Raw genomic sequence first — 55642 nt, 5'->3', positions numbered from 1 at the left:
AGAACGCGGTGTCGACCTTTCAGTACGAGAACAACATCGACGACGAGGAGTGGGGCGTCTACGGTCCCGTGACCCGTCGGGCCCTGGAGGGATAGGGCTCACACCCGCTGCGGTGGCGCGGACGGCCCCGAGTTTTGTATCGTGTAGGAACAAAGTGGTTCCGTCCGCACTCCCTGACCGGTGGACGGAACCACTTGTTCTCTTCTCCCGCCCCGTCTGGAGCCCCGCCGATGCCGGCCAGCACCACCACGACCACCGCACCCGTCGTCCTCACCGCCAAGGCACTGCTCCTGGACATGGACGGGACGATCGTCAACTCCGACGCGGTGGTCGAGCGCTGCTGGCGCGATTGGGCGGTGTCGCACGGGCTGGATCCCCAGGAGGCCCTCAAGGTGGTGCACGGCCGCCAGGGCTACGCCACCATGGCCGTCCTCCTCCCGGACCGCCCGATGGAGGTCAACCTCGCGGAGAACGCGGTGATGCTCGCACGCGAGACCGCCGACACCGACGGAGTGGTCCCGGTCGCGGGCGCCCCCGAGTTCATGGCGGCGATCGACGGACTGCCGCACGCCCTGGTCACCTCTGCCGACGCGGCCCTGGCCACGGCCCGGATGACCGCCGCCGACCTCCCGATGCCCGAGGTCCGGGTCACGGCCGAGTCCGTCCGGGCCAGCAAGCCCGACCCCGAGGGCTTCCTCAAGGGGGCGGCCGCGCTGGGCGTGGACCCGGCCGACTGCATCGTGTTCGAGGACTCCGCCGCCGGCATCGCCGCCGGCCGGGCCGCGGGCATGCGCGTGATCGGCGTCGGCCCCCGCGCCGCCGCCCACGCCCCGACGGCCCACGTCGCGGACCTGACGGCCCTCGGCGTGACGACCGCCGAGGACGGCTCGATCCGCCTCACGGTCCAGGCGGCCGCGGCCTGAACAGACCGCCTGGTCAGTCCCACTGCTCGTCGGCGAGGGAGCTGACCGGCTGCGGCTTGCCGATGACGGCCAGGGCGATGAAGAAGTTGATCTGGCCGATCGCGATGGTGAGGGTGGCCAGCGCCTTCTCGTCGTAGTGCTTCGCCACCTCGGCGTACAGCTCGTCGGAGACGCGCTCCTTGCCGTGCGGGGCGGGCTGGAGGGTGGCCTCCACCAGGGCGAGGGCGGCGCGCTCCGCGTCGGAGAAGTACGGGGCGTCCTGCCAGGAGGAGACGGCGGTGATGCGCTCCTCGGACTCCCCGGCCTTCCGCAGGAAGGCGGTGTTCAGGATGGTCAGGTAGGTGTTGCCGACGATCTGCCCGGCGCGCAGGTGGACGAGGCTCATCGTGGTGCGCGGCACCGAGCGGTTGCCCGTGGCCCGGAAGAGGGCGGCGCTGATGTCGGCCAGCTCGGGCACGAACTCGCCGGGGTTGGGCATCCGGGAGATGGAGGTGTTCGTCATGGCTGCTGTTCTCCTTCGCGTTCGCCGCCTGGTCGGCGTCTTCACAGCACTGACGGACGGGCGCCCGGAGATGTGACAGGAGTCCGGAAAAAGATTTCGGCCTGGCCGTCGCCGCCGGCGTCATCGCCATGGCCGTCGGCGCTTTCCTGGGCGAGTACGACAACGTGATGACGCCGGGGTGACGGAGGGGCCTAGGCCACGGGTGCGGCCGCGGCCGGTGACTCGGTGGGCGAGAGGGCGAAGGCCTCGGCCAGGAGTTCGTAGGAGCGTTGCCGGTCGGCCGGGTCGGGGGTCAGGGTGTTGATGATCAGCTCGTCCACGCCGTGGGCCAGGGCCAGCGTCGTCAGCGTGTTGTGCACCTGCTCGGGCGTTCCCGAGACGAGAGCCGTGCGGTGCACCTTGGCCCGTTCCAGCTCGGCGCCCGTCCAGCGGTGCCGGCGGGTGGTCTCGTACGAGGGCATGGGCCGGTCGTGGCCGAGGTCCTTGCGGGCGCGCCACAGCAGGAGGCTCTGGGCCAGTTCCTCGGCCCGGCCGGAGGTGTCGGCGGTCACCACGCGCACGGCGAGTGCCCCGCCCGGGCGCCGGCCGGTGGACGCGGTGAAGGCGTCGCGGTAGTCGCCGAACGCCTCCCGGCCGCCGCCCGGGGAGAAGAAGTGCCCGAAGGCGAACTCGGTGCCCACCCGCCCGGCCAGCCGCGCCGATTCGCGTCCGGCGCCCAGCAGCCACATCTGCGGTGCCACGGGCGCGTGCGGGACGACGCCGTCGGGGCCGAGCAGGGCGAGCAGCCGGGCGAGGCGCTCGGGGAAGTCCCGCGCGGGCCCGCCGGCCCGCCCGATCCCGAGGTCGACGCGCCCGGGGTGGAGTGAGGCCAGCACCCCGAAGACCTCGGCGACCTTCGACGGCTCGTAGCGGGGCAGGAGTACGCCGCCGGTCCCGATGCGCATCCGGGTGGTGTGGGCCAGCAGGGCCCCCGCGAGGATCTCCGGGGCGCTGCCGCCGAAGCCCGGGGAGCCGTGGTGTTCGGCGGCCCAGTAGCGGGTGTAGCCGAGTGCTTCCGCGGTGCGGGCGAGGTCCACGGAAGCGCGCAGCGCCTGGTCGGGCGTGTGGTCCTCGCCGACCGGGGTCTGGTCCAGTACGGACAGGCGCAGCTTCGTCATGAGGTGGTGCCTTTCAGTGCTGGTGGGCGGGAACGCCGGAGGCGCCGGACATGGTCGCGGGCACGATCCTGAAGTCCGCCTGGAAGACGAGGTTGTGCAGGTCTGCGGCGGCGATGGCCCGCAGGGTGGGGAGTTCGGCGGCGGCCTGCGCGTCGTCGAAGACGTTGAGCGGCCATTCGGAGACGGTGGCTCCGCGCAGGTGCGGGTGGTGGAAGGAGCTTCCGTAGTGCGCGTACAGCGTGACCGGCGGGATGTCGGCGGCGGACTGCTCGTCCCACCACAGGGTCCAGGCGTGGAAGAGGCTGCCGTCCGCGGCGCGTTGGACGCCGGTGGCGTCGATCACGCCCTGTCCGAGGAGCAGTTCCTCGTTGAGTTCGCGCAGTGCCTGGCGCGCGTACGGGTCCAGGAGGCCGGCGGCGGTACGGAAGTGCTCCTCCTTGTCGGGGCGGGTGACGGCGTCTCCGTGGACGCCGTCGCGCAGATCGGCGAAGTGCCGCAGCAGGGCGTCGAGGTTGGGGACGTCGGGGGTCATGTCAACTCCGTGGGTGTGAGGAGGGGATGTGCGCAGGTGTCAGGTGCCCGCGCCGTCCGGCGAGGTGAGGAGGTGCAGGGCCAGCCCGAGCCAGCCGCGCAGGGACACCGCCGAGTGGCCCGCGGGGCCGCCCGGGCCGTGGCCCGGCTGGAGGAACACCCCGTGGCCGGTCTGCTTGAACTCGCGCAGGGCGACCTCGACTCTGGCGTCCCGCAGGAGGCGTGCGTAGCGGTGCACGTCGTCGCTGACGGGGTCGAGGTCGCCGGTGGCCATGACGACGGGTGCGAGTCCGCGCAGGTCGGACGCCTCGAAGGGGGTGCTGTAGAGGCGCGTCCCGTCGGAGGCGACCGGCCGGCCGGGCTGTCGGTAGTCCTGCCAGGCCGCGGTCAGGTAGGGCGCCGTGGGGAACATGTCGGGGAAGCGGTGGTACGAGGCCGCCGTGCAGCCGGGGTCCAGCGGCGGGTAGGCGAGGACCTGGGCGGCCAGTTCCAGCCCTCGGTCGCGGCAGGCGAGGGCGGCGGAGGCGGCGAGGGTGCCGCCCGCGCTGTCCCCGCCGAGGGCGAGGAGGGGCCGGCGGCCGCCGGTCTCCTCGGCGGCCGTGGCCTGTTCCCGGGCCCAGGCGAGCGCGGACAGGACGTCCTCGACCATGGCCGGGTGCCGTACGTCGGGGGCCAGCCGGTAGTCGACGCTCACGACGGCGAAGCCGGAGAACTGGGCGAGTTCGGCCGTCGCGCCGTGCCAGTCCCGCGCGGATCCGGCGCGCCAGCTTCCGCCGTGGGCCCACACCAGCCAGCCCCGGGGGGAGGACGTGGCCGGCGGGAACACCCGGGCCGGGAGGGGCCCGGACGGGGAGGGGATGGACACCTGCTCCCAGCGGACGGCGCCACGGCTGGATGCACCGTCTGCTGATCGTGTGGGTGTGGCCATCGGGGTTCCTTTCCATGGGTGGTCGGCGCTCGCGCCGTGCCCGAGGCCAACGTTCGCGGCCCGGGCATGGCTGTCACAAGGCGGAGTTGCCTTAGTGGGCGCGGGCGCGGAGGAAGAGGACGGTGGTGATGGTGCCGAGGACGACCAGGGCGGTGTTGACGATGACCGCGGTCGTGATCCCGGCATGGATGTCGGCGTTGGCCGCCGCGATCGCGGACATGATCGGCGTACCCATCGTGATACCGATCTGCTGCGTCATCGTCGCCAGACCCGTCGCCATACCCTGCTCGTGATCCGGCAGACCCGTCGTCGCGGTCACCATGAACCCGACGATCACCAGCATGTTCCCGACACCACCCGCGAACGTCGCCACCAGCAGCAGCCACATACTCGACGAGGTCTCACCCAGCGCGACCAGACTCAGCGTCGCCACCGCCTGCAGCAGACCACCGACGATCAACGTGGTCCGGGTACTTGTCGCACCGATCACCCGCGGCGCGATCGAACCACCGATCACCGTGCCGATACCCAGAACACCGAACGACAGACCCGCCGTCAGCGGCGAGAAATCCAAAACCTCCTGCAGGTAGAGCGTCATCAGGAAGACCAGACTCGTCTCCGTCAGGAACGCGATCAGACCCGCGATGTTCCCCCACGCCACCGTCTTCTTCTTCAGCACACTCACCGGAACCAGCGGGCTCGCCGTCTTCGACTCGATCGCATAGAACACGACCAGCAGCACCACACCGGCCACCAGCCAGCCCAGCGCCGACACCGAACCCCAGCCGTGCTCACCCGCCTGCGTCAGCCCGTAAATCAGAGCCAGCAGACCCAGCGTCACCGCGGTGGCACCCGGAAGGTCCAGCTTCGGACGCTCGGACGGACGCGACTCCTTGATCACGGCAGGGGCGATGAGGAGAACGGCCAGGGCGACCGGGACGTTGATGAAGAACGCCCACCGCCACGACAGCAGATCCGTCAGAACACCACCCAGGATCGCACCCGTGGTGAAACCGGCCGACATCAGCGCACCGTTGAGACCCAGCGCCTTCTGCCGCAGCGGACCCTCAGGAAACGAAGTCGTCAACAGCGACAGACCCGCCGGAGTCACAGCCGCGGTCGCAAGACCCTGGAAGACACGCGCGACGATCAGCATCTCCGGACTGTTCGCCAAACCACCCGCCAAAGACGACAGACCCAGCACCGCCAGACCCACCAGGAACAGACGCCGACGCCCGAACAGATCCGCCACCCGACCGAACAACAGCGTGAAGCCGGCCGCGCACAACGCGAACGCCGTCGCGATCCACTGCAGATTCGACAACGAGAAACCAAGACCGTCACCGATCACCGGCAACGCCACATTCAGAATCGAGAAGTCCACCGCCAGCATGAACTGCGCCACCAACAGCACCACCAGAACGAGCTTGAGCCGCCCGTCCAAACGCGCCGGACCTCCCCCCTCCCCCACAACCGCGTCAACCCGCGCGCCCTCGACAACCGACATCGCCACACATCCTCTCGATCACGCAACCTGGTGTTGCGGTATCGACTCTGGACCGGTCGGAAAGGGTTACCCAGCCCTCTGGTTGTGCTGGCGCCGCGCAAGCTAGCACTCCCAGGGCCACCTTCAGAGGCCCCGCCCGGCGCCCTCTCCCGGCACACTGGAACGCATGGACACACCCACTGCCCTGGGCGAATTCCTTCGTACCCGCCGGGCCCAGCTGCAGCCCGAGGACGTCGGGCTTCCCTCCCACGGCACCCGTCGGCGTGTGCCCGGGCTCCGTCGTGAGGAGCTCGCCCTGTTGGCGGGCGTGAGCATCACGTACTACACGCACCTGGAGCAGGGGCAGAGCACGAACGCCTCGGACAGCGTCCTCGACGCCCTGGCCCGCGCGCTGCGGCTGACCCCGGACGAGCACGCCCATCTGCTCAACCTCGCCCGTCCGCCGCGCGCCAAGCGGGCGCAGTCGCCCCGTCCCGAGTACGCCCGGGAGACCACGCGCCGGCTGATCGGTTCGATGCCGCAGGTCCCCGCGGTCGTCCTGGACGGCCGTAACAACGTGCTCGCCTGGAATCCGCTGGGCCATGCCCTGCTCGCCGGGCACCTGGACTTCGCGAGCCCCCAGGATCCCGCCGTACGTCCCAACCTGACGCGGATGCTGTTCCTGGATCCGCACACGCGGGAGCTGTACACGGACTGGAAGAACGAGGCCCGGGTGGCGCTCGCGGCGCTGCGCCTGGTCGCCGGGCGCAATCCCGAGGACCGTGCGCTCGCCGAGCTCATCGGGTCGCTGATGTTGCAGAGCCCCGATTTCGCGACCCTGTGGTCGAAGCACCCGGTGCGGGACTGCACCGTCGGTACCAAGACGCTCCACCATCCGGTGGTGGGCCCGCTGACCCTCGACTTCGAGAACCTGCACCTCGCCGACGGCACCAACCACCGGATGCTGCTCTACAGCGCCCCCGAGGGCTCGCCCTCCGACGCGGCGCTGCACATGCTCGCGAGCCTGACGGCCGGTGCCGTGGGCGGGCCGGTACGGGAAACCCCGAAGCCCGCGTCGGCGGATGCGGACGCGGGCGCGGGCGGGGGCGGGGATCGGTAGGGCCGAGGACGTACGGGATCAGCTGGTACGGCCCGCCGTCGCGGCGGGGACCGGCGTCGGGGCCGGGGCCGGGGTCGGGGCCTGGCTCGGTACCCGGGCCCGGTTCTCGTACGGCGCGCTCACCGCGGCCGGGGCCTGCTGCCTCTGGCGCCGGCTGCGGCCGAAGCGCCGCATGGCCGGCATTTCGACGAAGCGGAAGAGGAGCCAGCCGCCGAGCAGCGAGGTGCAGAAGAAGCCGACGATCAGCAGGAGGGCGACGGGGACGCTGTAGGTGGTGGTGCCCAGCAGCGAGCGGAGGTAGAAGATCGTGACGCCCTGGACGAGGTAGAAGCCGAAGGAGACCTCGCCGAGCCAGACCATGGGCCGGCTGCGCAGGAAGGTGTGGCGGCCCTCGACGTCGGCGTTGGCGGTGGCGCCGATGAGCGCGGCGACGGGGATGATCGTGGCGACGACGAAGCCGTACTGGAAAGGGGCGACGAGGGCGGCGGCGTAACCGAGGGCGGTCAGGACGGCGGAGACGCCGAAGCCGATCTGGCGGGGCCAGAAGCCGGCCAGGACGATCCGGGCGAGCAGGATGCCGAGGACGAACTCGAAGAGGCGGCCGGCCGGCAGGAGGTAGCCGAACCAGAACTGCATGCCGGAGATCGGGGTGATGGTGGACTTCGGGGTGTCGGGGACGAAGTACGTGGCGATCAGCTGGATGGCGATCATGCCGGCGACCATCGCGGCGCTCCAGCCCCACAGGGCGGTCTTCCCGCGGAGCTTGCGGATCGGGACGATCAGCGCCGGGAAGAGCATGTAGAAGAGCAGCTCGCTGCCGAGGGACCAGCTGGGCGGGTTGACGCTGAGGTTGACGGTGGGCTGCGGCCACCAGGTGTGGATGAGGAAGAGGTTCGGCAGCCAGTCGGCGACTCCGGTGACGGCGGAGCCGGCGAAGAGGAGCATCGCGGCGGCGAAGACGACGACGTGGTTGGGGAAGATCTTCAGGAGTCGGCGGCGGAGGAAGGCGGTGACGCGCTCTCCGGGCTTGGAGGCCCAGGCGAGGACGAAGCCGGAGAGGACGAAGAAGAAGGAGACGCCCAGGTAGCCGGCCTTGCCGAAGGCGGTGGACCACCAGTCGGCGATCGAGGCGTCGGCGAAGGGGTTGATGGGGGCGTTCGGCGGGATCGGGGAGTCCGTCAGGGACGAGTGGAAGAAGAAGACGGAGAGTGCGGCGAAGAACCGCAGGCCGGTCAGTGAGGGCAGCTTCGCCCGCTTCGCGGCGTCGGAGGACGTCGTGGAGGCCACAGGGATCGCTCTTTCGGAAGAGGTTCGGAAGAGGTTTCTTGAGGGTCGGCCGCCGGGGGCCGTGTTCCGCCGTTGGCGGCGGGCACGGTCCCGGCGGCGCGAAGGGGCGTCGCGGGACTGCCCGGTGGGACCGAGGACCGAGGAGGGGCGGGGGGCCGGGGGGGCCGGGTGGGGCCGGCCGGGCGCGGTCTACTGCTCGATCTGGTTGCGGTAGAGCATGAGCTTGGCGTCCTTGGCCACGTAGTAGTTCTGGACGGAGTAGGCGATGGTGGCGAAGTCCAGCCGGCCGTCGCCGTTGAAGTCGGCGGTGGCGATGCGGGCGACGGATTCCTCGGAGACCCGCCACTTGGCCCAGACGCCATTGGCGGCGTCGATGGCCTTGTAGTACATGACGCCCTGCCAGGGCCACGGGCCGCGGAGCGCGACGAGGAACTCCTCGTCGCCGTCGCCGTCGAAGTCGGCGCAGACGATCTGGTGGCCGGGGCCCTCGCCGTTCTCGTTGGGGTCGCCGTACACGTCGAGGAGGACGCGGTTCCAGCCTTCGCCGTCGGCGGCCTTGGTGTAGACGGCGACGGTGTTGCCGTGGAAGGGCTCGATGGCGGCGACGTAGGCCATCGGGTCGTCTCCGAGGCGGCCGGCGTTGAGGTCGCCGCTGCCGCGGAAGCCGGTCTGTTCGAACTGGGTGAGTTCGCCGGTGCCGATCAGTTCGCGGATCCACTCCTGGCGGGCCTCGTCGTAGTGGAGCCAGGTGACGCCTTCGTCGGAGGCGAGGAGGAGGGATTCGAGGTCGGAGCCGGGGATGAGGCCCTGCTTCTTCTCGGCGCCGTGGATCATGCGGAAGTGGCTGTCGTCGATGACCTCCATCGGCCATTCCTCGGCCGTGTGCACGTCGTCGGGCTGGGTGAACAGGACGACGGGCAGGACGGCGTGGACGTCTTCCTTGGCGACGATGGGGAGGCCGATGATCTGGAGGCGGTCGGTGCGGGTGAAGTGGCCGGCGCGCAGGCGGTGCATTCCGGTGGCGCGGCCGACGTAGTGGCGCTTCCAGCGGGACTCGTCCTTGTCGGGGGTGCCCGGGTTCTCCAGCCAGTCGATCTTGCCGCCCTCGGTGTTGGCGTCGTGGATCGTGCCGATCGGGCCGTAGAGGTCGTAGCAGACGATGACGTCGGGGTGCCCGTTGCCGCTGACGTCGGCGAAGTCGGCGCCGACGGGCATCTTGATGCGGTCGGCTATCAGGCGGCGGGTCCAGTCGCCGTCGTTGGCGTACCAGTAGATCTCGCCGAGGCGCAGGCCGTAGCCGAAGAGGTCGGGCTTGCCGTCCCCGTCAATGTCGGGGGCCTCCAGCCAGTAGCCGTCGCGGAGCTGGTCGGCGACGACCTCGGCGGTGAACTTGGGGGCGCGCAGGGCGGTTTCGGTGTTCTTGCCGGCGGTGGTCATGAGCGGGTCTCCTGGAGGGTCGTGAAGGGCAGGGTGCGCAGGGCGCGGGGGACGGGGTGGTACTCGAGGGCGAGCCAGATGCAGTCGGTGTCGGCCCGGTACTGGTGCATGGGGTAGTGGTAGGTGCACTGGGGGCCGGTGGCGCAGAAGGGGTCCGGGGTGGTGTAGCCGGGGCTCATCAGGACGTCCTGGTAGAGGGAGGCCTGGTCCTGGTTGCGGAACCGCTGCATGCGTCCCAGGCCGTGGACCTGGGTGTGGACCTCGATGAAGTCGTGCTTGTTGTGGATGAAGCAGTCGGTGCCGGCGGGTGAGAACCACAGGTTGGCGCGGACGTTGAACTCCCGCAGGTACCCCTGCGACTGGCTCTCGCCCAGTACGTAGTTGGGGTCGAACAGGACGGTGTTGATGTCGTCCTGGGGGCTGCGGTAGAGGGGGGTCTCGCGGGGGAAGTCCCCGTGGTCGTCCAGGTCGGCCAGGTGCGCCCAGCCGGGTTCCTCGACGATGGCGCTCACGTCGACGCCTTCATCGGCCGTGCGCAGCAGGAGCAGGGCGTCGGCCTTTTCGATCCGGGTGTCGGCGAGCACCGTGGAGGAGAGCGGGGGGATGGTCTTGCGGAATTCCTCGGCGATGGTCACGGGCGTCACGCCCGGGTTGACGACGATGGTGCGGCCTTCGACGGTGTAGTCCACGGCGTCGCGAACGAGCGCGGCCCTCAGGTACGGGGAGCTGAAGTTCAGCGGGCGTTCGGTGGCGGACGGGGTGGCGGCCATGCGGGTCTTCCTCTCGGTGTCGGTCAGGTGCGGGCGAAGTCGGCGGTGCGGGCGAGCTCGACGCTGAGCTCGTCGACGGCGGTCTCGGGGACGAAGGGCCGGGGGGCGGGCCCCATGCCGAAGAAGTGGGCGAGGGCGGCGACGGTGCGCTCGGTGGCCCGGCCGTCGCCGTACGGGTTGGCGGCGTTGGCCATGCGGTCGTAGGCCCGCCGGTCGCGCAGCAGCTCCAGGGTGTGGGCGACGATGCCGGGGGTGTTGGTGCCGACGAGGCAGGCGGTGCCGGCGACGATGGCTTCGGAGCGCTCGGTGACGTCGCCGAGGACGAGGGTGGGCTTGCCGAGGGCGGGGCCTTCCTCCTGGCTGCCGCTGCTGTCCGAGACGATGACGTCGGCGCGGGCCATGAGCTTGCAGAAGCTGAGGTAGGGCAGCGGGTCGACGACGGTGATGTTCGGGTGGCCGCCGATGTACGGGAGGAGGGCCTCGCGGACGACGGGGTTGCGGTGCAGGGGGACGACGACGCGGACGCCGGGCTCGTCGGCGATCTGGGCGAGGGCCTGGCCGATCTTCGGCAGGTGCGGCCAGGCCTCGCGGCGGTGTGCGGAGGCCAGGACGACGCGGCGGGGGTCGGTGTCGAGGTCGGCGAGGGCGGGGTCGCCGTAGTCGATGGCGCGGCCGCTGGCCCAGCGCAGGGCGTCGATGACGGTGTTGCCGGTGACGGTGATGGTGTCGGCGGCGATGCCCTCGCGCAGCAGGTTCGCCAGGTTGCCGGGGGTGGGGGCCAGGTGGAGGGCGGCGACCTGGGCGACGAGGCGGCGGTTGCCCTCTTCGGGGAAGGGGGATCCGAGCCGGCCGCTGCGCAGTCCTGCCTCGACGTGGACGACGGGGATGCGCTGGTGGAATCCGGCGAGGGCGCCGGTGAGGGTGGTGGCGGTGTCACCGTGGACGAGGACGGCGTCGGTGGGCGCGGTGGCGAAGTAGTCCTCCAGGCCGCGCAGCGAGCGGTAGGTGACCTGGGAGAGGGTCTGCTTGGGCGCCATCACCTTGAGGTCGACATCGGCGGTGAGGCCGAAGGCGTCGAGGGTTTCGTCGAGCATCTGGCGGTGCTGCCCGGTGGAGATCACGAGGGGCTCGAAGCGCGGGTCGTCCTGGAGGGCGCGGATGACCGGCGCGAACTTGATGGCTTCCGGCCGGGTGCCGAGGACTACGGCGACGGAACGCATGGTTTCCTCTTCTTCCTTGTACGGGGTACGGGGGGATCGAGCCAGGGCATGACAGGTCAGGGGCGGTGCGGCACGGCGGTGCCGCGGGCCTGCTGACGGGTGGTGGCCAGGGGATCGGATCTCACTGCGAGGGGCTTTTCGGCTGCCCTCTTCCGGCCAAGACACAGCTTTCCCGGAGCGGCTCCGGCAGTCAACGAACACCCCCGGGCACTCGAACAGCCGCACGGGAAACGCCAGAAGCCCTGTGCGCCGGAGACCGGGCACAGGGCTTCTGAGCTGGGGAAACGTAAAGAGCTTAACGCGCCGCAGGGCGCGGCCGGCTAGCCGCGGGCAGGCTTGATGGACATGGAGTGGCGGAAGAAGTCAGAGGGGTCGTAGCGCTTCTTCACCTGCTGGAGGCGGGGGTAGTTGTCCTTGTAGTAGAGCGTGGTCCAGGGCACGCCCGAGCGGTTGCGCTGCGGGTCGGTGATGTCGCGGTCGGGGTAGTTGATGTAGCAGCCGTCGGTGTTGTCGTCGATCAGGGGCACGCCTCCGGTCGCCGAGAAGAAGTCCTCGTAGAGGTCCCGGAGCCAGCCCAGGTAGAAGCCGTCCTCCTTCTCGTCCTCCCAGAAGGTCTGGAAGCACATCTTGAAGATGGAGGACCGCTGCGCGTTCGCCGTCGCGTCCGGGGCGGCGGCGTTGACCTGCCCGCCGAAGGAGAACAGCACCAGCATGGTGTCCGGATTGGTGAAGTCCGGGCGGCTCATGTAGCGGTAGAGCGCGGCGATCTGATGGTCGGTGAAGTTCTTCTTCATGTACGCGGACTTGTGCGCGCCGCGTGAGGTGGGATTGGTGATCGTCGGATTGTTGGTGCCGACGAGTCGGGTCGCCTGGAGCCACGGCAGCGTCTTGGGTTCGGCGAACTGCGGCATCGCGGGCAGTTCGCCGGTGGCGCGGGTCAGTGCCTTGGGGGTGACGCCGGTGCCGGCCGTGATGGCCGCCAGATAGTCGTCCAGGAGCCCCCGGGCATTCGGCACGGTCGCGTCGACCTGGGTGAACATGCCCAGGCTGCCGTGGGCCTTGGAGCTGACGTTGAACAGGCTGGAGAGGTTGCGGTACGGGGAGTCGGGCCCGCTGTTGGCCGCGTGCCAGGCACCGAAGTTCTTCAGGAGCCGGGTGAACTTGGCTTCCGTCAGCTGCTCCCAGGGGAAGTCGACGGCGCTCACCAGGACCTTCGACGGCGGGGATATCAGCTGCTGGGAAGGCTCGGACCCCTTCGCGTCCGGGGAGCGGAACCAGTAGCGGGTGACCAGGCCGAAGTTGCCGCCGCCTCCGCCGGTGTGCGCCCACCACAGTTCGCGGTTCGGGTCGTTCTTCTCCCGGGTGGCCACGACCGTGCGCACGCCGCCCTTCCCGTCGGTCACCACGACCTCGACGGCGTACAGGTGGTCGACGACGAGGCCGTGGGCGCGGGAGAGCAGTCCGTAGCCGCCGCCCGCGATGTGCCCTCCGGCGCCGACGCTGTAGCAGATGCCGCCGGGGATGGTGACGCCCCAGCCCTTGTAGAGGGCCTCGTACACGTTCATCAGGCGGGCGCCCGGCTCGACGACGAACGCGCGGAAGGCGGGGTCGTACCCCACGTGCGTCATCTCCGAGAAGTCGAGGATGACCTCGGTCTCGGGGTGGGCCGCGAAGTCGGCGAAGCAGTGGCCGCCGCTGCGCAACGAGACGCGCTTGCCGGCCCGGACCGCGTCCCGCAGGGCGCGTTCGGCGTCCGCGGTCGAACGGACCATCTTGACGTAGTCGGGGCGGGCGACGAAGCGCTGGTTGTTGCCGGTGGTCAGCAGCGGATAGCGCGGATCGTTCGGCGTGACGACGGCTCCGGTCCCGGCGCTCCCGGCGGCCGCGCCGGAGGGGGCGGGCGACGCGGCGGCCGCGACGGGGCCGGACAGGGCGCCGGCGACGGCCGCGCCGCCGACGACGGCCGCACTGCGGGTGAGCATGGTCCGGCGATCGACACCGTTCATGGGTCTACCTCAACTTCCGTTCGTGGATGGGGTGCCGTGCCCGGCACCGGCGGGAAGGGTTCGTACGGGAAGTGCTGGGGCGGGGACGGGTTCGGCGGGCAGCGGGCGCGGCGGCCCGCTCCGGCGGTCGAGCCGCCCGGACAGCGCCGCGGTGCCCAGACCGGCCGCGGCGAGTCCGGCGCCGATCCAGGTCGGCGCGGTCCAGCCCAGGCCGTGGGCGACGGCGAGGCCGCCGAGCCAGGCCCCGAGGGCGTTGCCGAGGTTGAAGGCCGCGATGTTCGCAGCGGAGGCGAGGGCCGGAGCCCCGGCGGCCTGCTGCATCACACGGGCTTGGAGCGGCGGTACCGTCGCGAACCCGACCGCCCCGAAGACGGCGAGGGTGATCGCGGCGGGCAGGGCGGCGTGCGAGGTGAAGGTGAACACCACCAGCACCAGGCTGAGGCCGCCCAGGATCGCGTACAGGCTGGGCATCAGCGCCCGGTCGGCGGCCCGGCCGCCGAGCACGTTGCCCACGCACAGCCCGACACCGAAGAGGACGAGGAGCCAGGCGACCGCTCCGTCGGAGAAGCCGGCCAGCTCCGTCATCATCGGCGCGAGATAGGTGAAGGAGGCGAAGACACCGCCGAAGCCGAGCACGGTCGTCGTCAGCGCCAGCCACACCTGCGGCTTGCGGAAGACGGCGAGTTCGCCGCGCAGCGCACCGCTCTGTGGCCGCGGTTGCGCCGGGACCAGTCCGATGATGCCGAGCAGGCCGACGACGCCGATGCCGGTGACGGCCCAGAAGGTCGAGCGCCAGCCGAACTGCTGGCCCAGCAGGGTGCCCAGGGGCACGCCGAGGACGTTGGCGAGGGTGAGGCCGGTGAACATCAGGGCGATGGCGCTGGCCTTGCGGTCGGGTGCCACCAGGTCGGCGGCGACGACGGACCCGATGCCGAAGAAGGCGCCGTGCGTGAGGGCGGCGATCAGCCGGCCACCCATGAGGGCGGTGTAGTCACCGGCGAGCGCGCACAGCAGGTTGCCGGCGATGAAGATGCCCATGAGCGCGACGAGCATCGTCTTGCGCGGCAGCCGGGCACCGGCCGCGGTCATCAGGGGGGCGCCGACGACCACGCCGAGGGCGTAGCCGGTGACCAGCATGCCGGCGGAGGGAATGGACACGGACAGGTCGCCGGCGACGTCCGGGAGCAGGCCGACGATGACGAATTCGGTGGTCCCGATGCCGAAGGCACCGAGTGCGAGGGCGAGGAGGGGAAGGGGAAGTTTCATCGGCCCGGTCAGATCTGCCGCAGGGCGAGCGACTCCGGCACGGTGTCGACCACCTGCCGGGCCGCGCCGGGGTCGGTGAGGTCGGTGGTGACGGTGGCGCCTTCGGAGGCCGGCAGGCGGGCGGGCGCCTCGCCGATTCCGGAGGAGGCGCCGGTCACGAGGTACACACGGTCTTCGATACGCAGGTCCATCAGGGTCCTTGGGAAGGGAAGGCCTTGGGAGGGAGGGGCGACCCGGCCCGGACGGCGGGTCCAGTGGTGCGGACCTCGTGCCGGGTCGCCCCTCGCCGGGGGAGTCCTCGATTCGGCGTGCTCAGCCGGTGGCGGCGAGGCCCTTGGCGGCCTTGGCGCGGAGGAAGAGGACGGTGGTGATGGTGCCGAGGACGACCAGCGCGGTGTTGACGATGACCGCGGTCGTGATCCCCGCGTGGATGTCGGCGTTGGCCGCCGCGATCGCGGACATGATCGGCGTACCCATCGTGATACCGATCTGCTGCGTCATCGTCGCCAGACCCGTAGCCATACCCTGCTCGTGATCCGGCAGACCCGTCGTCGCGGTCACCATGAACCCGACGATCACCAGCATGTTCCCGACACCACCCGCGAACGTCGCCACCAGCAGCAGCCACATACTCGACGAGGTCTCACCCAGCGCGACCAGACTCAGCGTCGCCACCGCCTGCAGCACACCACCGACGATCAACGTGGTCCGGGTACTCGTCGCACCGATCACCCGCGGCGCGATCGAACCACCGATCACCGTGCCGATACCCAGAACACCGAACGACAGACCCGCCGTCAGCGGCGAGAAATCCAAAACCTCCTGCAGGTAGAGCGTCATCAGGAAGACCAGACTCGTCTCCGTCAGGAACGCGATCAGACCCGCGATGTTCCCCCACGCCACCGTCTTCTTCTTCAGCACACTCACCGGAACCAGCGGGCTCGCCGTCTTCGACTCGATCGCATAGAACACGACCAGCAGCACCACACCCGCCGCCAGCCAGCCCAGCGCCGACACCGAACCCCAACCGTGCTCACCCGCCTGCGTCAACCCGTAGATCAAAGCCAGCAGACCCAGCGTCACCGCGGTGGCACCCGGAAGATCCAGCCTCGGACGCTCCGACGGACGCGACTCCTTGATCACGGCAGGGGCGATGAGGAGAACAGCCAGCGCGACCGGGACGTTGATGAAGAACGCCCACCGCCACGACAGCAGATCCGTCAGAACACCACCCAGGATCGCGCCCGTGGTGAAACCCGCCGACATCAGCGCACCGTTGAGACCCAGCGCCTTCTGACGCAGCGGACCCTCAGGGAACGAAGTCGTCAACAGCGACAGACCCGCCGGAGTGACCGCAGCGGTCGCGAGACCCTGGAAGACACGCGCCACGATCAGCATCTCCGGGCTGTTCGCCAAACCACCCGCCAAGGACGACAGACCCAGCACCGCCAGACCCACCAGGAACAGACGCCGACGCCCGAACAGATCCGCCACCCGACCGAACAACAGCGTGAAGCCGGCCGCGCACAACGCGAACGCCGTCGCGATCCACTGCAGATTCGACAACGAGAAACCAAGACCGTCACCGATCACCGGCAACGCCACATTCAGAATCGAGAAGTCCACCGCCAGCATGAACTGCGCCACCAACAGCACCACCAGAACGAGCTTGAGCCGCCCGTCCAAACGCGCCGGACCTCCCCCCTCCCCCACAACCGCGTCAACCCGCGCGCCCTCGACAACCGACATCGCCACACACTTCCTTTCACACACACATAAACGGGGGCCTTCCAGCGCGGAAGGCCGGTACTTGCCGGGGGAACCGGCTCAGGCCGAGGTCTCCACCGAGGCGCGACGGCCCAGTTCTTCGGACAGCTCCTGCCAGTTCCGCGCGACCTGAGCGGCCGCGGCGGCCGCGGTTTCGGCGCGGTACGGGGGAACCGCGGCGACGATCCGCTCGCGTTGGCGCAGCCCGCTCACCTGGAGATCGAGCATGCGCAGCAGGAGCCGTCCGGCTTCGCTCAGCCTGAGCAGGGGGTCCTTGCACAGGCTGCCGACCAGGGAGGGCAGTGCCTGCCCCCGGCTCTGGTCCGGCGCCGTTGCCGGACCGGGGGCCGAGAGGTTTCCGGAGCGGCGCTGGGTGGCGGGTACGGGGTCCGCCCCTTCGCCGATCCGGCGCCGCACGTCCCGTACGGTCGACGGGGCGATGCCCGCCTCCCGGGCGATCTGGCGCAGGGAGGCCGTGGGTCGGCCGGCGAGCAGCCGGGCCGCGGCCTCGCGGCCGCGTACCGGGTCGGACGGCCGTAGGCGTCCGTCCTGTCCGACGCGGGCCTGCGGTACGGGTGCCGCAGGGCCCTCGCGTCTTCGGAGCGCCGCCACGGTCTTGGGGGCCAGCCCGGTCCGGCGCGCGATACCGCGGTCGGACCAGTCGGGGTGGGACCGCAGGATGCGCAGTGCCGCCGCGGTCCGCTCCGCGTGGGTCAGCGGGAGACCGTGGCGGATGTTGGCCTCGACGGACAGGACGAAGGCGTCCTCGGCGCTGCCGTCGAAGTACGTCACCCCCACCGTCTGCAGGCCGCGCAGTTCGGCGGCCCGCAGCCGGTGCGTCCCGTCGATGATCCGCATGGTGGCGCGGTGCACGAGCAGCGGGGGCAGCGGCTGGCCGGACTGGGCGAGGGCCTGTGCGTGGCCCTCGTCGATCCGGACGGTGCGGGGGGAGTCGGCGGAATGCAGTGCGCCGACCGGTACTTCGGCCACGGCGTCGGGGGTGTCCGCCGTGGGCGCCGCACCCGTCGTGCTCAGGGCGTTCGCCGCGTTCACCACGTTCAGCTTCCTCATGTGGTTCACCTCCCTTCGTGCACTCGATGGGCCGGACGTCGCTGTGTTCGTCGGCTCCGGGGAAGAAATTACGTAACTACTGTTCGGTAACTACACGGGGAGCCGAACCCCCGTGAGATTTCGGCAACTCGGCCAAGTGGCGGTGCGTCGGGGTGGGCGACCGGGGAAGTGCCGCGGTCGCCCACCGGGCGGCCGGATCAGACCCCGACCAGCTCCTGCGACCCCATGAACTCCCGCAGCCAGGCGAGGAATTCGGGTCCCAGATCGTCGCGCTCGCAGGCGAGCCGGACCGTGGCCCGCAGGTACTCGGCCCGGTCCCCGGTGTCGTAGCGCCGGCCGGAGAACACGACGCCGTGCACGGGCCGGCCCGCCTGGACCAGGGCGCGCAGCGCGTCCGTCAGCTGGATCTCGCCGCCGCGGCCGGGGGTCGTGGCCCGCAGGACGTCGAAGATCTCGGGGTCGAGGAGGTAGCGGCCGATGATCGCGAGGCTGCTGGGCGCGGTGCCGGGCTCCGGCTTCTCCACCAGGTCGGTGATGCGCACTCCCCCGCCGCCGGCCGCGTACTGCGCCGACTGCTCGACCGCGGCGCATCCGTACAGGTGGATGGAGTCCGGGTCCACCTCCATGAGGGCGACGACGCTGCCGCCGTAGCGGGCGCGGACCTCGGTCATACGGGCCAGCAGCGGGTCGCGGGGGTCGATCAGGTCGTCGGCCAGAAGGACCGCGAAGGGCTCCTGGCCGACGTGCGGAGCGGCGCACAGCACGGCGTGACCGAGCCCCTTGGGGTCCCGCTGGCGCACGTAGTGGATGTCGGCGAGCTCGGTGGAGGCGCAGACGCTGTCGAGCTTGACCTGATCGCCGCGGCGCTGGAGGGCCTCCTCCAGCTCGTAGTTGCGGTCGAAGTGGTCCTCGAGGGCCCGCTTGTTGCGTCCGGTGACCATGAGGATGTCGGACAGTCCGGCGGCCACCGCCTCTTCCACCACGTACTGGATGGCCGGCTTGTCCACGACCGGCAGCATTTCCTTCGGGGTCGCCTTGGTCAGCGGGAGAAATCGCGTACCGAGACCGGCCGCGGGGATGACTGCCTTGGTGATGCGGGAAGGTGTGGAATTCATGCCACCGAGGCTAGATGCCGCCCGTCTCCGTGGGCTTGAATTCCCTTTCTTCTCCGCCTACTTAGGCATTTTCGGCCTCGGTCGGCGCGGCAATGCCGCGACAGATGACCCGCCACAGCTCGCGGAGTTCGCCGACGGCCGTGCCTGGGCGCCGCATCCGGCCGCCGCGCACCCGGGCGACGGTGCCGCCCATCAGGTGCGCGGTCAGCAGGGCGACCGGGCGGGGGTCCACGTCGGAGCGCAGCTGGCCCTCTTCGACCGCCCGGCCGAGCAGGGCCCTGACCTCCGGTAACCAGGAGCTGCACCACTCGGGGCCCGCCCCGGCGCGCTCCTGGGTCAGTCGCGCGGCGGCGCGTACGACCGCGTCCGCCTCGATCAGGCGGCCGAGGGCGAGGACGAGCGCGGAGACGGTGTCCAGCGCCGTGCCGCCGGCGCCGCGGGCGGTGACGTGCTCGACCACCGCCCGGGTGGTGGACCGCCCCCTTTCCTCCACGGCCGAGGCGAGTTCCGCCTTCGCCGAGAAATGAAAGGTGAGCGCACCGATGGAAACCCCGGCGGATCGGCTCAGCCGGGAAAACGATGTCCCGTCATATCCGTTGCGGTCGAATTCGACGCCGGCCACCGCGATCAGACGATTCCGGGTGAGCACTCCGCGCTCCTGCTTTACCAATGCACTCTCACTGCCATCCAGGTCGTTCCCGACTCGCCGAGCATTCGGGCCGACGATGCGACACCAGCCTTGTCCGGGTGGAGCGGGCGCCACAACGCCGACTTGGCGAAGAAGCGCCCGCGCTCCCCGCCGACCGGCCGTCCCGTGACGGGGTGTCGGCGGCCTCGGGTACCAACGTGCCGAAGTCGCGGGGCGAACGCCACCCCTGAGCTAGAAAAAAAACGAACGTTCTGTATTCTGAAAACGTCCACCACCGCCGCCGCCCGTCGGCGTCCGCAGTGAAGGGGGAGAGATGACGGCACACACACGGCCCAGAGCCCTGGTTGCCATGGACACCACGTTGGACGAGTTCACCGAACGCCTCTTCGGCCACTTACCGCGCGCCGACCAGCGGCGCTGGGCCCGGGTCTACCTCAAGGGGCTGCTGACAACCCCGGGGAAGAAGTCCGTACGACGGCTCGCCGCGTCCGTGACCGCGTCGCCCACCGCCTCCCAGTCCCTGCAGCAGTTCATCAACGCGAGCCCCTGGGACTGGGATCCGGCCCGCCGCGAGCTGCTCCGCTGGGTCGAGGAACGGCACCCGGTGCACGCCTGGACGATCGGGCAGGCCGTCTTCCCGAAGCGCGGTGAGCACTCGGTCGGCGTGCACCGCCGCTTCGACCCGGCCGCCGGTCGCTCCGTCAACTGCCAGTTCGGCTTCTGCCTCTTCCTGTCGCTGGGCGGCATGAGCGTGCCCGTCGACTGGCGGCTGCTGCTCCCCGAGACGTGGGCGGCCGATCCGGTCCTGCGTCGCAGGGCGCGCATCTCGCCCGAGGTCGCGCACCGGTCGCCGGAGGCCCTCGTCCTCGAGCTCGTCGACTCGATGGCCGCGCACACCGCGTCGGCGCACGCGCCGGTGGTCGCCGACCTGAGCCGCCTGGCCGGTGCCGGCCCGCTCATCGGCATGCTCGGCCGCCGGGGCCACGACTTCCTGGTGTCCGTCCCGCCGACCCTCCCGGTCAGTGCCGCCGGATTCGCCCCCGGGCGCGGCGAACCGGCCGGGACACCGGGGCGGGAGACCGCCGCGGGCGACTTCGCCCGCCTGGGTAACACCCGCCATCCGTACACGGCGCTGCTGACGGGACCCACCACGGGGCCGCAGCGGCTGCGCATCCACTCGGGGCTGGTCCGGGTGCCGGGGGCCGAGACGGGCGCCGCCGGGACGCGGCAGACGTACCGGCTCTTCGGCGAACGGCGCCCCGGGCCCGGCCACCGGGGCGGCCCGGTCTGGATCACCAACATGACCGAGCACCGGATGGACGACCTGCTCCACCTGGTGCGGCAGTCGGCCGTGTCCACCAGGGCGCTGGGCTCGCTGGCGGAGGACTTCGGGCTGCTCGACTTCGAGGGCCGGTCCTTCCCCGGCTGGCACCACCACATGACCCTGATGTCCGCCGCGTACGCCTACAAGGGGCTGCCGGCCCTGCGGGAGCGGCAGGGCCGGCAGGGCTATCCGGTGCTGGAGGTCCGGCAGTCCGCGTGACTCCGCTCGTCAGGCGCGGATGAGGGTGAGGGCCTCGTCGCGGATCTTGGACAGGGTCTCCTCGTCACGGGCCTCCACGTTCAGGCGCAGCAGCGGCTCGGTGTTGGAGGCGCGGACGTTGAACCACCAGTCCGCACCCGTGACCGTCAGGCCGTCGAGCTCGTCCAGCGTGACGTCATCCCGGCCCCCGAACGAGGCCTTCACCGCCGCCAGGCGGGCCGCCTGGTCCGCGACCGTCGAGTTGATCTCCCCCGAACCCGCATAACGGTCATAGGAGGCCACCAGGCCCGAGAGGGGGCCGTCCTGCCCGCCCAGCGCGGCCAGCACGTGCAGCGCCGCCAGCATCCCCGTGTCCGCGTTCCAGAAATCCTTGAAGTAGTAGTGCGCCGAGTGCTCACCACCGAAGATCGCACCCGTCTTGGCCATCTCCTCCTTGATGAAGGAATGCCCCACCCGGGTACGGACCGGGGTGCCGCCGTTCTCCCTGACGACCTCCGGAACCGACCACGAGGTGATCAGGTTGTGGATCACCGTGCCGCTGCCGCCGTTGCGCGCCAGCTCACGCGCCGCGACCAGCGCCGTGATCGCGGACGGGGACACACCCTCGCCCCGCTCGTCCACGATGAAACAACGGTCCGCATCCCCGTCGAACGCGATACCCAGATCCGCACCCTCCGCCAGCACCCGGGCCTGGAGGTCCACGATGTTCTTCGGGTCCAGCGGATTCGCCTCGTGGTTCGGGAACGTGCCGTCCAGCTCGAAGAACATCGAGACCAGGTCCAGCGGCAGGCCCTCGAAGACCGTGGGGACCGTGTGACCACCCATGCCGTTGCCCGCGTCCACCACCACCTTCAGCGGGCGGATCGCCGACAGGTCCACCAGGGACTTCAGGTGCGCCGCGTAACCGGCCAGGGTGTCCTGCTCCGTGACCGTGCCCGGAGTGGTCCCGGCCGCGATCGCCGGGGCACCCTCCTGCGACCACTGCTCCACCAGCTCACGGATCTGCGACAGACCCGTGTCCTGACCCACCGGCGCCGCACCCGCCCGGCACAGCTTGATCCCGTTGTACCGGGCCGGATTGTGCGACGCCGTGAACATCGCACCCGGCAGGTCCAGCGACCCCGACGCGTAATACAGCTGATCCGTCGAGCACAGACCGATCAGCGTCACGTCCACACCGCGGGCCGCCGCGCCCCGCGCGAACGCCGCCGACAGACCCGGCGACGAGGGACGCATGTCATGGCCCACCACGATCGCCGCAGCACCCGTGACCTCCACGAATGCGGCACCGAACAGCTCCGCCAACGACTCGTCCCACTCGTCCGGCACGACGCCACGCACGTCATACGCCTTGACGATGTTCGAAAGGTCGGGCATTTCAGCTCCTTCAGGGATGACCGGCTGGATCCGGACGCTACCCGGCCGACCTTCCCGCAACAGCCCGCCCGGCTCCATCGCGTTGAGGCTTTGGCACATCGCCGTCACCCGGGGACCGGCCCACCTCGCTCCCTGTACCACTGCGCCGCCGCGCCCAGCCGGGCCAGCGGACCTGGCCCCGGCTCGGTCCCTGCGAGCTGCCAGGCCGTGTCGGAGCGGTACCAGTGGTCCCGGGCCAGCAGCGTGAACTGACGCTCGCTCACCCAGCCCGGCCGCGCGGCCAAGGCCTCCAGGCACCTGTGCCACGGCCAGTCCTCGGCCGGGCGCGTCGGCAGCACCCCGTGTTCGGCGAGGGCTGCCATGAGGTCCCCGTTGCGCACCGGCGCGGGGTGGTGGGCGTGCAGGATGCCCGTCGTCCCGGCCGCCGCCGAGGTCCCGTCGGCGAGCGCGAACGCCGTGATGAGCCGCGCCAGATCGTCGACGTCGACGAACGAGGCCGTCCCCTCACCGCCGCCCCACCCCGCCGGTACGCGCCGGAAGGCGTCGACGAGGGCCGGCACGACCCACCGGTCGCCCCGTCCCAGCACGAGACCGGCGCGCAGGACCAGTCCCCCGGCGTCGAGCACCGGCTGCTCGCCCGTCAGCCTGCTGCGGCTGGCGGGCGATACGGGCGCGGGAGTCAACTCGCCCACGTCCTGGCCGCGATGGGGTCCCGGACCGTAGACCGCGCAGGTCGACAGCTGGACGATGCGCCCGACGCCGGCCCGACGCGCCTCGGCCACCACGGCTGCGGTACCGGCGGAGTTGACCGCCTCGCACCGTGCCGCGTCCGGTCCGGTGTAGGAGGCCAGGGAGAGGACGACGTCGGCTCCGTCGCACACCCCGCGCAGGGAGTCCGCGTCGGCCAGGTCCGCGTCCGCCCAGCGCACGGCGGGCCCGGCGGTGGCGGCCGCGGTGGCAGGGGGAGGCGTACGGGAGACCGCGCACACCGTGACCTGCGGCCCGGCTGTCGCCAACCGGCGCAGCACCGCCGACCCCACGAAGCCCGTGGCCCCGGTGACGACCACGTGGCGCACGCTCACGCGGGCCGATCCAGTTCCCGCTCCTGCTCCTGCTCCTGCTCCGGCTCCGGCTGGTCGGCCTCCGGATTCGTCGGAGGCAGCGTCAGACGCATGTGCCTGCGGGTGTCTTCGGTGGCGACGGCGGGCAGCAGGTAGCGCCACAGCGAGGCGATACGCTGCGGCAGGTCGGCCCGTCCGGTGGACGCCTGGGAGAAGAGCTGCGCCCCGGTGAAGGAGCTGACCAGCACCCACGCCAGCTCGTGGTCGTCGACGTCGGGCTGGAGTTCGCCCTTGGCGCGGGCGAAGCGCAGCTGCTGGCGGAACTCGAGCAGCCAGGCCTGGTAGGCGACGTCGTCGCGCAGGCCGAACTCCCCCTGCTCCACGGCCAGTCGCACGCCTGCCCGGAGCACCGGATTGTGCTGGAGCTGCTCGGCGAGGTAGAGCGTGATGTCCACCAGGTGCTGGAGTCCGTCCTCGCCGGCCGGGAACTCCAGGCCGTCACCCTGCCCGACCATGACGGCGTAGGCGAGCTCCTCCTTCGAGCCGAAGTGGAAGTACATCCCGCCCTGGGTGACGGCGGCGCGGTTCATGATCTTGCTGATGCTGGCCCCGCTGAAGCCGAACTCGTCGAAGACCTCGGCGGCCGCACGCAGGATCGCCGCTCTGGTCTGGACTGCCCTCTGTTGGGGTGCGCGTTGCCGCTTGCGGTCTGACATGGAGCTCATTCCCCTCGACAAAAAAAACGAACATCCTCTATTTTAAGTCTCGGCGCCATTCAAGCACCAGTTCGCGTCCGACGTTTCAAGGGGGGCTCACCCGTGACCGTGTTAGCCGAACATGCAACCTCGCCGATCACCGCGCTCAGCAGCGCTTTGCCTCGTGAGTACGTGCACAAGAGCGCGCACTCCGAGGTCCTGCTGACAGGATGGCGTGCCATCGCACCCGATGAGTACGTCATCACCGCCCAGTGGCCCCGCATCCACAGCTTCTACACGCCGGTGGCGGGCCGCCACGACCCCCTGCTCCTCGCCGAATCCGTACGCCAGGCCATCCCGCTCCTGAGCCACGTCGCGTACGAGGTCCCCTTCGGGCACCGGCAGATTTGGGACACCTTCAGCTACACGATCAACCCCGAGGCCATGATCGTGGGTTCGTCACCCGCCGACATCGTGCTGCGCGTCAGCTGCTCCGACATCACGCGCCGCGGCCGGCGGCTGGCCGGACTCACCATGCACGTCACGGCCACGCGGGACGGCGTCTTCCTGGGACACGCCGAGGCGGCCTTCACCAATCAGCCGCCCGCCATCTACCAGCGCTTGCGCGGGAGTTACGCGGACCTCGACCAGGTGACCGACCGGATCCTCCCGCTGGCGCCACCGCTGACGCCCCGCCGCGTGGGCCGCGACCGCTTCCACGACGTGGTCCTCGCGCCGACCAGCTCCACGCACCGCACCCAGCTGCGGACCGACATCACGCACCCGATCCTCTTCGACCACCCCGTCGACCACGCCCCCGGCATGCTGCTCCTGGAGGCCGTCCGCCAGGCCGCGTACGGCGCCGCCTTCCCCCGGCAGGGCTTCCTGACCTCCATGGAGATGCAGTTCTTCCGTTACGCGGAACTGGACGCGCCCTGCATGATCGAGACGCTCCCGGCCATCGAGAGCATGAGCACGACGGGCCGCCTCCCCGTCCGCGTCGTCGCCCGGCAGAACGGCGAGGACGTCTTCACCGCGACGGCGACCGTCACCGCCACCGCGGCCGTGACGCAGGCCGCCCCGCTGCGGAGCTACGCCGCGGCCTGATCCCCCCGCCGGGGGCGCCGCACCGCATCCCCCCATGCGGCGCCCCGGGGGAACCCCCTCGCAGCGCGGTCAGCCCGCGATCGCCTCGTACAGCGAGAAGACGGCCAGCGCCGCCATCACCGCGGCCGCGACCTTGGATATCAGCCGCAGCGGTACGTACTTCATCAGCGTGCGCCCGCCCAGGATGCCGATGCCCGCGACCGCCCACAGGGCCAGCACGGCGCCGACGCCGACGGAGAGGGGGTTGCCGTAGCGCGCGGCGAGGTTGGCGGTCATGATCTGCGTCAGGTCGCCGAACTCCGCCACCAGGATCAGCATGAAGCCGGCCCCGGAGACCTTCCAGAAGGACTGGTCGGCGGGGGGCTTGACCTCCTCGTCCCCGTCGCTCTTCTTCAGGAGCAGCATGACCGCGCCCGCGAGGAAGAGGAGGCCGACCACGGCCTGGACGAGCCGGTGCGGGAGCAGGGTCAGCACGCTGCCCGCGGCGATGGCGAGCGCGACGTGCACGGCGAAGGCGGCGGCGACGCCGGCGAAGACGTACGAGGCGCGGTAGCGGGTGCCGAGCATCAGGCCGGCGAGGGCCGTCTTGTCGGGGAGTTCGGCGAGGAAGACGACGCCGAAGGCGATCGCCGTGACGGTGATGCTGAACACGGGGGTGAAACCTCAATCGGTCGGGCAGGACGCCATCGGACCGAGAGACCTGGGGTGTATCAGGGGTCGCTTCGGCTCGGCGGCACCCTGGCTTGCGTACGCGCGCACGAGCGCGCCCACGCCTGAACAGGACACTGCGGCCGAAGGTCTCACTGGCCGACCGCTTCCGCGGCCTGCCTCCGGGCGCCGGCTGGGGTGACCCAGCAGTATGTCGACGGTCCGGCGAAGAGCTACTCCCCTTCTGCTCCGTACAGGGTACGTGACGCTGACGGATGCCCGGAATGGGCCTTTGGTCCCGTCCGGCGCGAGGGCCGGACGCGAGGGCGCCGGACGCGACGGCTGCCGCCGCAGCCCGGCCCACCTCGGCGACCCCCGCCCCACCCCCCACCCGGCGCGCCTCGGCGGCCCGGCCCGCCAGCCGCACCTCACCGCGGGTAGGAATTCCAACTTCCGCTTGTGTTCGGGCCGTTACGGGGTTTGACGTGACGTGCTCATGTCGCCACCCTGTCACCTGGCGCCCATCCCCTCGAAACCTGGCGCCGCCAGCATGGCCGCGGCCCGCCGGGTCCGAACGGCCTTCCCCCCGCATCCAGGGAGCCCCTCATGGCAGTCATATCCAGCGTCTACGCGCGTCGAATTGGCGTGCTCGCGTCAGCCGCCGCGCTCGCCGCCCTCACCTCCCTCGTCAGCGCCCCGACCGCCCAGGCCGCCCCGCCCACCCCCATCAGCGCCGCGGCCGCCCGGTCCTACCTGGCGACCGTGACCCCGAAGGCGGAAGGCTCAACCAGCGGCTACAGCCGCGACCTCTTCCCGCACTGGAGCACCGTCTCCGGCACCTGCAACACCCGCGAGACCGTCCTCAAGCGGGACGGCGTGAACGTCGTCCAGGACTCCTCGTGCGCCGCGGTGAGCGGCAGCTGGTACTCCGAGTACGACGGCGCCACCTGGACCGCCGCCTCCGACCTCGACATCGACCACGTCGTCCCGCTCGCCGAGGCCTGGCGCTCGGGCGCGAACTCCTGGACCACCGCCAAGCGCCAGCAGTTCGCCAACGACCTCACCCGCCCGCAGCTCATCGCGGTCACCGACAACGTCAACCAGGCCAAGGGCGACCTCGACCCCGGCAAGTGGCTGCCGCCGCGGACCGCCTACCGCTGCACGTACGCGCGGATGTGGGTCCAGGTCAAGCAGTACTGGGCGCTGAGCATGGACTCGGGCGAGAAGACGGCCCTCGTCAACCTCCTCAACGGCTGCTGACGAAGCGGTCGATCTTTCCCCCGCCAGGGGGAGGCGAGGCTCCCCCTCCCCGTCGTACCGTGATCGAAGGGGCTACGGAGGAGGGGGAGTTGCATGGCCGGATTGCGTCTGGGGCCACTGCTGCGCCATGTCGACTGGGACACGGGCGGTTCCGCGACCATATGGGTCGAGGCGGACCGCCCGTGCACGGCCGAGGTGCGGTGCGCCGACGGGGCCGGCGGCACCGAGCGCACCTTCCAGATAGCCGGTCACCACTACGCGCTGGTGCCGGTGACGGGCCTGACCCCGGGGGCGTCCACGGCGTACGAGGTGCTGCTCGACGGCGTGCGGGTGTGGCCGCTGCCCGACAGCGGCTTCCCGCCGAGCACGATCACCACCCCGGCCGTGGCGGGCCGCGGCCGGCCCGCGCCCGGGCTGCGCGTCACCTTCGGCTCCTGCCGGCAGGCCGCGCCGCCCGCCACCGGCCGGCGCGGACCGCACGGCGCGGACGCGCTCGACACCCTCGCGGCGCGGCTGGCCGCCGATCCCGAGGCGGTGCGCCCGGACCTCCTGCTGCTGCTCGGGGACCAGGTGTACGCGGACGCGCTGTCCCGGGAGACGCGGGCGTGGCTCGCGGCCCGTCGGGATCTGCGGGAGGCGCCCGGCGCCCAGGTCGCGGACTACGAGGAGTACACCCGGCTCTACTACGAGTCCTGGCTCGACCCTGAGATCCGCTGGCTGCTGTCGACCGTGCCGAGCCTGCAGATGTTCGACGACCACGACGTCATCGACGACTGGAACACGAGCGCGGCGTGGCTGGCGGAGATGCGGGCGACGCCGTGGTGGCAGGAGCGGGTGCTCAGCGGGCTGATGTCGTACTGGGTGTACCAGCACCTGGGCAACCTCTCCCCGGCCGAACTGGCTGCCGACGGACTGTACGAGGCGATACGACGGACCCCGGACGGTACGGACGTGCTGCGGGCCTTCGCCTCCGCCGCGGATGCCGATCCGGGCACGGTGCGCTGGAGCTACCGGCGCGACTTCGGCCGGACGAGGCTGCTGATGGTGGACACCCGGGCCGCGCGGGTGCTGGCCGAGGACGGCCGGGCCATGCTCGACCCGGCGGAGCAGCAGTGGCTGCGCGACAACGCGCTGGACGGGCACGGCGGTTACGACCACCTGCTGATCGGATCCTCCCTCCCCTGGCTGATGCCGCCGCTGATCCACGACGCGGAGACGTGGAACGCCGCGCTGTGCCGGGGGGAGCGGGGCCCGCGGTGGGCGCGCATCGGTGAAGACCTGCGGCGGCGCAGCGACCTGGAGCACTGGGCGGCGTTCCCTGCCTCGTTCGCGGCGCTGACCGATCTGATCGAGGAGGTGGGGACGGGGCCGCGGGCACCGGCGACGGTGGCGGTCCTGTCCGGGGACGTACACCACGCGTATGTCGCCGAACCTCGAATACCAACCACGGCGCGTGTGTTCCAGCTGACGTGCTCGCCGGTGCACAACTCCATCCACACCGCGGTGAAGCTCGGCTTCCGCCTGGGCTGGTCCCGTACGGGCCGCTGGCTGGGCCGCGGCTTCACCCGGCACGCCCGGACGGGCCGACCGCCGTTGACCTGGCACCGCACGGGCGGCCCCTGGTTCGGCAACCAGCTGATGACCCTGACCCTCGCGGACCGCTCGGCCCACCTCCAACTGGACCAGGCCCGCACCCGGGGCAAGACGGCCCATCTGTCCACAGTCCTGGACCGCGACCTGACGCCCCCGAAGTAACCCGTCCCACGAGGCGGCACACTTCCGCGGCGGGACGCGACAGGACAGAACGGGTGTGTCAGTCCCCGCCCCGGGCATCGGGGTCGAGGGCGCCGGGCGTACGCTGTATGGCTGTCAAGCCGCTCCTGCCGCTCCCCCGCGACGCCGCGGCGCTTCATGCCGCAGCACGAGAACCGGACTGGGGAGTCCCGCCTTGTTTGAGACTCTGGGGTCGCTGACCGCGAGCCCATGGATCTACGCCGTGGTGGCGGTGTCCGTCGTGCTCGACGTCTTCCTCCCGGTGCTGCCGAGCGGGGTCCTGGTGATCACCGCTGCGGCGGCCGCCGCGGCGGCCGGGGCGGCGGGTCCCGTACCGGTGCCCGCGCAGGTGCCGGACATCCTGGCCCTGCTCGTGATCGCCACGACGGCTTCGGTGCTGGGTGACATGGCCGCGTACCGGCTGGCCCGCCGCGGCGGTGCCCGGCTGGACCGGGCCATCGCCCGCTCCCGCCGACTGACCCGGGCCCACGAACACCTCGGCACGGCTCTGGCCCGAGGCGGCGGCGCCCTGGTCGTGATCGCCCGCTTCGCCCCGGCCGGCCGCTCGGTGGTCTCCCTGGGCGCGGGCAAGACCCACCGCAGGGTGGCGGAGTTCCTGCCGTGGTCGGTACTGGCGGGCATGGCCTGGGCCGGCTACAGCGTGGCCCTCGGCTACTTCGGCACCCAATGGCTCGGCACCCAGTGGCTCGGCACGGCCGTCTCCATGCTGGCCCTCTTCGCCGCAGGCGCCCTGGCCGCCTTCGTAGTCCGCCGCCCCCTTTCCCCAACCCCGGCAACGTAGCCCAGCCCGGCCGACGCTTACGGCCCGGGGGCCCGGGGCAGAGCCCCAGTCTTGTACCCGCACCCGCCCACTCAGCCGAGCAGAATCCAGCCACGCCGGCACTTCAGGCGCGGGGCTGGGGCGGAGCCCCAGTCTTGTTACCCGCACCTGTGCACTCAGCCCGGCCACATCCAGCCTCGCCGACGCTTGAGGCGCGGGGCCCGGGGCAGAGCCCCGATCCTGCAGCCGCACCCGCCCACTCGGCCCGGCCACATCCAGCCCCGCCGGCGCCTGAGGCGCGGGGTCCGGGGCGGAGCCCCAGGGGCCCGGGCGTAGCCCGGTGTGCTGGAGCACACCGCAAGGGGTGCACGGGCCGAGCCCCGCGCCACCCCCCGGGAGGGAATCGACTCCGCCGCCCGGAGCAGCGGCTCACCCGTTCACCCGGCCCCGATCGCCACCCCCGCCCCAGGCTCCTAGCGTCCACAACACGGTGCGCAACCGAATCCGCGTCACATCCGTGCCCTGGCCGCGCCGTTTCGAGGAGCCCGAGGAGTTCTCTCCATGCCCGCCAAACCGCTCGCCAAGCCTCCCACCAAGCCGCCCACCACATCGCGCCGCGTACTGGCCGTCGCCGCCGCGACCCTCGCCGTCGCGGCCGCCACTCCCGCCACGCTCGCCGACGCCCGCCCCTCCGCCACCGTCTCCCCCACCGCCGTCGCCCCCGGCGGCCGGGTCGGCCTCAACATCGTCGGCTGCCGCACCAGAGTCGCCCGAGCCTCCTCCAGCGCCTTCGGCGACGTACGGCTCACCCCCAACAATCCGCAGGCCACCAGCCTCTTCGGCAGCGCCACCGTCTTCGGCAACGCCAGCCCCGGCACGCACCGCGTCACCTTCGAGTGCGACGGCCCGGGCGGTGAGTCCGTCACCGTCTCGCTCCAGGTCACCCCGGGCGCCGCCCGCGGCGGCACCGGCGGCAGCATCGACTCGATGAGCCCGGGTCAGATCGCGGCCGGCGGCGCCCTCGTCGCGGTCGCACTCGCCGGCGGCGTATGGGTCATGCGACGCCGCGCAACGACCTGAACCGGCACCCGGCACCCGCACCGGCTCCACACCAGCGGGAGTGGGCCGTTGGTCCCGCCCCACTCGGGACCTTCCCCACTCCCGCCCCGCGCCCGCCCCCGCAAGGCTGAGGTCCACGAGAACGTCCGCCGCTGCGAGGAGCCCGCCATGGACCGCCGCCCCGTGATCGCCGCCGTCGACGGTTCCCAGAACGGCAACCGGGCACTCGAATGGGCCGTCTCCCAAGCCCTGCTGACCGGCGCGCCGCTCCGCATCGTGCACGCCCGCCTCTACACGGGCGCCATCGGTTCCGTCCTCGCCGGTGCCTTCCAGGAGGACCCCACCATCGACGACGACCCGGCACTCCACCGGGTCCGCGCCACCCTCGCCGGCCGCTCCGGCCTGCCCCCGATCGAGGCGGTCCCGCTGGAGGAGGACGCCGTCCCGGCGGCAGCCGCCTGGACACCGTCACACGGCGGCGGGCTGCCCCCGTACGACCATCCCGTCGAGGAGCAGCCGGGTGGCCTCGGCCACGGCGTCCACGGCCTCCTCGAACACCTCCCGGTTGTGCGCGGCGGGAGCCCGGAATCCGGAGACCTTCCGTACGTACTGCAGGGCGGCGGCGCGGATCTCCTCCTCGGTGGCCTTCTCGGGGATGGCGGGCGGGCGCAGGGTCTTAATGGAGCGGCACATACCTCCACTATCGCGCTAGCCCGGCAGCTCGGCCCCGGACAGCCGCAGGATCAGCGCGGCCTGCAGCCGCCCGCGCAGCTCCGGGTCCGCGACCTCGTCCAGCAGCCCGACGGCCTGCTGGGTGGCTTCGGCGTCCCGCCGGTCGTCGCGCAGCGAGGCGGTCTGGGCGGCCATGTGCTTGAGCGCGATGTCGGCCCGCCGGTGGAAGAGCTGCCCGACCAGCGCCGTCACGAGCCCCACCGAGCTCGTGACGACACCCAGGTACAGCTCCCCACCGGCCTCGGCCTTCCACACGGCCAGCCCCACGCCCAGCAGCAGGATCGTCGTCCCGACCGCCGCGAAGAACTGACTGGTCAGGAAGCTGCTGCGGGCCTGCGTAAGCCCGTACGCGTAGTACTCGACGAGCAGGGGCGTGAACTCATCACGCCGCTCCCCGAGCCGGCCCGGCTGCTCCGGGGAATGCCGGACGGCTCCCACATCATCGAACTTCGGCGCCCCCGGCTCGGCAGGCACCTCACCAGTGGGGCCGGACTGCCCGAGATGCGCGAACAGCCGCGCCCGCTCCTCATCCCTCTTCCGCTCGAACCCACCGCTCACCGCCCGCAGAAACACCACCACCGAGGCCGCGACCACCGCCCCGACCACCCCACCCCATACAACCCACCCACCCATCCCCCGACGATCCCACGCCCCACCCGCACGGCATAGCGGCTGGACAACTGGAGCCCGGCGACACAAGTACCGTCTGTACGCTGTCGGTTGATCAAACCGCCGACATCAGGATCTCGCCGGTCAGTCGCCAGCAGGGGGCTGCCGCCGGACGCGGACGCAGAAGACCCCCGACCGCTACCGGTCGGGGGTCTTCCTGCTGGTGGGCGCGGACGGTTTCGAACCGCCGACATCTGCTTTGTAAGAGCAGCGCTCTACCCCTGAGCTACGCACCCGTGGATGAGTGGACAGCCTACATGGCGGGCACACCCCCCACGCAAACCCGTGCCAGTGGGAGAGAATGGTCCGGGGCAAGGCGGACGCGGTACGGGAGAGGGATTGTGACGACGGCATCCCGGCGTTGGTTTGGTGGGCGGGACGAGAGTCGGCGGGCGGATGCGCAGGCGGCGAAGGATGCCGCCGCCGCGGCGTTCTACGAGCTGGACAGTGCGCAGCGGGATCTGCGGATCTCGATCGAGACCATCGCGGCCGCCGACGGGTCGCCCGCCGCGCGGCAGGCGGGTGAGGGGTTCGCCGCGCTGGGGCAGCGGATCGACCAGGTCAGCCACGTGTACATCGAGGCCGTCGACGCGCACGACCTGGACCGGCCCGAGCTGGAAGGTTCCGTCGCGGCCCGGGCCCGGGAGCAGCTGACGCGGGCGCGCGACGAGCTGGTGCGGGTCAAGGGGGAGCTGGACCGGTTCGCGCAGGGGATCCAGCCGCTGCTGGACAAGGCCGAGACGCAGCTCGCGCTGGTCGCGCCGGCCCGGGAGCGGGCGAAGGCGGCGCTGCTGGCCGCGAGTGACGCGCTGGACGCCGTACGGGCCAAGGGGATGCGGGCCGATGACCTGGCGGCGCGGCTGGCCGCGCTGGGTCCGGAGCTGACCAAGCTGAACGAGGGCGCGGGCCGGCACGGGGTGCAGGAGACGGTGCAGCGCGCCGACCGGATCCTGCGGGACGCCGAGGCCGTACGGGCCGAGGCGGCGCGGCTGCCGGAGCGGGCCGCGGAGGTCGACCGGCGGCTGGTGAGCCTGCGGACCCGGGCGCAGGCGTTGCGCAACCGGGCGGACCGGGTGGATCCGGTGCTGAGCGAGCTGCGCCGGCGGTTCAGCGCGGCCTGCTGGCAGGACCTCCAGCACGTCCCCGACCAGGCGGTACGGGACATCGCGCACGCGGAGGACCGGCTGCACGAGGCCGCCCAGGCGCGCGACGAGCAGCGCTGGGCCGACGTGGGGGGGCTGATCGATGCCGTACGGAGCGCCCTGGAGGCGACCGACGAGGCGGTGTCGGCGGCGCAGGACCGGCTGACGCGGCTGGAGGAGGTGGCGCGGAACCCGCAGGGGGAGGTGGACCGGACCCGGTTCGCGATCCGCGATGCGCAGCGGCTGGCGATGGCGGGCCGCAGCGTGCCCGATCCGCGGCACGCGCGGCCGCTGGACGAGTCGGTGGCCCGGGTGGACCGGGCGCTGGCCGGGCTGGAGGGGCGGCATCCCGACTACTGGCATTTCCTCCAGGAGATGGAGGGGGTCCGGGCGGCGGTGGGCCGGGTGGTGGCGGACATACGGGACGGACGCGCCGGCGCCGACTGACGTGCCGGAACTGACGTGCGGAACCGACGTGCGGAGTTGTCCCGGGGTGGGCATCGGCGGATGCTGGAGGTTCCGGGAACGGAGCAGAGGAGGGCGGTATGGCTGCCCACACTTTCCACGCTTTGCACAGGACCCGCGCGCGCCGCGTCCGACGGGCAGCGCCCCCCGTACCGCAGGAGTCCTACGCGCCCCACGCGCTCTACGGCTGCCACGAACCCCATGAGCACTACGCGCCGTACATGGCCCACGAGCCGTACGGTCCCCCGCCGCCCAAGCCCACCCACGGGATGCTGCAGCGCGTCCTGCACCCGGTCAACGCCCGGCTCGACGAGCATCTGCCCGCCGATCACAAGCTCAGCAAGATCTACCGGGTCGGCGCCGGCCTTACCGGACTGCTGCTGGTCGCCTTCGGCATCCTGGGGCTCATCGACCGGATCGGCTTCTTCGACACCGGCGGAGACACGGTGCTCGCCCTGAACACCAACGGCGCGCTGAGCGTCCTGTCGATCTGCATCGGCGGGCTGCTGTTCGTCGGCATGGTGATCGGCGGGACCTTCGCCTCCACCCTGAACATCGTGCTCGGTGTGGCGTTCATCCTGAGCGGGTTCGTCAACCTCGCCCTGCTGGACACCGGCTTCAACTTCCTGGCCTTCCACATCCAGAACGTGCTGTTCAGCTTCGTCGTCGGCGTGATGCTGATGTGGTTCGGGATGTACGGGCGTGTGGGCAGCGCCCTGCCGCACGACAACCCGTACTGGCGCGCCCGCCACCCCGAGCAGGCGGCTCGGGAGCAGCGGGCACGCGTCCCCGGGCACGCACACCCGTAGCGCGGCCACGCCGCCGGGGCGGGGGATACCCCCGGCCGCCCCGGCGGCTTAGCCTTGACCGCATGCCTCGATACGAATTCCGCTGCCGGACCTGCGACGACACCTTTGAGGTCAGCCGGCCCATGGCCGAGTCCTCCGCGCCCGCCGACTGCCCCGCCGGGCACGCCGACACCGTCAAGCTGCTCTCCGCCGTAGCCGTCGGCGGGAGCGGCAGTGCCCCGGCGCCCGCCCGGGCCATGGGCGGCGGCGGGGGCTGCTGCGGTGGCGGCGGCTGCGGCTGACCCCCGTAAGCCCCCCAAAGGGGCGGGCGTCAGCGCTTGCGCGAGAGCGTGAGGCCGTCCGAGATCGCCAGCAGGACCGAGTCCATGCGGGGATCCGCCGAGACGTGGTCGTTGAAGGCGCGGACGCCCGCCGCCGAGCCGGTGGCCGACTCGTCGAGGACCGTGCCGTGGTACAGCGTGTTGTCCGTGACGATCAGGCCGCCCGGACGCAGCCTCGGCACGAGCTCCTCCCAGTACGCGATCTGGCTCTCCTTGTCCGCGTCGATGTAGGCCATGTCGATGTGCGGCTCGGCCGGCATCGCCCGCAGAGTCTGCAGGGCCGGCGCGATGCGCAGCTCGACGCGGTCCGCGACCCCCGCCTGCTCCCAGGCCTCCTGGCCGTACGCCGTCCACTCCTCCGAGACGTCGCAGGCGATCAGGCGGCCGCCCTCGGGAAGCGCCTGGGCCATGGACAGGCTGGAGAAGCCGGTGAAGGTGCCGATCTCCACGATGTGGCGCGCGCCCGTCAGCCGGACCAGGAAGGCGAGCAGCGGCCCCTGCTCCTCCGCCGACTGCATCCCGGCGACGTCCGGGAACCTGGCGTACGTCGTCTCCACCAGCCCCCGCTGGATCGCGTCCAGCGGGGGGTTGTGGTCGAGCATGTACCGGTAGAGCTCGTCCGTGATCTTGGTGCTGTTGCCCTTGGTCATGCGTCCAGTCTGCCGAGTCGCCCTGCCTCACGGGCGAATGCCCGGACGATTTCCTCGCCGGCGAGGACGCCGGCCGTGGCCAGGGCCGTGACCGAAGGCGCCGTCCAGCCCGCGTCCGCCAGTTCGCCGTGACCGGGGCGCCAGCCCGCGTCGGCCGCCAGCAGCAGGTCCGCGTCGAGGAGGGAGTCGCCGGCCGCGAGGGTCGTGTCCGCTCCGGTTCGGCGGGCCACCTCGCGCATCGCCGCGCTCTTCGTGAGCGGGCGCGGGACCGCGTAGATCTTCCGGCCCTGGAGCGAGATGGTCCAGCCCCGGGCCTCCGCCCACTCCGTCAGGGACTTGAGCCATTCGTCGGGGACCAGGGCCCGCTCGACGACGAGGTACGCGAACAGGTCCTCGGCCACGCGCGCCTTGCGCAGCCACGCCGGGTCGGCCGCCGCCAGCAGGTGCCCGTGGACCTCCTCCAGCGGCGCGCACTCCTCCGCCAGGCGCGCCGCGACCCGCCGCCGCCAGTCCCGGTCCGCCACCCCGTCGACCAGCAGCTGGCCGCCGTTGGCGCAGATCGCGTACGGGGCCGGGCTGCCGGGGAAGCGGATCCGCTGGTACTGCTTGCGGGTGCGCGTCGTCGTCGGGACGAAGACGACCGACGGGTCCGCCGTCAGCTCCGCCAGCAGTCGCGCCGCCGTCTCCGTCATGTAGGACAGCGGCTTGCTCTCGTGGACCTCGACGCACAGCAGCCGCGGGGCCACCGGGTCGGGCATGGTCAGGCCGAGGGCGGCCGTCGAGTAGATGAGCGTACGGTCGAGATCACTGGCTACCAGGACAGTCACTTCGAGGCCACAGCCTTTCCGTCGGCGCCGGTGGCGCCGCGCGTGAATCGGGGGTGGATGAGACCGACGCACGTGTACGGCAGTCCGTCGACCTCCTCCACCGGGACCCCGCGCTGCTCGGCGAGCAGCCGTACGTGGTCCAGATCGGCCCCTGCGCCGCGCTGCGCGAGGATCTTCCACGGCACCCGGCGCAGCAGCACCCGGGTGGTCTCGCCGACCCCCGGCTTGACGAGGTTCACGTCGTGGATGCCGTACTCCTCGCTGATCCGCTCGACGGCCGCCCAGCCCTCCCAGGTCGGCGTGCGGTCGGCCGCGAGGAGCTCCTTGACCTCGGCGTCGACGGCGTCGGCCACCTCGTCGAAGTGGGCGGCGACGGTGTCGACGAAGGCGGCGGAGACATCGGCCCCGGCGAGCTCGCGGTAGAACTTCGCGCCGTGGAAGTCGGCGGGACCGACGAGGTCGGACCGGAGCACCGTACGGGAGACGAGTCCGGAGACGGTGGAATTGAGGCAGGCGGAGGGGATCAGGAAGTCCTCGCGGGTGCCGTAGGTGGGCACGCACGAGCCGGGGTCGGCGAGGACGACGATCTCCGGGTTGAAGCCCTCGAACTCGGCCAGCGCCGCCTTCAGTTCGCGGGTGATGGCGCCCTTGCCCGTCCAGCCGTCGACGAAGACGACGTCGGCCGGGTCGTGGTGGGCGGCCAGCCAGCGCAGGGCGTTGGCGTCGATGCCGCGGCCGCGCACGATGGAGACGGCGTAGTGCGGCAGGTCCAGGCCGTGGCGGGCGCGGGCCCAGCGGCGCATCAGCACGCCGACGGGTGTCCCGGCGCGGGCCAGCGAGACCAGGACCGGGGAGGGGGAGCGCTCGGCGAGGACCGTCTCGGTGACGGTGCCGACCGCGCGGGCCATGCGGGCGGCCGACGCGGCCAGGGCGCTCCGGTAGAGCTCCTGGTACTGGGGGGACGGCTGGTACTCGACGGGCAGGGACTCGGCGTAGTGCGCGCCGCCCGCCTGGATGGCCTCCTCGCGCTCCTCGGTCGGGGCCTCCAGCTCGATGTCGGAGAGGTCCTGGAGCAGCCAGCCGACGTCTTCGGCGGCGTAGGAGGAGAACGCGGGGCCGCGCAGGGGCTCGGGCAGGGTCGGCTCGGGCATGATCGGCTCCAGCTCCTGCCGGTCGGGTACGCAGGACGGGACGACGGTCAGCAGGACGCGGCCGGTGTGCGGGGCGAGGGCCGCGAGCAGCCCGGTGCGCAGTTCGGGGGTGTCCCCGGCCGAGTCGACGACGGCGACGACCGCGTCGAAGCCGGCGCCCGCGACGTTGTAGGCGTAGCGGTCGCCGGGGCCGTCCGCCGGGGAGTCGTGGGCGGGGAAGACGAGCCGGGTGCGGATGGCGTAGCCGGGGTCGTCGACGGCGAGCACGGGCGAGCGGGTGGTGGTCGAGAAGCGGACCTCGGCTGCCGCGCCCGACTCCTCCAGGGCCTTCGCGAGGCGCAGGGGGGTGTACATCAGCTCTTCGTTGCCGAGTACGAGGACACGGCCTGGCTCCTCCCCCAGCGCCTCGGAGAGCCGGCCGGTCAGGGTGGGGAGCACCGCGTTCAGCGCTTCCCGGTGCGCGGGGGTGAAGCCGTGCCGACCCCCGTCGGGGAGCCCGGCCGGCCAGTCCAGCGGGACGCGCGTGATCGGCTGCGGGCCGTCTGCTGGGGCTCCGCCCCAGACCCCGCTCCTCAAACGCCGGAGGGGCTGGATCCCCTCGTACTCCTCCACCAGCGCCTGGCCCCTCTCCAGGACCCCCTCCGGGAGGGACACCGTGCCCGAGGCCAGGGCTATCAGGTCGACGCGGGCGCCCAGTTCGGCGGCGAAGGCGGTGAGGCGGTCGCGGTCGGACGGGGAGCGCATGTCGACGAGGGCGACGACCACGTAGTGCCCGCGGGGGTGGCGGGCGTGCAGGTCGCGGATGGTGTTCAGGACCGTGTTGCCGGTGGAGAACTCGTCGTCGACGAGGACCAGCGGGCCGGTGCCCGCCAGCAGCTCGGGGTCCTCCGGCAGCAGCAGGTGCGAGGTGGCGTGCGAGTGGGCCTCCTCGAATCCGCCCGCCGGTGCGAGGCCCGCGACCGGGCGGCGGGTGGAGTGCAGGTAGGGGGCGGAGCCCAGGCCGTCGGCCACGCAGTGGCCCAGCCCGGTGGCGGTCTCGGCGTAGCCGAGGACGACCGCGGAGGCGGCCCCCTCCGGGCCGAGCAGCTCGCGGACCCGCTCGCCGAGCCCGTGGCCGGCGGCGTACACGGCCGCCGGGGACTGCGGGACGTGCTTGCCCAGCACCTGCGAGACCAGCAGGTGCGCCCGCTTGGGGTTGCGCCGCAGGGCCAGCCCGAGGAGGTCCGTCAGCCGCGGCCTCCCTGCCGCCCCTTCGGCCCCTTCGGCGTCCTGCAGCCGGACCTCCAGCCGGTCCGCGACCCACGTTCCCGACCACACCGTGTCGATCGTCTTGCCTTCCCTCGTCTCCACCGGCCCGCTCACACCTGGAGCCCGGCCGTGAGGAGGTCGACGAAGCCGACCTCCTCCTTCGCCACGCCGAAGACCTCGGCGCGCAGCATGGTGCGCTCCGCCCAGGCCCGGTGGGGCTTCACCTCGTTCATCTTGTTCGTGTAGGCGGAACGCATCACTCCGCCGCCGCCGCGCTCGGGGCGCAGGATGTCCTGGGCGTCGCAGAACTCCTCGTGGGAGACCACCGACAGCGCGTGGACGGGCGTCACGTGCGCGGGGTGGATGCAGGTCTTGCCGAGCAGGCCGTTGGCCCGGTCGAGTTCGATCTCGCGCAGCAGCCCGTCCAGGTCGTGCTCGATCAGCGCGGTGCGCAGTTCCTCCACCCCCTCCGCCAGGAAGGGGCTGCGGCGCAGCTGGGGCTTGAAGAGGCGCTGCTGGCTGCGGAAGTACTCCCACACCGGGCCGGTGACCGTGAAGCCGGTGCCGTCGGCGCGGCTCAGGACGTTGACGACGTCCGCGATCACACCGGCCACGATCTTGACGTCGTAGGCGGTCATGTCGGGGGTGCGGCGCAGCCCGTAGGCCGAGCAGAAGTCGGTCACGCCCAGCCGCAGGACCAGGACCCGCTCGCGGTGGCTGTCGACCGTCCGGAAGATGCCGGCGAGGGCCGTGGCGCGGGTTTCGAGGTGGAGGAGGTCGGGGGTCTCCAGGACGGGCATGGCATACAGGCGGGCCAGTCCGGCGGCGGCCTCGGCCCCGGCCACGGCCTCGAGGAAGCCGCTTCCGCTGCCCTCGTTGAACTTGGGAAGTACGAATCCGGCCAGCCGCCGCACGGAGCCGCCCAGGCGGCGCACCAGGTCCGGTATCTGCTCGGGGGTCCGCACCCGGATGAAGAGCAGCGGGAGCTCCGAGGCGTCCGGGCCCTCGGCGTCGAGCTCGGCGAACTGCCGGACGAGGTTCTCCTCGGCTCCGACGACATCGGCGTCGCTGATCGAATCCTCCAGGCAGAGGACCATGGAGACGACTCCGCGGCCGGCCTGCTTGCGGACGTCCGCGGCGAGGTGGGGGCGGGTGGCCGGGCTGTAGAGCGTGGCGCCGAGAGCCGCGGCGAGGGTACGGGACGGCGAGGAACCGGTGAATTCCGCCGGTTCCTGGTGGAAGAGGTCCTTACGGACGGTGGGCGATATGTGCCCAAAGTGACGCATGTGCTTCCCCCGTACTGCCTCGGCGGCCCAACTGGCGTGGCCGGTAATAGTACGTACGAACGTGAGTCAAGAGTTCCTCAAGCACATGAAGTTCAGGTAACCCTCTTGCACGATGACCGGCTCTCGCGTTCCGTTCAAGGCCCTACGGGGGGCCGCATTGTCCCGCTCCACCCCGGGAGGGCAGGATGACGGGCATGACGCACGCGATGCAGAAGGGCTCGAACATCCCGGTGGCCGCCGTGGCGGTCCGGGCGGTACTGCGCTGGACCGACGGCCCCGACGTACCGGACGTGGACGCCTCCGCGCTGCTCGTGGGCCCCGACGGCCGGGTGCGTTCCGACGAGGACTTCGTCTTCTACAACCAGCCCCGCCACCCCTCGGGCGCCGTCTGGCGGCTCGGCAAGAAGCAGCTCGGCGATTCGATCACCGACGCCGTCCAGGCGGACCTGCGCACGGTGCCCCCGGTCGTGGACCGGATCCTGGTCGTCGCCTCCGCCGAGGACGTCCCCTTCCATAAGGTCCGCGACCTGCGGATCCTCCTCTACGACGCCACCGCCGCCGGCGGCTCCGAGCCGCTGGCCTACTTCGACGTGCGGCCCGAGACCGGCGCCGAGACGGCGCTGATCTGCGGGGAGCTCTACCGCCGGGGCGAGGGGTGGAAGTTCCGCGCCCTCGGCGAGGGCTACTCCAACGGCCTGGTGGGGCTGGCGACCGACCACGGGATCTCGGTCGACGAGAGCACCCCCGAGCCGCAGGCGGGCCCGCCTGCCGCGCCGGGCGACGACCGGACGGCCGCCATGGCACCGCCGGCGCCTCCCACGCAGGCTCCGCCGGCCGCGCAGCCCGCCTACGGGTACCCGCAGCCGGTGTCCCCGGCGCCGGTTCCCGCCCCGGGCGGCGACCCGTCCTTCCGGCTCCCGGTGCAGGGCCCGCAGTTCATCCGCCGCTGACCCGGCGCGCCCGGCCGGAGCCCCGTACCGGGCTCCGGTCAGGCCTTGGTGTTCTTGTAGCCCCGCCCCCACTGGAGCCCCCAGCCGTACAACCGGTCCAGCTCGGCCTGGAACCCGTAGACGAACTTCACCTCGCGCCGCACGATCAGCTCCCCCTTGACCTTCTCCAGGGAAACGACGGCGCAGGAGCGGGCCTGCGGGGCGCGCTCGTCCAGGGGGATCTCGATCCGCGGGCCGGTGACCGGGAAGAGGGTGACCTGGGCGTGCGTCCGGTCGAAGGCCGGGGTCTGGTCGTAGATGTAGACGAAGACGAGCAGCCGCTTGATCTCGTCGGCGTGGTCGAGATTGATGTAGACGGTCTCCCCCGACGGCGACCCGAACCGGTCGTCGCCGCTGAGCTTGATGTACGGCGGATCGTTGAGGTCGCCGAGCAGGTTCCCCAGCGGCTGGACGACGCCGCGGGTGCCGTCCGTCAGCTCGTAGAGGCAGCCGATGTCGAGGTCGACGTTGACCATGCCCTGGGTGTGCGCCTGGACCATGTCCGGCTTGAACAGCTTGAACGGATGCCGGAAGAGCCGGCCGCTCTGCCCGGCGTTGCCGCCGATGTCCGAGGTCCGCATGCGCCAGGACAGATTGACGCGCAGATTGCCGTGGACCGCCCCCTGTTTGGTGAGCGACACCGTCGGATGTCGCTTGGTCAGCTCGATCGCGTTCGACGAGGCGCTGCCCGACTGGAACTGCACGGCGCGGCTGCCCATGATGCCGTCGAAGAAGCCCATCCCTACCCCCCTGATCCCCCTGGGTTCCTACGGAAACACGGGGGCGGCCGCGCGGTCCTGTGGATCCGCGCGGCCGCCCCTGTGTACTGAATGCTTCCGCAGTCAGGGCCGGGTCACACCCCGGCCCTGACCTCCGCGGGCTCGTCGCCCTCGCCGCCCTCGGCTTCGAGGCGCTTGTTGCGGCGCACCGAGGACCAGAAGGACCACGCGATCAGGACGACGCCGACGAGGCCGGTGATGACCTCGTTGATCTCGTGCTGGATGGTGACGAGCAGGATCACGGCGAGCGCGCCGATGGCGTAGTGCGCGCCGTGCTCCAGGTAGACGTAGTCGTCGAGGGTGCCCTGGCGGACCAGGTAGACCGTCAGCGACCGGACGTACATGGCACCGATGCCGAGGCCGAGGGCCATGAGCACGATGTCGTTGGTGATGGCGAAGGCGCCGATGACCCCGTCGAAGGAGAAGGAGGCGTCTAGGACTTCGAGGTAGAGGAACATGAAGAAGGCGGCCTTGCCGGCCATGGCGACGGCCGAGATGGGCTTGCCGCTCTTCTTCGCCTCTTCCTCGGCCTCGTGCTCGGCCTCCTCCTCTTCCTCCAGCTTGTTCTCGAAGTAGCCGGAGAGGCCACCGACGATCATGTAGGTGATCAGGCCGAGGACACCGGAGATCAGGACGGTCTGCGCCTTGTCCACGTGGGCGCCGCCGTGCTGGTGCGCCTGGGTGGCGAAGGTCATCGCGGTGATGACCAGGACGATCAGCGCGATGCACGCCGACAGCATGTCGATCTTGCCGAGCTTGGCCAGCGGACGCTCCAGCCAGGCGAGCCACTTGATGTCGCGGTCCTCGAAGATGAAGTCGAGGAAGATCATCAGCAGGAACATGCCACCGAAGGCCGCGATGGCCGGGTGGGCGTCCGTGACCAGTTGCTTGTAATGGTCCTTCTCGGTCATGGCCAGCTGGACGGCCTCGATGGGCCCGATCTTGGCGCTGATGGCAACGATGACGACGGGGAAGACCAGTCGCATGCCGAAGACCGCGATGAGCACGCCGACCGTGAGGAAGATCTTCTGCCAGAAGGCATTCATCTTCTTCAGGATTCCGGCGTTGACCACCGCGTTGTCGAAGGACAGCGAGATCTCGAGGATCGACAGGATCGCCACGATCCCGAAGGCCTTCCAATCCCCGTAGATCCAGGCTGCGGCCAGACCGAGCGCAGTGATTGCGAACGACCAGCCGAAGGTTTTGAGAACCACTGGCACCCCATCGTCTTGTACGGCTTTACGAAACGTTGACCCCGAAGTCTAGAGCGATGCCCCTCAGGCCCGACGCGTACCCCTGCCCTACCGCACGGAACTTCCATTCACCCCCGTACCGGTAGACCTCGCCGAAGATCATCGCGGTTTCGCTGGAGGCGTCCTCGGAAAGGTCGTAGCGGGCCAGCTCCTGGCCGTCGGCCTGATTCACCACGCGGATGAAGGCATTGCTGACCTGGCCGAAGCTCTGCCGGCGGACGTCCGCCTCGTGGATCGAGACCGGGAAGACGATCTTGTCCACGCGCTCCGGGACCTTGGTGAGGTCGATGATGATCGACTCGTCGTCGCCCTCGCCCTCGCCGGTGAGGTTGTCCCCCGTGTGTTCGACGGATCCCTCGGGGCTCTTCAGATTGTTGTAGAAGACGAAGTACTCGTCCCCGAGGACCCGGCCGTCGCTGCACAGCAGCGCGCTGGCGTCGAGGTCGAAGTCTGCTCCCGTGGTCGAGCGCGCGTCCCATCCGAGGCCGATCAGAACCCGGGTGAGGTTCGGTGCGGCCTTGGAGAGGGAGACATTGCCCCCCTTGGCGAGTGTGACGCCCATGTTGTGGTCCTCCCCGGACGACGGTGTGGCGGTGGTAGGGCCGGCAAGCCGGTACAGCCGTAAAGCCCGTCCGGCGCCGTACACACAGTGCACGGCGCCGGACGGGTGAACTGCTCTCGGACTCAGACGTTGACGCCGAAGTCCTGCGCGATGCCGCGCAGGCCCGAGGCGTAACCCTGGCCGATGGCACGGAACTTCCACTCCGCGCCGTTGCGGTACAGCTCGCCGAAGACCATGGCGGTCTCGGTCGAGGCGTCCTCGGAGAGGTCGTAGCGGGCGAGCTCGCTGTTGTCGGCCTGGTTCACGACGCGGATGTACGCGTTGCGGACCTGGCCGAAGCTCTGCTGGCGGCTCTCGGCCTCGTAGATCGACACCGGGAAGACGATCTTGGCGACATCGGCCGGGACACCGGCGAGGTTCACCTTGATCGCCTCGTCGTCGCCCTCGCCCTCACCGGTGGTGTTGTCACCGGTGTGCTCGACCGAGCCGTCCGGGCTCTTCAGGTTGTTGAAGAACACGAAGTTCGAGTCGTTGGCGACCTTGCCCTGGTCGTTGGTCAGGATCGCGCTGGCGTCGAGGTCGAAGTCGACACCGGTGGTGGTGCGAGCGTCCCAGCCCAGACCGACGATGACCGCCGTCAGGTTAGGCGCGGCCTTGGTCAGCGAGACGTTGCCGCCCTTGCTGAGGCTGACTCCCACGGGTCCTCCATTGGGTTCTGTGTGGGGCGGTGCCCCGTCGTGCGGTTGCTACCGGATCAACGTTTCGATCCTAGTGACGGGTTCCCGCTCGTATGCGGTTTTCTCAGAGGCTGTCGAGAGCCTTGATGTACTCGTTCAGGTCACGGGCGTCGGGCAGTCCGTTGACGACAGTCCAGCGCACGACGCCGTCCTTGTCGATGATGAAGGTGCCGCGGACCGCACATCCCTTGTCCTCGTCGAAGACCCCGTACGCGCGGGAGGTCTCCCCGTGCGGCCAGAAGTCCGACAGCAGCGGGTACTCCAGCCCCTCCTGCTCCCCGAAGACCCGCAGGGTCGGCACGGAGTCGTTGGAGACGGCGAGGAGCTGGACGTCGTCGTTCTGGAAGCGCGGGAGCTGGTCGCGCAGCTCGCACAGCTCGCCGGTGCAGACGCCGGTGAAGGCGAACGGGTAGAAGAGCAGCACGACGGCCTTCTCCCCCCGGAAGTCGGAGAGCCGCACGGTGGCGCCGTGGTTGTCCTTGAGTTCGAAGTCAGGGGCCTTGTCGCCGACCTGGATCGCCATCTCTCGCTTCCCTTCGTTCCTGCATCCGGGTCCGCCGGAGGACGTCCGACGGGGTTGGGCTGTTCGGGTGAGGCACAGCCTAGGGGTGGCCGGGGCCGGAACGCACACGCCCCGCCGCGCCCGGGGTGAGCCGGGTGCGGCGGGGCGTGGGTGCCTCCGCTCGGTCGCGGGGCGCGGTTCAGCGCTTCTTGGCCGCCGTCTTGGGCGTCACCAGCTTGGTGGCGGCCCACTCCTTGCCGACGGGAGAGCCCTTGGCCAGCGAGAGGCCGGCCGTCTCTGCGGCTTCCTTGATGTCGCTGGCCTCGACGTAGCCGGGGCGGCCCGTCTTGGGGGTCAGCAGCAGGATCAGTGCGCCGTCCTCGATCAGCTCGGTGGCATCGACCAGTGAGTCCGCCAGGTCGCCGTCGTCCTCCCGGAACCACAGCAGTACGGCGTCCGCGACGTCGTCGTAGTCCTCGTCGACGAGCTCGCCGACGTGTTCCTCCACGACGTCACGGAATTCCTGATCGACGTCGTCGTCGTAGCCGATCTCCTGGACCACCTGTTCGGACTGGAAACCCAGCCGGGCGGCCAGGTTCTCCGCGTGGTCCGCGGTCGCGCTCACGGGGTGCCTCCTGCTCATGTTCGGTGAATGTCTTCGGCGGCGCGCGTACGCGCAGCATTGGGCGTAGTCCACACGGGCGCGGCGGATCGCGCAAGTACCCGGCCGCGGAGACCGTCGAAACGGTGACGATTACGGCCGTCTCGCCGCAACTTTCAGCCTTCCCGTGTACACCTCTCGTGATGCATCCCACACCATTCCGGCTCATTCGGCATCGGTTGAGGACTTTCCTACCTGTTTGAGGGACGAACGGCCTTACGAAGTAGTTGACCGGTCTGGGCGTAGGGTTGCCGTTTGGCCGGACCGCCTCCGATCCCCTCACCCTCGGGCTCCCCTGCCGGCTCCAGGGAATACCCAGCGGTAAAGATGACGATTTCGGCCGAGCGTAAGACCATGGGAGGCGGCGAACCCCAGTTACGGCCTCAGCACGACTCCCCCGACAGCGAAGGAACAGCGTGGCTTCCGCATCCGATCGCAATCCGATCATCATTGGCGGCCTGCCGAGTCAGGTCCCGGACTTCGATCCGGAGGAGACGCAGGAGTGGCTCGACTCCCTGGACGCCGCCGTCGACGAGCGCGGCCGTGAACGTGCCCGCTACCTGATGCTGCGCCTGATCGAGCGGGCCCGTGAGAAGCGCGTGGCCGTGCCCGAGATGCGCTCCACGGACTACGTCAACACGATCGCCACCAAGGACGAGCCGTTCTTCCCCGGCAACGAGGAGATCGAGCGCAAGGTCCTGAGCGCCACCCGGTGGAACGCGGCCGTCATGGTCTCGCGCGCCCAGCGCCCCGGTATCGGCGTCGGCGGCCACATCGCCACCTTCGCCTCCTCGGCCTCCCTCTACGACGTGGGCTTCAACCACTTCTTCCGGGGCAAGGACGAGGGCGACGGCGGCGACCAGATCTTCTTCCAGGGCCACGCCTCCCCCGGCATCTACGCCCGTGCCTACCTCCTGGACCGGCTCACCGAGCAGCAGCTCGACGCGTTCCGCCAGGAGAAGTCCAAGGCCCCGTACGGCCTGTCGAGCTACCCGCACCCGCGGCTGATGCCGGACTTCTGGGAGTTCCCGACGGTCTCGATGGGCCTCGGCCCGCTCGGCGCCATCTACCAGGCCCGCATGAACCGGTACATGGAGGCGCGCGGGATCGCCGACACCTCCAAGTCACACGTGTGGGCGTACCTGGGCGACGGCGAGATGGACGAGCCGGAGTCGCTCGGCCAGCTGTCGATCGCCGCCCGCGAGGGCCTGGACAACCTGACCTTCGTCGTCAACTGCAACCTGCAGCGCCTCGACGGCCCGGTGCGCGGCAACGGCAAGATCATCCAGGAGCTGGAGTCGCAGTTCCGCGGCGCCGGCTGGAACGTCATCAAGCTGATCTGGGACCGCTCCTGGGACCCGCTGCTGGCCCAGGACCGCGACGGCATCCTGGTCAACAAGATGAACTCCACCCCGGACGGGCAGTTCCAGACGTACGCCACCGAGTCGGGCGCGTACATCCGTGAGCACTTCTTCGGCGGCGACCAGCGGCTGCGGGCGATGGTCGAGAACATGACCGACTACCAGATCCAGCACCTGGGCCGCGGCGGCCACGACCACAAGAAGGTCTACGCGGCCTACGCGGCGGCCAAGGCCCACAAGGGCCAGCCGACGGTGATCCTGGCCCAGACGGTCAAGGGCTGGACGCTGGGCCCGAACTTCGAGGGCCGCAACGCGACGCACCAGATGAAGAAGCTGACCGTCGACGACCTCAAGCGCTTCCGCGACCGCCTGCACATCCCGATCACCGACCAGCAGCTGGAGAGCGGCGCGCCGCCGTACTACCACCCGGGCCGCAACTCGCCCGAGATCCAGTACATGCACGACCAGCGCAGCGCGCTCGGCGGCTACGTGCCGACCCGCGTGGTGCGCGCGAAGCCGCTCCAGCTGCCGGACGACAAGGCCTACGCGGCGGCCAAGAAGGGCTCCGGCCAGCAGTCGATCGCCACCACGATGGCCTTCGTCCGCATCCTGAAGGACCTGATGCGGGACAAGGAGATCGGCAAGCGGTTCGTGCTGATCGCGCCCGATGAGTACCGCACCTTCGGCATGGACGCCTTCTTCCCGAGCGCCAAGATCTACAACCCGCTGGGCCAGCAGTACGAGGCGGTCGACCGCGACCTGCTCCTCGCGTACAAGGAGTCCCCGACCGGCCAGATGCTGCACGACGGCATCTCGGAGGCCGGCTGCACGGCCTCGCTGATCGCGGCGGGTTCGGCGTACGCGACGCACGGCGAGCCGCTGATCCCGGTCTACGTCTTCTACTCGATGTTCGGTTTCCAGCGCACCGGTGACCAGTTCTGGCAGATGGCCGACCAGTTGGCGCGCGGTTTCGTCCTGGGCGCGACCGCCGGCCGGACCACCCTGACGGGTGAGGGCCTCCAGCACGCCGACGGTCACTCCCAGCTGCTGGCGTCGACGAACCCGGGCTGTGTCGCCTACGACCCGGCCTACGGCTACGAGATCGCGCACATCGTCAAGGACGGTCTGCGGCGCATGTACGGGCCGGAGTCGGAGGACGTCTTCTACTACCTGACGGTCTACAACGAGCCGATCCAGCACCCGGCCGAGCCGGCCGACGTCGACGTGGACGGCATCCTCAAGGGCATCCACCGGGTGTCGCACGGCACTTCGGGCACCATCGGGGCGCAGATCATGGCCTCGGGCGTGGCGGTGCCGTGGGCGCTGGAGGCCCAGCGGATCCTGGCGGACGAGTGGAACGTCCGGGCGGACGTCTGGTCGGCGACCTCCTGGAACGAGCTGCGCCGCGAGGCCGTGGAGGTGGAGGAGCACAACCTGCTCCACCCGGAGGAGGAGCAGCGCGTTCCGTACGTGACGCGCAAGCTGTCCGGTGCGGAGGGGCCGTTCGTCGCGGTCTCCGACTGGATGCGCTCGGTGCCGGACCAGATCTCGCGGTGGGTACCCGGCGCGTACACCTCGCTCGGCGCGGACGGCTTCGGCTTCGCGGACACGCGCGGCGCGGCCCGGCGCTTCTTCCACATCGACGCCCAGTCGGTGGTCCTGGCGACGCTCACCGAGCTCGCCAAGGAGGGCAAGATCGACCGCTCGGTCCTGAAGCAGGCGATCGACCGCTACCAGTTGCTGGACGTGACCGCGGCCGACCCGGGCGCGGCGGGCGGCGACGCCTAGCAGTCACTCTTCCGTGGGGGCGCTGGGACACTTGTCCCAGCGCCCCTTACACGTTCCTTACGATGCTGCCCATGAAGGAACCCTCCCGTCAGGCGCGCTGGGAGCGCCGTACGCAGGCCCCCCTGCTGGTGCTCGCCGTGACCTTCGCCGTGGCCTACGCCGTGCCGATCGTCGCGCCCGACGCGGATCCGGCGGTGCACCGGGCGTGCACGCACGCGGAGTGGGTGGTGTGGGGGGCCTTCGCCGCCGACTACCTGATGCGGCTGGGGCTCTCCACGGACCGCAAGGTCTTCGTACGGACCCACTGGCTGGACCTGGCCGCCGTGGTGCTGCCGCTCGTCCAGCCGCTGCGGCTGCTCCGGCTGGTCGCGACCCTGCTGCTGGTGGGCCGGCGGGCCCGGATGGCTCCGCAGGTCCGGCTCACGACCTACGTGGCCGGGGCCGTCGTGGGCCTGCTGATGTTCGGCTCCCTCGCCGTGCTCAGCGTGGAGCGCGACGCTCCGGACGGGAACATCAAGAACCTGGGCGACGCCGTGTGGTGGTCCTTCACCACCATGACCACGGTCGGGTACGGCGACCACTCCCCCACCACCGGCCTGGGCCGGGTCCTGGCCGTCGGCCTGATGCTGTCGGGGATCGCCCTGCTCGGTGTGGTGACCGCGAACATCGCCGCCTGGTTCATCGCCCGCTTCGAGCGCGACGACCAGGTGGAGCGGCTCCAGCTGGCGGCCATCCGGGAACTCCAGGCCGAGGTACGGGCGCTGCGCACCGAGGTGGCGGCACTGGGCGGCGCGGCGGCGGGGACGACCGTACCGGCCGGACCGGTCGAACAGCCGGCCGCCCCGGCGCCGCGCGAGGCTACGTCTCCCACACCTTGAACGCCCTCACCTGGTAGGGCGACTGCGGCAGCCAGACCCCGTCGCCCGGGTAGGTCTGGAACTCGCCGGTCTCCGCGCACACCGCCGACTGGTACGTGGTCACGGGGCGGCCGGTCCGGTTGGTCAGGGACTGCGCGCTGGTCCCGGCGGGCAGGGCCGTGCAGCTGTTGATCTCCAGGGTGCTGAGCTCGTGGGTCTGCCGGGCGCCCTTGAACTCCGGCTTCGCCCACAGGCACAGCTGCCCGGTCGCACAGGCCCCGAGCGTGGCCGATCCGGCGGCGTGCGCCGCGCCGGACGTGCTCGGGATGAGGGCGGTGAGGGCCAGGCCGACTACGGCGAGAGGGGTGCTCCACGTACGCATGACGGGTCAACTCCTTGTGGACGAACGGGCCCCGGACCGTTTCCGGAGCTCCGCCGACACCACGCTGACCTGGGCCGATGGCCGAGCGGAAGAGGCCTCGGGCGGGTCCACCCTGATAGGCGACAGCCCCGCCGGAGCCCTCCGCCGGGGCTGTCGTACGTACGGAGTTGACGCCTCCGGCGTGGGCCGCGACCCTGCCCGCACTGGTGGGGGGCGCCGCCCGCGGCCCCCCGAAAGAGGTGCCGCGCGCGGCCGGAACGAGCGCGCCGAGGACGGCGGCGGCAGTTCACCAACGGCTCAACGCGGCAGCCACCGGCACGGCGGTCACGGGTACCCTGACCGCTCACTCAGCGTCAGATTCGGCCTCGGAAAGGACCCCGCAGTGACGACCGACGAGCGGACCGAGCCGGCGGGCGGGCTGCGCGAGCGCAAGAAGCGGCGCACCCGGGACGCGCTGCTGCGCGCCGCCCTGCTGCTCTTCATCTCCCAGGGGTACGAGCGGACCACCGTCGACGAGATCACCGACGCGGTGGACGTGTCCCAGCGCACCTTCTTCCGCTACTTCGCCAACAAGGAAGAGGTCGCCTTCGCCGTCCAGGACCTGGTCGAGTCGCACTTCTTCGCCGAGCTGGAGGCCCGGCCGGCCGCCGAGGACCCCTTCGCGGCCATGCGGGGCGCGGTGCTCGCCGCCTGGGACTCCATCGAGGAGGCCCTCTGCGATGTGGTCCCCGTCGACCTCTACATGCGCAGCTACCGGCTGATCGAGTGCACCCCGGCCCTGCTCGCCGTGCACCTGCGGCGCTCCACCGACATGGAGGAGCGCGTCGCGCGGCTGGTCGCCGACCGCGAGGGCCTGGACGTGGACGCCGATCCGCGGCCGCGGGTGGCCGTCGCCGCGTTCTCGGGCGTGATGAGGGTCACCGGGCGGCTGTGGGGGCAGGGCAAGGACCCCAGCGTGGCCGCGATCCGGCGGATGACGGAGGCCTACCTCGACCAGATCGGCCCGGCCCTGGCCGCCGACTGGCGCGGGGCGCCTGCCGCGTGCCGGGCCTGAACGGGTGGTTGGGGCAGGCGGGTTCCCGCACCGGCCCGGACCGGGGCATACCGGGCAGCGGTTCCCCGCCCGTCGTGACCGGGCCGGGCAGAGCGACCGGGTTCCCGTACTCGATCCTCCGGCGTCGGCCGACGTACGGGACGTCCCGGGTCCCACGGTCGGCCGTGAGCCCTGTCACCCGAGGCGCCACGGCCGGAACCGGTCTCCTACGCTGGTCCCAGTGAACCTGCCCGGCCTCGCCCACTCCACCGCCCCCGCCGCCGACCCGCGCCCTGCCGCCCTGCGCACCCTGCTCGCGCTCGCGGTGGTCTTCATCATGCTGGCCACCACCGGCTGGACGGCCGTGCACCGCCCCGACAGCGGCGCCCCGCTGCGGGCCGCCGCGCTCGCCGCCTGGGCCGGGGCCCGGATCGACGGCCGGCCCGTACCGCCCGCGGACGCGCCCGCCCGTACGGTGGCCCGGTTCTTCGGCAGCCTCGACGGCGCCCAGCGGGCCCGACTCGCCGACGGCTACCCCCTCGTCGTGGGCAATCTCGACGGGGTTCCCGCCGCCACCCGCTACCGGGCCAACCTGCGGGGCCTCCAGCAGGCCGGCAAGGTCGAGGAGGCGCGCGGCCTCGATGTCTCGCTGACGCCCGCCGACCGGGCCAACGCCACCCGCCGCGCCCACCGCTTCGCCTCGCTCGCCGAGCCCGGCCGGCAGATCCTCGCCTTCGACCCCACCGGCGGCGGCCTGGTCGCCGAGGTCTTCGGCGACCTGGACCGGGCCCGCCGGGTCTCGGTGATCGTCCCCGGCGTCGACACCGACCTGATCACCTTCGAGCGCACCCAGCGCCGCTTCACCGCCCCCGTCGGCATGGCCGAGTCCCTGTACGAGGCCGAGCGCGCGGCGGCGCCGGACAGCGAGACCGCCGTGATCGCCTGGGCCGGCTACACGGCACCCACCGGGGTCGGCATGGACGCGGCCACCGGCCACATGGCCGTCGACGGAGCGGTCCGACTGAAGGCGCTGGCCACTTCCCTGCCCGGGAACTCGACCGTGGCGCTGTTCTGCCACAGCTACGGATCGGTGGTGTGCGGGGTCGCCGCGCACGAGCTGCCCCGGCGGGTGACGGACGTGGTGGTCGCGGGCAGCCCCGGGATGCGCGCGGAGAACGTCGCCGGACTGCACACCTCCGCCCGGGTGTGGGCCACGCGGGACGAGGGCGACTGGATCGCGGACGTACCGCACCTGGAGGTCGGCGGGCTGGGGCACGGCGCGGATCCGGTGTCCCCGGAGTTCGGCGCGCGACTGCTGTCCTCGGCGACGGCCAAGAGCCACACCGGCTATTTCGCGCCAGGTACCGACTCGGTGGACAACTTCGCCAAGATCGGAACCGGCGCGTTCGGTTCCGTTGTGTGCGCCACCGGGGACGACACCTGCCGAGCCGGATTTGCCGGGGCAGACCGGGACTGACGCGCGTAGAGGCCCGGAAATCGGCCCACGCAACGAGGGGGACGCACGGGGCCGCCTCCCTTTACCATGTGCCGCATGGGTGACGTACTGGCCGGAAACCATGCCGTCTGGGAGTTCGACTCGGACTCGGTGCTCATCCGCTTCGCACGGGGGATAAGAACGCCGAGGACGCCGAGACTCCTGCACGCCCTCGGTTCGCGCCGCATTCCCCTGGAAGCGGTGTCCGGGGTGACCGTGACCGCCGGAAGGCGGGACACGGTGGTGCTGCGCGCCGTGCCGCGGCCGGGCGCGGACCCGCTGATGGAGGCCGCCGCGGGCCAGCTGAAGGAGGTCTGCGACCCGTACCGGCTGGTGCTGCCGGGCGACCGGGCGCCGCACGCCGCCGCGTTCGCCGATGCGCTGCGGTCCCGGCTGGGGGCCGATGCCGCCGAGCCGGCGCCGCGCTTCCTGGTCGCGGCGCCGCAGCCGCCGGCGCAGCTCAAGGCGTACGACGCGCGGGTCGTCTTCGACGGCTCGGCCGTCACCTTCCACTGGTCCCGTACGGGTGCCACCGGCACCAAGTGGAAGGCGGGCGACCAGCGGTACGCGCTGTCCTCGCTGACCGGGGTCGAGTGGAGCTCCCCGGACGGCCCGGGCGGCCACCTGCGGCTCCTCGTGCGGGACACGACCGCCGACCCGCGCCCGGACCACGACCTGGCCGCGGCCGTCTTCGGCGTGGGGTACGGGGCGGTGCACGAGTCCCTCCCGTTCGCGGCGTCGGTCCTCGCCGCCCTGCGCGGCCGCACCCCGGTGGCATCGGTCCCCCGGGCCCGCTCCGGCGACGAACGCCTGCTCCACCTGAACGAGCTCCACAGCGCGGGCCTCCTGACGGACGCCGAATACACGGCCCTCCGCGACCGCTGCACGGCGCGACCGCTGTAAGGCCCGGACGGCCCCCGGAGGGATCAGACCTCGCGGGCCGCCGACGTGAAGGTCATGTCCGGGTAGCGGTCGCCCGCCACGCGGGACGCGATCGGCTCCAGCAGGGCCAGTTCGGCCCCCGTCAGGGTGATCCGCGTCGCCGCCGCGTTCTCCGCGAGGCGCGCGGCCTTGCGGGTGCCCGGGATCGGGATCACGGTCAGCCCGTGCACCGCCGCCCGCTGCTGCACCCAGGCCAGCGCGATCTGCGCCGGGCTGGCCCCGTGCGCCTCGGCGATCTCCCGCACCGGCGCCAGCAGCTCCGCGTTCGCCTTCGCGTTGTCACCGGTGAACCGCGGCTGGTGGCGCCGGAAGTCCCCCTCCGAGAGCTCCGCCGACGCGTCGGCGAAGGACCCGGTCAGGAAGCCCCGCCCCAGCGGCGAGTACGGCACGAAGGCCACGCCCAGCTCCGCCGCCGCCCCCACCGCACTGCGCTCCACGTCCCGGCTGAACAGCGACCACTCCGACTGCAGCGCCGCGATCGGGTGGATCGCGTGCGCCTCGCGCAGCTCGGCCCCGGTGACCTCGCTGAGCCCCAGCTGCCGCACCTTCCCCTCCCGCACCAGCTCCGCCATCGTGCCCACCGACTCGGCGAACGGCACGGCCGGGTCGCGCCGGTGCATGTAGTAGAGGTCGATGACGTCCACGCCGAGCCGCCGCAGGCTGTCCTCCACCGCCCGGCGGATGTACGCGCGGTCGTTGCGGATGCCCCGGTAGTGCGGGTCGTCGTTGCGCTCTATGGCGAACTTCGTCGCCAGGGTGATCTCGTCCCGGTGCGCGGCCACGAAGGGGGCGAGGAACTCCTCGTTCTTCCCCAGCCCGTAGGTGTCCGCGGTGTCGAAGAGGGTGACCCCGGCGGCCAGCGCCGCGTCCAGGGTCGCGCGGGCCTGGGCCTCGTCGGTGTCCCCGTAGAACTCGCTCATGCCCATGCAGCCGAGGCCCTGGATCCCGACCAGCGGGCCGCCCTTGCCGAGTTCGACCTGCTCGATGACCGTGCCGTGCTCCGTCATTGCCGTGCCTTCCCCGAATACATCCCGATTTTGTAGTCCAGTACCGCGAGCGCGTCGGTCAGCTCCGTGATCCGCGCCCGCACCTCGCGCCGTGTCCGCTCCAGCAGTTCGCGCCGCTCGTCGACGGTGTGCTCGCCCTCGCGGACCAGTTCGGCGTAGCGGACCATGTCCGCCACCGACATCCCGGTGGCGCGCAGCTTCCCGACGAAGCCCAGCCAGTGCAGGTCCTGGTCGGTGAACCGCCGCTGCCCCGAGTGGGAGCGGTCCACGTGCGGCATCAGGCCGATCCGCTCGTACCAGCGCAGCGTGTGCTGGGTCAGACCGGTCCGGGCCTCCACCTCGCTGATCGTGTACCGCGTCTGCGTCAGGCTCAGGCTCTGGCTCATGGGCCCCACGCTAAAACCCTTGAGTGCACTCCAAGCAAGTAGGCTCGGCGGCATGGACAGCGTGGAGACCCTGCACAGCCTGCGGATCATCGAGAACTGGCCGGTGCCGACCGCCGCGGCGGCCGTCGTGCGCGCCGACGGGAGCCTGGCCGGCTCCCACGGACCCGTCGGCCACCGCTTCCCCCTCGCCTCGGTCACCAAGCCGCTCGCGGCGTACGCGGCCCTCGTCGCGTACGAGGAGGGGGCGATCGAGCTCGACGAGCCGGCCGGGCCCGAGGGCTCGACGGTCCGTCACCTCCTCGCGCACACGAGCGGCCTGGCCTTCGACGAGCACCGCGTGAGCGCCCCTGCCGGGCAGCGCCGGCTGTACTCGAACGCCGGTTTCGAGGTGCTCGGCGACCACATCGCCAAGGCCACCGGCATCCCCTTCGCGGAGTACCTGCACCAGGCGGTGTGCGAGCCGCTCGGCATGACCGCGACCACCCTGGAGGGCTCGCCCGCCAAGGACGGCGTCTCGACCGTCGCCGACCTCGTGCGGTTCGCGGCCGAGCTCCAGGCGCCCCGGCTGCTCGACGTCCGCACGGTCGCCGAGGCCACATCCGTCGTCCACCCAGGCCTCAAGGGCGTCCTGCCCGGCTACGGCCACCAGTCCCCCAACGACTGGGGCTTGGGCATGGAGATCCGCGACGGCAAGTCCCCGCACTGGACGGGCCTCTCGTCCTCCCCGCGCACCTTCGGGCACTTCGGGCAGTCCGGCACCTTCCTGTGGGTGGATCCGGACGCGCGCGCCGCGTGCGTGGCGCTGACCGACCGCGCCTTCGGCCCGTGGGCCGTGGAGGCCTGGACCCCGTTCACGGACGCGGTCCTGGCCGAGCTCCGGACCCGCTAGCCCGCGAACTCCCAGATCAGCAGCTCCCCCGGGGATCCGGCGGTGATCTCCAGGTCCCGCTCGGCGGTGATCCGCACCGAGTCCCCGGGGCCGAGCTCCCGCCCGTCCAGCCGCAGGTCCCCGCGCACCACGTGCAGGTACACGTGCTCCGCCGCCGGTACGGGGACCCGCTCGCCCGCGC

The 55642-nt window shown here is 71.4% G+C and carries 55 protein-coding genes, 1 tRNA gene and 1 pseudogene (2 of these 57 only partly in view); 20 read left to right on the top strand and 37 right to left on the bottom strand.

Going from position 1 to position 55642, the window contains the following annotated elements; genetic code table 11:
* Together ACGFYU_RS13080 and ACGFYU_RS13075 are read left to right on the top strand one after the other, a co-directional pair.
* Positions 1–95, top strand: partial view of a peptidoglycan-binding protein gene (locus tag ACGFYU_RS13080; RefSeq protein ID WP_393827349.1) — the 3' portion only. The gene continues 793 nt to the left of window position 1, outside the view; only the last 95 of its 888 coding nucleotides appear in the window; its start codon lies off the left edge, out of view; it ends in the stop codon at positions 93–95.
* Positions 96–230: 135 nt separating this feature from the next.
* Positions 231–923: an HAD-IA family hydrolase gene (locus tag ACGFYU_RS13075; RefSeq protein WP_393827348.1), complete on the top strand. Its 693-nt coding sequence runs from the start codon at positions 231–233 to the stop codon at positions 921–923.
* Positions 924–936: 13 nt separating this feature from the next.
* Here the strand turns inward: ACGFYU_RS13075 and ACGFYU_RS13070 are convergent, their stop codons facing one another.
* From ACGFYU_RS13070 to ACGFYU_RS13050, 5 genes are all read right to left on the bottom strand, one after another.
* Positions 937–1425 carry a carboxymuconolactone decarboxylase family protein gene (locus ACGFYU_RS13070; RefSeq protein ID WP_393827347.1) on the bottom strand — a complete coding sequence of 163 codons (489 nt, stop codon included), beginning with the start codon at positions 1423–1425 and terminating at the stop codon, positions 937–939.
* 191 nt (positions 1426–1616) lie between these two features.
* The gene (locus ACGFYU_RS13065; protein WP_393827346.1) at positions 1617–2582 is read right to left on the bottom strand and encodes an MsnO8 family LLM class oxidoreductase; all 966 of its coding nucleotides are present in this window, start codon (positions 2580–2582) and stop codon (positions 1617–1619) included.
* A 13-nt stretch (positions 2583–2595) separates the two neighbouring features.
* Positions 2596–3114, bottom strand: a complete 519-nt coding sequence (locus ACGFYU_RS13060) for a hypothetical protein (protein ID WP_393827345.1) — start codon at positions 3112–3114, stop codon at positions 2596–2598.
* 39 nt (positions 3115–3153) lie between these two features.
* Positions 3154–4041, bottom strand: coding sequence for an alpha/beta hydrolase (locus ACGFYU_RS13055; RefSeq protein ID WP_393827344.1), 888 nt, complete (start codon positions 4039–4041; stop codon positions 3154–3156).
* A 91-nt stretch (positions 4042–4132) separates the two neighbouring features.
* Complete coding sequence (locus ACGFYU_RS13050) at positions 4133–5548, bottom strand: MFS transporter (protein ID WP_393827343.1); 1416 nt, start codon at positions 5546–5548, stop codon at positions 4133–4135.
* 166 nt (positions 5549–5714) lie between these two features.
* Between ACGFYU_RS13050 and ACGFYU_RS13045 the strand changes: the two genes are divergently transcribed.
* Complete coding sequence (locus ACGFYU_RS13045) at positions 5715–6647, top strand: helix-turn-helix domain-containing protein (protein WP_393827342.1); 933 nt, start codon at positions 5715–5717, stop codon at positions 6645–6647.
* Between the two features lie 18 nt (positions 6648–6665).
* Here ACGFYU_RS13045 and ACGFYU_RS13040 read toward each other — a convergent pair whose 3' ends face one another.
* The 11 genes from ACGFYU_RS13040 to ACGFYU_RS12990 form a co-directional block, all read right to left on the bottom strand.
* A complete protein-coding gene (locus ACGFYU_RS13040) occupies positions 6666–7934 on the bottom strand; it encodes an acyltransferase family protein (protein WP_393827341.1) in 1269 nt (422 codons plus the stop codon).
* A gap of 189 nt (positions 7935–8123) precedes the next feature.
* Complete coding sequence (locus ACGFYU_RS13035) at positions 8124–9371, bottom strand: FG-GAP repeat domain-containing protein (protein WP_393827340.1); 1248 nt, start codon at positions 9369–9371, stop codon at positions 8124–8126.
* Complete coding sequence (locus ACGFYU_RS13030; protein ID WP_393827339.1) at positions 9368–10141, bottom strand: hypothetical protein; 774 nt, start codon at positions 10139–10141, stop codon at positions 9368–9370. Before ACGFYU_RS13030 ends, ACGFYU_RS13035 begins: the two co-directional genes overlap by 4 nt.
* A 23-nt stretch (positions 10142–10164) precedes the next feature.
* Positions 10165–11361 (bottom strand): non-hydrolyzing UDP-N-acetylglucosamine 2-epimerase, encoded by a 1197-nt coding sequence (gene wecB, locus ACGFYU_RS13025; protein ID WP_393827338.1) that lies wholly within the window; start codon positions 11359–11361, stop codon positions 10165–10167.
* A gap of 320 nt (positions 11362–11681) precedes the next feature.
* Positions 11682–13367: an FAD-dependent oxidoreductase gene (locus ACGFYU_RS13020; RefSeq protein ID WP_393827337.1), complete on the bottom strand. Its 1686-nt coding sequence runs from the start codon at positions 13365–13367 to the stop codon at positions 11682–11684.
* Between the two features lie 9 nt (positions 13368–13376).
* On the bottom strand, positions 13377–14633 hold the full coding sequence (locus tag ACGFYU_RS13015; protein WP_393827336.1) for an MFS transporter: 1257 nt from the start codon (positions 14631–14633) through the stop codon (positions 13377–13379).
* Between the two features lie 8 nt (positions 14634–14641).
* Positions 14642–14824: a hypothetical protein gene (locus ACGFYU_RS13010; protein WP_393827335.1), complete on the bottom strand. Its 183-nt coding sequence runs from the start codon at positions 14822–14824 to the stop codon at positions 14642–14644.
* A 121-nt stretch (positions 14825–14945) separates the two neighbouring features.
* A complete protein-coding gene (locus ACGFYU_RS13005) occupies positions 14946–16382 on the bottom strand; it encodes an MFS transporter (protein ID WP_393827334.1) in 1437 nt (478 codons plus the stop codon).
* A 78-nt stretch (positions 16383–16460) separates the two neighbouring features.
* Positions 16461–17471, bottom strand: coding sequence for a ParB/RepB/Spo0J family partition protein (locus ACGFYU_RS13000; protein ID WP_393827333.1), 1011 nt, complete (start codon positions 17469–17471; stop codon positions 16461–16463).
* A 197-nt stretch (positions 17472–17668) separates the two neighbouring features.
* Positions 17669–18586 carry a UTP--glucose-1-phosphate uridylyltransferase GalU gene (gene galU / locus ACGFYU_RS12995; RefSeq protein ID WP_393827332.1) on the bottom strand — a complete coding sequence of 306 codons (918 nt, stop codon included), beginning with the start codon at positions 18584–18586 and terminating at the stop codon, positions 17669–17671.
* 61 nt (positions 18587–18647) lie between these two features.
* Positions 18648–19235, bottom strand: coding sequence for a TetR family transcriptional regulator (locus tag ACGFYU_RS12990; RefSeq protein WP_393827331.1), 588 nt, complete (start codon positions 19233–19235; stop codon positions 18648–18650).
* Between the two features lie 349 nt (positions 19236–19584).
* Between ACGFYU_RS12990 and ACGFYU_RS12985 the strand changes: the two genes are divergently transcribed.
* Positions 19585–20778, top strand: coding sequence for an IS701 family transposase (locus tag ACGFYU_RS12985; protein ID WP_393827330.1), 1194 nt, complete (start codon positions 19585–19587; stop codon positions 20776–20778).
* A 9-nt stretch (positions 20779–20787) separates the two neighbouring features.
* Here the strand turns inward: ACGFYU_RS12985 and ACGFYU_RS12980 are convergent, their stop codons facing one another.
* From ACGFYU_RS12980 to ACGFYU_RS12970, 3 genes are all read right to left on the bottom strand, one after another.
* Complete coding sequence (locus ACGFYU_RS12980; RefSeq protein ID WP_393827329.1) at positions 20788–22155, bottom strand: phosphomannomutase/phosphoglucomutase; 1368 nt, start codon at positions 22153–22155, stop codon at positions 20788–20790.
* Between the two features lie 104 nt (positions 22156–22259).
* Entirely contained in the window at positions 22260–23237 is a 978-nt protein-coding gene (locus tag ACGFYU_RS12975; RefSeq protein ID WP_393827328.1) for an NAD-dependent epimerase/dehydratase family protein, read from the bottom strand.
* The gene (locus tag ACGFYU_RS12970) at positions 23234–23932 is read right to left on the bottom strand and encodes a ScbR family autoregulator-binding transcription factor (protein WP_393827327.1); all 699 of its coding nucleotides are present in this window, start codon (positions 23930–23932) and stop codon (positions 23234–23236) included. Before ACGFYU_RS12970 ends, ACGFYU_RS12975 begins: the two co-directional genes overlap by 4 nt.
* Before the next feature lie 102 nt (positions 23933–24034).
* Here ACGFYU_RS12970 and ACGFYU_RS12965 point away from each other — a divergent pair, with 102 nt between their 5' ends.
* Positions 24035–25018, top strand: coding sequence for a ScbA/BarX family gamma-butyrolactone biosynthesis protein (locus ACGFYU_RS12965; protein ID WP_393827326.1), 984 nt, complete (start codon positions 24035–24037; stop codon positions 25016–25018).
* A 69-nt stretch (positions 25019–25087) separates the two neighbouring features.
* On the opposite strand, the gene ACGFYU_RS12960 is transcribed toward ACGFYU_RS12965, so the two are convergent.
* Complete coding sequence (locus ACGFYU_RS12960) at positions 25088–25669, bottom strand: TMEM165/GDT1 family protein (RefSeq protein ID WP_393827325.1); 582 nt, start codon at positions 25667–25669, stop codon at positions 25088–25090.
* Between the two features lie 612 nt (positions 25670–26281).
* On the opposite strand from ACGFYU_RS12960, the gene ACGFYU_RS12955 reads away from it, so the two are divergent.
* The 5 genes and pseudogenes from ACGFYU_RS12955 to ACGFYU_RS12935 all read left to right on the top strand — a co-directional run.
* A complete protein-coding gene (locus tag ACGFYU_RS12955) occupies positions 26282–26926 on the top strand; it encodes an HNH endonuclease family protein (protein ID WP_393827479.1) in 645 nt (214 codons plus the stop codon).
* 93 nt (positions 26927–27019) lie between these two features.
* Positions 27020–28681 carry an alkaline phosphatase D family protein gene (locus ACGFYU_RS12950; protein ID WP_393827324.1) on the top strand — a complete coding sequence of 554 codons (1662 nt, stop codon included), beginning with the start codon at positions 27020–27022 and terminating at the stop codon, positions 28679–28681.
* A gap of 193 nt (positions 28682–28874) precedes the next feature.
* Positions 28875–29501 carry a DedA family protein gene (locus ACGFYU_RS12945; protein ID WP_393827323.1) on the top strand — a complete coding sequence of 209 codons (627 nt, stop codon included), beginning with the start codon at positions 28875–28877 and terminating at the stop codon, positions 29499–29501.
* Between the two features lie 540 nt (positions 29502–30041).
* Positions 30042–30560, top strand: a complete 519-nt coding sequence (locus ACGFYU_RS12940) for a hypothetical protein (RefSeq protein ID WP_393827322.1) — start codon at positions 30042–30044, stop codon at positions 30558–30560.
* Between the two features lie 147 nt (positions 30561–30707).
* A pseudogene (locus ACGFYU_RS12935) lies at positions 30708–30812 on the top strand (universal stress protein); the annotation flags it as partial.
* Between the two features lie 195 nt (positions 30813–31007).
* On the opposite strand, the gene ACGFYU_RS12930 reads toward ACGFYU_RS12935, so the two are convergent.
* From ACGFYU_RS12930 to ACGFYU_RS12920, 3 genes are all read right to left on the bottom strand, one after another.
* The gene (locus ACGFYU_RS12930; RefSeq protein ID WP_393827321.1) at positions 31008–31232 is read right to left on the bottom strand and encodes a DUF2277 domain-containing protein; all 225 of its coding nucleotides are present in this window, start codon (positions 31230–31232) and stop codon (positions 31008–31010) included.
* 15 nt (positions 31233–31247) lie between these two features.
* The gene (locus ACGFYU_RS12925) at positions 31248–31904 is read right to left on the bottom strand and encodes a hypothetical protein (protein WP_393827320.1); all 657 of its coding nucleotides are present in this window, start codon (positions 31902–31904) and stop codon (positions 31248–31250) included.
* Between the two features lie 197 nt (positions 31905–32101).
* Positions 32102–32176, bottom strand: a tRNA-Val gene (locus ACGFYU_RS12920).
* Positions 32177–32281: 105 nt separating this feature from the next.
* Here ACGFYU_RS12920 and ACGFYU_RS12915 point away from each other — a divergent pair.
* The 3 genes from ACGFYU_RS12915 to ACGFYU_RS12905 all read left to right on the top strand — a co-directional run bounded on the left by ACGFYU_RS12915 (position 32282) and on the right by ACGFYU_RS12905 (position 34637).
* Positions 32282–33529, top strand: a complete 1248-nt coding sequence (locus tag ACGFYU_RS12915) for a hypothetical protein (protein ID WP_393827319.1) — start codon at positions 32282–32284, stop codon at positions 33527–33529.
* A 287-nt stretch (positions 33530–33816) separates the two neighbouring features.
* Positions 33817–34356 (top strand): DUF4383 domain-containing protein, encoded by a 540-nt coding sequence (locus ACGFYU_RS12910; RefSeq protein ID WP_393827478.1) that lies wholly within the window; start codon positions 33817–33819, stop codon positions 34354–34356.
* A 62-nt stretch (positions 34357–34418) separates the two neighbouring features.
* Positions 34419–34637 carry a zinc ribbon domain-containing protein gene (locus tag ACGFYU_RS12905; RefSeq protein ID WP_393827318.1) on the top strand — a complete coding sequence of 73 codons (219 nt, stop codon included), beginning with the start codon at positions 34419–34421 and terminating at the stop codon, positions 34635–34637.
* A 29-nt stretch (positions 34638–34666) separates the two neighbouring features.
* Here the strand turns inward: ACGFYU_RS12905 and ACGFYU_RS12900 are convergent, their stop codons facing one another.
* Genes ACGFYU_RS12900 through ACGFYU_RS12885 form a run of 4 tightly spaced genes read right to left on the bottom strand, consistent with a single transcriptional unit; the run spans position 34667 to position 39838 of the window.
* Positions 34667–35326: an O-methyltransferase gene (locus ACGFYU_RS12900; protein ID WP_393827317.1), complete on the bottom strand. Its 660-nt coding sequence runs from the start codon at positions 35324–35326 to the stop codon at positions 34667–34669.
* Positions 35323–36153, bottom strand: a complete 831-nt coding sequence (locus ACGFYU_RS12895) for an HAD family hydrolase (RefSeq protein WP_393827316.1) — start codon at positions 36151–36153, stop codon at positions 35323–35325. The genes ACGFYU_RS12900 and ACGFYU_RS12895 overlap by 4 nt, the downstream gene beginning before the upstream one ends.
* The gene (locus tag ACGFYU_RS12890; protein WP_393827477.1) at positions 36150–38630 is read right to left on the bottom strand and encodes a phosphoribosyltransferase; all 2481 of its coding nucleotides are present in this window, start codon (positions 38628–38630) and stop codon (positions 36150–36152) included. The genes ACGFYU_RS12895 and ACGFYU_RS12890 overlap by 4 nt, the downstream gene beginning before the upstream one ends.
* Before the next feature lie 32 nt (positions 38631–38662).
* The gene (locus ACGFYU_RS12885) at positions 38663–39838 is read right to left on the bottom strand and encodes an HpcH/HpaI aldolase/citrate lyase family protein (protein WP_393827315.1); all 1176 of its coding nucleotides are present in this window, start codon (positions 39836–39838) and stop codon (positions 38663–38665) included.
* A gap of 194 nt (positions 39839–40032) precedes the next feature.
* Between ACGFYU_RS12885 and ACGFYU_RS12880 the strand changes: the two genes are divergently transcribed.
* A complete protein-coding gene (locus ACGFYU_RS12880) occupies positions 40033–40788 on the top strand; it encodes a TerD family protein (protein WP_393827476.1) in 756 nt (251 codons plus the stop codon).
* A gap of 38 nt (positions 40789–40826) precedes the next feature.
* Here ACGFYU_RS12880 and ACGFYU_RS12875 read toward each other — a convergent pair whose 3' ends face one another.
* From ACGFYU_RS12875 to ACGFYU_RS12850, 6 genes are all read right to left on the bottom strand, one after another.
* Positions 40827–41567, bottom strand: coding sequence for a Tellurium resistance (locus tag ACGFYU_RS12875; protein ID WP_393827314.1), 741 nt, complete (start codon positions 41565–41567; stop codon positions 40827–40829).
* A 113-nt stretch (positions 41568–41680) separates the two neighbouring features.
* Positions 41681–42820 (bottom strand): DUF475 domain-containing protein, encoded by a 1140-nt coding sequence (locus ACGFYU_RS12870; protein WP_393827313.1) that lies wholly within the window; start codon positions 42818–42820, stop codon positions 41681–41683.
* Between the two features lie 25 nt (positions 42821–42845).
* Positions 42846–43421, bottom strand: coding sequence for a TerD family protein (locus ACGFYU_RS12865; protein WP_215013771.1), 576 nt, complete (start codon positions 43419–43421; stop codon positions 42846–42848).
* Between the two features lie 122 nt (positions 43422–43543).
* The gene (locus tag ACGFYU_RS12860) at positions 43544–44119 is read right to left on the bottom strand and encodes a TerD family protein (RefSeq protein ID WP_030160471.1); all 576 of its coding nucleotides are present in this window, start codon (positions 44117–44119) and stop codon (positions 43544–43546) included.
* A gap of 103 nt (positions 44120–44222) precedes the next feature.
* On the bottom strand, positions 44223–44681 hold the full coding sequence (locus tag ACGFYU_RS12855) for a peroxiredoxin (RefSeq protein WP_393827312.1): 459 nt from the start codon (positions 44679–44681) through the stop codon (positions 44223–44225).
* A 178-nt stretch (positions 44682–44859) separates the two neighbouring features.
* The gene (locus ACGFYU_RS12850) at positions 44860–45285 is read right to left on the bottom strand and encodes a DUF3052 domain-containing protein (protein WP_393827311.1); all 426 of its coding nucleotides are present in this window, start codon (positions 45283–45285) and stop codon (positions 44860–44862) included.
* A gap of 452 nt (positions 45286–45737) precedes the next feature.
* Between ACGFYU_RS12850 and aceE the strand changes: the two genes are divergently transcribed.
* Both aceE and ACGFYU_RS12840 read left to right on the top strand, forming a co-directional pair.
* Entirely contained in the window at positions 45738–48470 is a 2733-nt protein-coding gene (gene aceE / locus ACGFYU_RS12845; protein ID WP_393827310.1) for a pyruvate dehydrogenase (acetyl-transferring), homodimeric type, read from the top strand.
* Between the two features lie 71 nt (positions 48471–48541).
* On the top strand, positions 48542–49348 hold the full coding sequence (locus tag ACGFYU_RS12840; protein ID WP_393827309.1) for a potassium channel family protein: 807 nt from the start codon (positions 48542–48544) through the stop codon (positions 49346–49348).
* Here the strand turns inward: ACGFYU_RS12840 and ACGFYU_RS12835 are convergent.
* On the bottom strand, positions 49329–49709 hold the full coding sequence (locus ACGFYU_RS12835; protein WP_393827308.1) for a peptidase inhibitor family I36 protein: 381 nt from the start codon (positions 49707–49709) through the stop codon (positions 49329–49331). The two genes, ACGFYU_RS12840 and ACGFYU_RS12835, sit on opposite strands and share 20 nt — an antisense overlap.
* 382 nt (positions 49710–50091) lie before the next feature.
* Between ACGFYU_RS12835 and ACGFYU_RS12830 the strand changes: the two genes are divergently transcribed.
* The 3 genes from ACGFYU_RS12830 to ACGFYU_RS12820 all read left to right on the top strand — a co-directional run bounded on the left by ACGFYU_RS12830 (position 50092) and on the right by ACGFYU_RS12820 (position 53140).
* Positions 50092–50763 (top strand): TetR/AcrR family transcriptional regulator, encoded by a 672-nt coding sequence (locus tag ACGFYU_RS12830; RefSeq protein ID WP_393827307.1) that lies wholly within the window; start codon positions 50092–50094, stop codon positions 50761–50763.
* A 316-nt stretch (positions 50764–51079) separates the two neighbouring features.
* Positions 51080–52219, top strand: a complete 1140-nt coding sequence (locus ACGFYU_RS12825) for an alpha/beta hydrolase (RefSeq protein WP_393827475.1) — start codon at positions 51080–51082, stop codon at positions 52217–52219.
* A 75-nt stretch (positions 52220–52294) separates the two neighbouring features.
* The gene (locus ACGFYU_RS12820) at positions 52295–53140 is read left to right on the top strand and encodes a DUF4429 domain-containing protein (RefSeq protein WP_393827306.1); all 846 of its coding nucleotides are present in this window, start codon (positions 52295–52297) and stop codon (positions 53138–53140) included.
* Between the two features lie 23 nt (positions 53141–53163).
* Here ACGFYU_RS12820 and ACGFYU_RS12815 read toward each other — a convergent pair whose 3' ends face one another.
* Positions 53164–54186, bottom strand: a complete 1023-nt coding sequence (locus ACGFYU_RS12815; protein ID WP_393827305.1) for an aldo/keto reductase — start codon at positions 54184–54186, stop codon at positions 53164–53166.
* Positions 54183–54572, bottom strand: a complete 390-nt coding sequence (locus ACGFYU_RS12810; protein ID WP_393827304.1) for a MerR family transcriptional regulator — start codon at positions 54570–54572, stop codon at positions 54183–54185. The genes ACGFYU_RS12815 and ACGFYU_RS12810 overlap by 4 nt, the downstream gene beginning before the upstream one ends.
* A 70-nt stretch (positions 54573–54642) precedes the next feature.
* Here ACGFYU_RS12810 and ACGFYU_RS12805 point away from each other — a divergent pair, with 70 nt between their 5' ends.
* Positions 54643–55461 carry a serine hydrolase domain-containing protein gene (locus tag ACGFYU_RS12805; protein WP_393827474.1) on the top strand — a complete coding sequence of 273 codons (819 nt, stop codon included), beginning with the start codon at positions 54643–54645 and terminating at the stop codon, positions 55459–55461.
* On the opposite strand, the gene ACGFYU_RS12800 is transcribed toward ACGFYU_RS12805, so the two are convergent.
* Positions 55458–55642, bottom strand: the 3' end of a protein-coding gene (locus ACGFYU_RS12800) for a pirin family protein (protein ID WP_393827303.1). Its footprint extends 472 nt past the window's final position; 185 of the gene's 657 nt are visible here — the last part of the coding sequence; its start codon lies beyond the right edge, outside the window; its stop codon occupies positions 55458–55460. The two genes, ACGFYU_RS12805 and ACGFYU_RS12800, sit on opposite strands and share 4 nt — an antisense overlap.

This window comes from Streptomyces sp. NPDC048337 (genome assembly GCF_043201175.1).
Lineage (GTDB): Bacteria > Actinomycetota > Actinomycetes > Streptomycetales > Streptomycetaceae > Streptomyces.
Note: the sequence above shows the minus strand (reverse complement) of the source record. Positions and strands in the feature narration are given on the sequence as shown.

What these genes read in the sequence shown, in the direction of transcription:
- ACGFYU_RS13075 (WP_393827348.1), top strand. Translation starts at nt 231, where the DNA reads ATGCCGGCCAGCACCACCACGACCACCGCACCCGTCGTCCTCACCGCC.
- ACGFYU_RS13070 (WP_393827347.1), bottom strand. Translation starts at nt 1,425, where the DNA reads ATGACGAACACCTCCATCTCCCGGATGCCCAACCCCGGCGAGTTCGTG.
- ACGFYU_RS13065 (WP_393827346.1), bottom strand. Translation starts at nt 2,582, where the DNA reads ATGACGAAGCTGCGCCTGTCCGTACTGGACCAGACCCCGGTCGGCGAG.
- ACGFYU_RS13060 (WP_393827345.1), bottom strand. Translation starts at nt 3,114, where the DNA reads ATGACCCCCGACGTCCCCAACCTCGACGCCCTGCTGCGGCACTTCGCC.
- ACGFYU_RS13055 (WP_393827344.1), bottom strand. Translation starts at nt 4,041, where the DNA reads ATGGCCACACCCACACGATCAGCAGACGGTGCATCCAGCCGTGGCGCC.
- ACGFYU_RS13050 (WP_393827343.1), bottom strand. Translation starts at nt 5,548, where the DNA reads ATGTCGGTTGTCGAGGGCGCGCGGGTTGACGCGGTTGTGGGGGAGGGG.
- ACGFYU_RS13045 (WP_393827342.1), top strand. Translation starts at nt 5,715, where the DNA reads ATGGACACACCCACTGCCCTGGGCGAATTCCTTCGTACCCGCCGGGCC.
- ACGFYU_RS13035 (WP_393827340.1), bottom strand. Translation starts at nt 9,371, where the DNA reads ATGACCACCGCCGGCAAGAACACCGAAACCGCCCTGCGCGCCCCCAAG.
- ACGFYU_RS13030 (WP_393827339.1), bottom strand. Translation starts at nt 10,141, where the DNA reads ATGGCCGCCACCCCGTCCGCCACCGAACGCCCGCTGAACTTCAGCTCC.
- wecB (WP_393827338.1), bottom strand. Translation starts at nt 11,361, where the DNA reads ATGCGTTCCGTCGCCGTAGTCCTCGGCACCCGGCCGGAAGCCATCAAG.
- ACGFYU_RS13020 (WP_393827337.1), bottom strand. Translation starts at nt 13,367, where the DNA reads ATGAACGGTGTCGATCGCCGGACCATGCTCACCCGCAGTGCGGCCGTC.
- ACGFYU_RS13015 (WP_393827336.1), bottom strand. Translation starts at nt 14,633, where the DNA reads ATGAAACTTCCCCTTCCCCTCCTCGCCCTCGCACTCGGTGCCTTCGGC.
- ACGFYU_RS13010 (WP_393827335.1), bottom strand. Translation starts at nt 14,824, where the DNA reads ATGGACCTGCGTATCGAAGACCGTGTGTACCTCGTGACCGGCGCCTCC.
- ACGFYU_RS13005 (WP_393827334.1), bottom strand. Translation starts at nt 16,382, where the DNA reads ATGTCGGTTGTCGAGGGCGCGCGGGTTGACGCGGTTGTGGGGGAGGGG.
- ACGFYU_RS13000 (WP_393827333.1), bottom strand. Translation starts at nt 17,471, where the DNA reads ATGAGGAAGCTGAACGTGGTGAACGCGGCGAACGCCCTGAGCACGACG.
- galU (WP_393827332.1), bottom strand. Translation starts at nt 18,586, where the DNA reads ATGAATTCCACACCTTCCCGCATCACCAAGGCAGTCATCCCCGCGGCC.
- ACGFYU_RS12985 (WP_393827330.1), top strand. Translation starts at nt 19,585, where the DNA reads ATGGACACCACGTTGGACGAGTTCACCGAACGCCTCTTCGGCCACTTA.
- ACGFYU_RS12980 (WP_393827329.1), bottom strand. Translation starts at nt 22,155, where the DNA reads ATGCCCGACCTTTCGAACATCGTCAAGGCGTATGACGTGCGTGGCGTC.
- ACGFYU_RS12970 (WP_393827327.1), bottom strand. Translation starts at nt 23,932, where the DNA reads ATGTCAGACCGCAAGCGGCAACGCGCACCCCAACAGAGGGCAGTCCAG.
- ACGFYU_RS12950 (WP_393827324.1), top strand. Translation starts at nt 27,020, where the DNA reads ATGGCCGGATTGCGTCTGGGGCCACTGCTGCGCCATGTCGACTGGGAC.
- ACGFYU_RS12940 (WP_393827322.1), top strand. Translation starts at nt 30,042, where the DNA reads ATGCCCGCCAAACCGCTCGCCAAGCCTCCCACCAAGCCGCCCACCACA.
- ACGFYU_RS12930 (WP_393827321.1), bottom strand. Translation starts at nt 31,232, where the DNA reads ATGTGCCGCTCCATTAAGACCCTGCGCCCGCCCGCCATCCCCGAGAAG.
- ACGFYU_RS12925 (WP_393827320.1), bottom strand. Translation starts at nt 31,904, where the DNA reads ATGGGTGGGTGGGTTGTATGGGGTGGGGTGGTCGGGGCGGTGGTCGCG.
- ACGFYU_RS12910 (WP_393827478.1), top strand. Translation starts at nt 33,817, where the DNA reads ATGCTGCAGCGCGTCCTGCACCCGGTCAACGCCCGGCTCGACGAGCAT.
- ACGFYU_RS12905 (WP_393827318.1), top strand. Translation starts at nt 34,419, where the DNA reads ATGCCTCGATACGAATTCCGCTGCCGGACCTGCGACGACACCTTTGAG.
- ACGFYU_RS12900 (WP_393827317.1), bottom strand. Translation starts at nt 35,326, where the DNA reads ATGACCAAGGGCAACAGCACCAAGATCACGGACGAGCTCTACCGGTAC.
- ACGFYU_RS12885 (WP_393827315.1), bottom strand. Translation starts at nt 39,838, where the DNA reads ATGCGTCACTTTGGGCACATATCGCCCACCGTCCGTAAGGACCTCTTC.
- ACGFYU_RS12880 (WP_393827476.1), top strand. Translation starts at nt 40,033, where the DNA reads ATGACGCACGCGATGCAGAAGGGCTCGAACATCCCGGTGGCCGCCGTG.
- ACGFYU_RS12875 (WP_393827314.1), bottom strand. Translation starts at nt 41,567, where the DNA reads ATGGGCTTCTTCGACGGCATCATGGGCAGCCGCGCCGTGCAGTTCCAG.
- ACGFYU_RS12865 (WP_215013771.1), bottom strand. Translation starts at nt 43,421, where the DNA reads ATGGGCGTCACACTCGCCAAGGGGGGCAATGTCTCCCTCTCCAAGGCC.
- ACGFYU_RS12855 (WP_393827312.1), bottom strand. Translation starts at nt 44,681, where the DNA reads ATGGCGATCCAGGTCGGCGACAAGGCCCCTGACTTCGAACTCAAGGAC.
- ACGFYU_RS12840 (WP_393827309.1), top strand. Translation starts at nt 48,542, where the DNA reads ATGAAGGAACCCTCCCGTCAGGCGCGCTGGGAGCGCCGTACGCAGGCC.
- ACGFYU_RS12835 (WP_393827308.1), bottom strand. Translation starts at nt 49,709, where the DNA reads ATGCGTACGTGGAGCACCCCTCTCGCCGTAGTCGGCCTGGCCCTCACC.
- ACGFYU_RS12825 (WP_393827475.1), top strand. Translation starts at nt 51,080, where the DNA reads ATGCTGGCCACCACCGGCTGGACGGCCGTGCACCGCCCCGACAGCGGC.
- ACGFYU_RS12820 (WP_393827306.1), top strand. Translation starts at nt 52,295, where the DNA reads ATGGGTGACGTACTGGCCGGAAACCATGCCGTCTGGGAGTTCGACTCG.
- ACGFYU_RS12815 (WP_393827305.1), bottom strand. Translation starts at nt 54,186, where the DNA reads ATGACGGAGCACGGCACGGTCATCGAGCAGGTCGAACTCGGCAAGGGC.
- ACGFYU_RS12810 (WP_393827304.1), bottom strand. Translation starts at nt 54,572, where the DNA reads ATGAGCCAGAGCCTGAGCCTGACGCAGACGCGGTACACGATCAGCGAG.